Below are 57,671 nucleotides of genomic sequence, written 5' to 3' on the forward strand. Positions count from 1 at the left end.
GCTGCATCTCGGGTATTACTACTCATACACGATCCTTTGTTTTATTTTTATAGACGCCATTATGCTGTACAGCTTTAAACGGGCGATCTTTTAAAATAGTTTAACAGATTTACGGCTTGCTTGTTTTATTGCAGCTATTAGTGAGATAAAGCGCTAAATACTAAGACGGGGCAGATTGGTGTATTTGCACGATTGAATTAACAGACTTTCCGGTCATTTAGCCGTAAAATTTAAAACATTAGAATATTATTATATTTAAATTTCAGCTTTACGTTTTTTACGTTGTAGAAGGTTTAAGGAGAGCATTTTGGAAAACTGGACATCAACTCCCTTTGAGCCGCTTGCCGGTTTGGCAGGCGGGCTGCTGATAGGTTCATCGGTGGTTTTATTACTGCTTACCCTAGGCCGTATTGCGGGCATTTCAGGTATTGCTGCAGGCGCGATGACACAGCGCGGCATTGAACGCTACTGGCGCATGGCGTTTTTAGTAGGGGTTGTTTTATCTGCCGTGCTTTACATGGTGTTTGTTGGGGATTTACAGGTGCAAACGCAAATGAGCTCGGCATGGTTAGTTGTGGCTGGCTTACTCGTAGGCTTTGGTACACGTCTTGGCTCTGGGTGTACATCGGGCCATGGTGTTGCAGGCTTATCTCGATTATCTCCCCGCTCTATTGTTGCCACGCTCACGTTTATGGGTGCGGCTGTACTTACCACCACAATTATCAGGCACCTGTAAATAACCAAGGAGAGAATATTATGAGAGCAATTATCGCCTCGCTACTTTGTGGGCTGTTGTTTGGCTTAGGCCTTCTTATATCAGGTATGAGCAACCCTGCCCGCGTGCTTAACTTTTTAGATTTAAGCGCCAACTGGGATGCCACGTTAGCGTTCGTAATGGGCGGCGCTATTTTGGTGGCGGCACCAGGCATGTACTGGGTGCGCAAGCGCAGCAAACCCTTGTTTGCGAATAAGTTTGATATACCAACCAGTAAAACTATCGACGCTAAATTGATATTAGGCTCTGCTGCTTTTGGTATTGGCTGGGGCATCAGCGGTTTTTGCCCAGGCCCTGCCGTGGTTGCCATCGCCTCGCTTCAAACAGATGTGCTGTTGTTTGTTGGTGCGATGATTGTCGGTATGCTGGCGCAGCATTGGTTGAAGCCTAAATCGGCTTAAAACATAACTGCTTCTTTCCTTGCGGCTTTATCCCCTGGTGGAGATAAAGTCGTAATTATCCCCTCTAGAGGATAAACCGTGGCAGCCACTTACAAAAAGTGCAAATAGCTCACTTAACGATTTGCGGTTTTCCCTTTCAATAAACCTACTCCCAAGGCGGCCATAGTTACGGCAATAACGCCGTTTAGATAGTTGAAAAAGGCATAGGGTACATAATCGAGCACCTCAACCCCAAGGGTGGCAGAATAGAACGCGCCTGCGGTTGTCCAAGGTATAAGGCCTGTGGTCATGGTGGCGCCCTCTTCTACCGACCGAGACAGTACAGCAGGGTCTAGCTGTTGTTGTTCATATTTTGCTTTGAATAACTGGCAATTTAATATGATTGAGATGTAGGCTTCACCCATAGCCACATTGCCCAAAAAACCAGAGGCTATGGTTACCGCTATCAAGCTTGCTGTGCGTTTTACCCGCGTGATGAAGCCCGCCAGTAGCGCCGCTAAAAAGCCCGCACCGTGTAATATACCGCCTAATGCAATTGCCATTAGGGCAAGCAGTAAGGTCCAACTCATACTGCTGATGCCGCCCCGACCTAGAAGCGCATCTAAGTTCTCGATACCCGTATTTTGAGGGGTGTTTTCCCAAAGGGCATTGAGTACGCTTATGGTGTTAGCGTTTTGGTAGAAAATAGCGATGATAACGGCAAGCAGAATGCTGCACGACATGGTGACTTCTGCCGGCACTTTTTTAATGCTTAGTACCGTAAGTAGCACCAGCGGTAACAGTGTTATATAGGGCGCAAGGTTATAATGCGTGGCAAGCGCTGCTTTAATTTCAACTACCTGTTCAACATTTAAATTCTGGTTTGCGTAACTAAAACCTATTACCAAGAAAATAACGAAAGTAAGAAGGAAGCTAGGCACCGTTGTATAAAGCATGGAATACATATGCCGATAGAGGTTCGTGCCAGCACTCATTGCTGCGAGGTTGGTGGTATCAGAAACCGGAGACATTTTATCGCCAAAGGTTGCTCCACATACCACCATGGCCGCTACAATGGGAGGCGGTATATTCATGGCAGCGCCAATACCCATTAGCACCACGCCCATAGTCCCTACGGTTCCCCACGATGTGCCTGTTGATACCGACATTACCGCACAAAGAATTAAACCCACTGCCAGAAACACACTGGGGTTTAGCCAACTTAACCCATAATAAATGAGCGTTGAGATAGTGCCGCTTTGCATAAAGCTGGCGATAACCATTCCAATAAGTATGAAGATATAAATGGCCGGCATGGCCCGGGTTAATGCGCTGGTCATTAATTCGCGAATTTGCAGGTACGTGTACCCCAAACTAAAAGCATTCGCCCCAGCCCACAGCAAACATACAAATATGAGCGCATGCAGGCTAATACTCAAGCCGAACAATCCACCTGCGATTAGCGCAACAATAACGCCAAAACAAAGCAGTGACTGAGCAAAACTGGGGCTACGCAAAGATGGAGGCGACGTTAGTGACACGTGGATACGCTTAAAAATTAAGTGGTAAGAATAGTATAACGACTTTGCGATGTGTTGTGATCAAGAAAAGAGCAGTGTTAGTCATTACCTACTCAGGTTTGCCTTGCTGCCGAGGAGCATTTTGAAAAGATTGTCGATAACAACCCGCCGTCATGCCTATGTGTTTTTTGAAGAACCTTGAGAAGTAAGGGTAATCCTTAAAGCCAAGGCTGTAGCATAGGTCTTGTATTGGTTGTTGGGTGTAAACCAATTTCCGTTTCGCTTCGTCAATTAATCGCCTTTGAATAATGTTTTTGGGTGACTCTCCTAAATTTTTATTACATAGGCGATTTAAGCTAGACATAGAAACAAATAGTTCGCTGGCATATTTGGATAAGGGCCAGTGCTCTAGGTAATGCTCTTCTATTAGCCTTTTAAATTTGGTCAATATGCGCGCTTCATGTGGCCCAGCACTGTATTCAAGCTGCTGCTCAGTTGCTAGTCGTTGAAGGGTTAACAACACAAGCTTTGTTAGCAACAGCAATGATTGGTCTTGATTTTGTGGGGCACGCTTTAGCTCGTCGCGAATATCAACGAAGTATCGCGTTAACCTATTAAACTGCTGACTGTCTTCTTGAAACACATGAGCAGAATAGAAAAGGTTGTTTATGGCGGTGTCTTGCGCATTTTGCATTTCTTCGCCCAAGATAGCGCTTGTAACAGATAGTACAAAACCTTTAATGTTTGGCTGAAACGTAAAGCCATGTACTACCCCCATAGGAATAGTTACTGAGCATTTCCCCCTTATGCTGATTGTTTTTTTGTTTAACGTAACGTTTGCCTGCCCATCTAAAATGTACAACACTTGAAATAAATGTGCATGTCTGTGCGGTTTTATTACCCAGTCCAGGCTTTCACTTCGCGTGGAGATATCTTCCAAATGCACCGCTCCCGGCCTTTCTATAAGCCCACTTTCCCCATATAGGTCGTAGTTTGGATATTGATGAATTTGCGATGCCATTCTAAAAACCATATTAATCACAATTATTAACTTGATTGAAAAGTACAATAAAATGAGTGAAAAGTTAATAATTTGTTACCGCATTTAACTTCACACTATTTGTACAATATTCGCAAAGGTAGTGAAGATGAAAACATTAACCACACAAGTAGCTATTGTTGGCTCTGGCCCTTCTGGTTTATTACTTGGTCAACTCTTAGCTAAGCAAGGCATAGATAACATTGTTATAGATAGAGCAAACAAAGATTATATTTTAAGTCGTATTAGAGCGGGCATTTTGGAACAGGGGTTTACCGATCTTGTGCGAGAGGCCGGCGTTGGTGCTCGCATGGACAAAGAAGGTGAAGTGCATGATGGTTTCGAGATTGCCATTGACGATAAAATGGTCCATATCGATTTAAAAGCGTTGGCAGACGGCAAAGCTGTTATGTGTTACGGCCAAACCGAGATCACTAAAGATCTTATGGAAGCGCGCGAGGCCGCAAAGTTAAACAGCTTCTACGAAGTTGAAGATGTGACTTTGAACGACATTGATACCGCATCGCCCTATGTGGTTTTCAAAAAAGGGGACGATGTTTATAAGCTTAATTGCGACTATATCGCTGGATGTGATGGTTTTCACGGTGTTTCTCGTAAAACTATTCCTGAGTCGGAAAGAACAGAGCACGAGCGAGTTTACCCATTTGGCTGGCTAGGAGTGCTGAGCGATACGCCGCCTGTTAGTGAAGAACTTATTTATTGCAAAAGCCAACGGGGCTTCGCTTTAGCAAGCAGACGTTCTTCTACGCGTTCGCGCTATTACCTTCAGGTGCCTGCCAATGACGCGGTAGAAAACTGGACAGACGAAAGGTTCTGGGATGAGCTTAAAAAGCGCTTACCTGCAGAGGTTGCCCAAAAGCTCATAACTGGGCCAAGCATTGAGAAAAGTATTGCTCCTTTGCGTTCTTTTGTTTGCGAACCTATGCAATACGGTGCACTTTTTCTTGTTGGAGACGCTGCACATATTGTTCCCCCAACAGGCGCAAAAGGCTTAAATTTAGCAGCATCCGATGTGGCAACTTTGTACAAAATACTTTGTCGCGTTTATCTTGAAGGCGACAACTCACATATTGAAGACTATTCAAAAATTGCATTACGAAGGGTATGGCACGGCGAACGATTTTCGTGGTGGCTCTCGAACATGCTGCATAATTTCGATAATGAGCATGTCAACGATATGGGCCCAGAGACATTTCAGCGATTCATGAACTCTGAGCTGGATTACTACACGTCTACCGAGGAAGGGAAAAAGGTTATTGCCAACCAGTATGTAGGCATGCCCTATGAAAACTTAAGTAATTAGCCGCAGACGTTCAGTTACGTTTATATTCATCTAGCACTTCAAGGAAGCGTCTTTGAAGTGCTGTTGGCTGCCAATCGCGTCTTAGTGTGTAGCCTATTTCTCGACAGCTATCTGGCAACGGGTTAGGGCTTACATAAAGCAAACCAGCATCGATCTCGTCTTGAACCTGCCTTGCAGATAACAAGGTTACTCTGTCGCTTTTTAACAAGATCCCGCGGATCGCCATCATAGAACTGCATTCGATAATATCTTTGGGTACCGGCATAGCTTCAAGCTCGAACATGCGATTAAAAACCTTTCGCGTTGGCGTACCGGCTTTGGGAATAACCCACTGCCATTTACTTATGTTGGAAGCGTAAGTCCCCACTTCTATGGTCGCTAAAGAAGGATGGTGCTTGCGCGCTACAAGGTGCAGTTTATCGTCGAACATTTTGTGCTGCGTGATTGTGTTATCAAGGTTGGGGGCACGCAATGCCCCTACAATGATATCAACTTGCCCTTGCAGCAAGCCAACAAGTTGTTCCTCATATGGGCCGTCAACAATACTCACTTCTGCTTGGGGATATTCCTCTAATAACCGCAACACCGCCATAGGTACTATGTTTGCCCTTGCCAGCGGCAAACTGCCTATACGTATTTTGCCAGAGCGCTGCCCAACGAACTCGTTGACTTCCTGCAGCCCTTGTTCAATTTCAGCTACAAATAAATGAGCAAGACGAGCAAGCTGCTTTGCTCTCCATGTTGGTTCAACACCAGTGGGAATTCGACGAAATAACTTTTGTTCAAGCGTAAATTCTAGGTCTTTGATCGTTTTACCCAGCGTTGGCTGCGTTAAACCCAGCTTTGTCGCTGCGTTGGTGTAATTTCCGGTATCTACAACCGTAATTAATGCAATAAGTTGACGGGTTGTAATCAGCCGTAAAAACCCTTCTTTTCTCTTCGCACTTTTTTCAAACACGTTATTGGCAAAAGACAGTAAATAGTCGAACGCTCTTGTTACCCGCTTCAAAAAAACATCGCCTACATCTGTTGTAAACATACCTGACTGGGTGCGTTCGAAAATTATGTGGCCAAGCTGAGACTCCAGCTTGTTGATGCCTTGCGTTAAGGCCGATTGTGATAAATGAATATGCTGAGACGTTTCGGTTAGCGTGCCGAACTCTCTAACTTTCATAGCACTAAGCAAGTGACGCGTATTAAAAATCAACGTATGCCCCTAATGTTTTTTAGTCATTATAGAAAAAATTAATAGTAAAGGGCAGCAATCTAACGTTCTTTTCAGCGCCGAGTTATCCATAATCGAGGGACTTCAATATTAAAGGAATATCCTAATGGCTATTTGCGTAACAGACTGCCCACGACCTTCTCTGTCAACCATTGAAAAATATCAGGGGTCAGAGGTTGCTACCGTTCATGAAGCGCAGGGTAGAAAGGGTCTTTTAGCGCAAGATATGCGCCCTATTTATCGACCTGCTCAAATAGCCGGCCCTGCGGTTACATGCCAAGTAGCGCCGGGAGACAACTGGATGATTCATGTCGCGGTTGAGCAGTGTCAGCCAGGAGATGTATTGGTTGTTACGCCAACCAGCCCTTGTTCAGATGGCTTTTTTGGTGACCTATTGGCTACATCGTTAAAAGCAAGAGGGGTAAGAGGGCTGATTATTGATGCAGGTGTTCGCGATATCGCTACCTTAACTGACATGAAATTCCCCGTGTGGTCTAAAGCCGTGTTTGCGCAAGGCACAGTAAAAGAGACGATTGCTAGTGTTAATGTACCTGTTGTTTGTGCAGGTGCTTTGATAAACCCTGGGGATATTGTTGTTGCTGATGATGATGGCGTTGTGGTGGTTAAACAAGAAGAAGCAGATGACACGTTTGAAAAGGTTAAGCTGCGCGTAGAAAACGAAGAATCCAAACGCAAACGTCTTGAACAAGGTGAGCTTGGTCTGGATATTTATAATATGCGCGAACGCCTGGCAGCTAAAGGCCTTCGCTATGTAAAGCACGGTGAGCAATAGCACTTATGAAAGCCGTAACTGCGTGCCTAATGAGGGGCGGAACCTCTAAAGGACTCTATTTTTTAGCCAAAGATTTACCCCTTGATGTTCATCGTAGAAATGCCTTTTTATTGTCGGTTATGGGCTCCCCCGATAGCCGGCAAATAGACGGTGTGGGCGGTGGTCACCCGCTAACAAGTAAGGTGGCCGTTGTAAACCCGTCGTCTAATCCAGAAGCCGACGTTGACTACTTATTTTTACAGGTAGCGGTAGATAAAGCCCAGGTCAGCGATACGCAAAACTGCGGAAACATTCTTGCCGGCGTGGGTGCGTTTGCTATTGAGCAGGGGCTAGTAAAAGCGCAGGACACGACAACCGATGTACGTATTCGCATGGTGAATACCAACACGTTCGCTGTAATAAGAGTTCAAACGCCTAACGGCGTGGTCAATTACGAAGGCTGTGCGAGTATTGACGGCGTACCTAATACCGCCGCCCCTGTTTATATTGACTTTTTAGATGTTGCAGGCTCTTCCTGTGGAAGCTTATTCCCCACTGGAGCTGCTCAAAATACCGTAGAAGAAATTAACATTACGTGTATAGATAATGGTATGCCGGTCGTGCTTATTGATGCTCACTCGCTGGGACTTAAGGGAAGCGAAACACCAGAACAATTAGAAAGTAATGCCGCCTTAAAACAAAAAGTAGAAGCCATCAGGCTTAAGGCTGGCGAAATGATGCAGTTAGGCGATGTCACGGCTAAAACGGTCCCTAAGATGACGATCATTTCTGCCCCTCTAAATGGCGGAGATATCAATACTCGCACCTTTATTCCACACAGAGTACACGACGCTATTGGCGTTTTAGGCTCAGTTAGCGTTGCGACGGCTTGCTTGGCAAAAGGCACCGTTGCCTATGACCTTTATCGCCGCCATTGCGCTAAACGTGATAACGAATTGCAATCTGCTGTGCCCCTTGCAATTGAGCATCCAACGGGAGCGTTCAAGGTAGATATGGAGGTCGCAAATGCTGATGCATTCGAAACATTTGAAGTGAAGCGCGCCGCTTTACTGCGCACAGCCAGACTGCTCATGCAGGGAACGGTGTTTGCTCCCGACTCTGACCCTACACTAGCTCATGAATAAAAACGATAAAGAGGACCGAACATGATCATTGATTGCCACGGACATTACACCACTGCACCCGAGCCACTACAGCTTTTCAGAGAGGCGCAAATTAAAGCGTTTAAAGACGGCAAGGCGCTACCTGAAGTTCCTCATATTAGCGATGACCAAATTCGAGAAAGTATTGAGAAAAACCAGCTTAAGTTACTAAAAGAGCGTGGTTCAGACATGACAATATTTTCGCCGCGCGCATCTGCGATGGCGCACCACGTTGGCGATGAAGCAGTTTCAAAGCAGTGGACCAGCGCATGCAATGACCTGATTAAGCGCGTTGTCGATTTATACCCTCAACACTTTATTGGTGTGTGCCAATTACCCCAGTCACCCGGTGTTCCAATTAAAAACTCTATAGATGAGCTAGAGCGCTGTGTTAATGAGCTGGGCTTTGTAGGCTGCAACTTAAATCCAGACCCCTCCGGTGGCCATTGGACATCAGCGCCTTTAACGGACAAAAGCTGGTATCCGTTCTATGAAAAAATGGTAGAACTAGATGTACCAGCCATGATCCACGTGTCGGGTTCGTGTAACGCGAACTTCCACGCTACGGGTGCTCATTATATGAACGCAGATACCACGGCATTCATGCAATTTTTGCAGGGCAATTTATTTAAGGACTTCCCCGAACTACGCATTATTATTCCACACGGCGGCGGCGCCGTACCGTATCACTGGGGGCGTTATCGTGGCTTAGCTGATATGCTAAAGCAGCCTCCACTCGATGAACATGTAATGCAAAACGTGTATTTTGACACCTGTGTTTACCATCAACCTGGGATAGACCTGTTGTTCGATGTTATTGACATTAAAAACATTCTATTCGGCTCAGAAATGATTGGCGCAGTGCGAGGTATTGACCCTCAAACGGGTAATTATTTTGATGACACAAAACGCTATATTGATGCGTTGGATATTCCAACAGAAGATAAGCAGTTAATATTTTCTGGCAATGCTCGTAGGGTATACCCTCGACTAGATGCCAAACTAAAAGGAATGGGGCTTTGAGCAAATTTACCGTTGATCCAGATTGGTTACACTGGCACCCATCACCGTCGAAACCACAGTTTACATTACCGCAAGGCGCGGTAGATGCGCACTGCCATGTGTTTGGCCCTGGTGAACAATTTCCTTTTGCTGCTGAGCGAAAATACACACCATGTGACGCATCTAAGTGGCAGTTGTGGGCGCTACGTGATTATTTAGGTTTTAGCCGAAATGTTATTGTGCAGGCGACATGTCACGGTGCCGACAACCGTGCATTAGTTGATGCGCTAAACAACTCTCAGGGACTTGCGCGAGGCGTTGCCACCGTAAAACCTGATATTTCAGATGAAGAGTTGTATGCACTGCACGAAGCTGGCGTACGAGGCGTGCGCTTTAACTTTGTTAAACGTTTAGTCGATGCCCTGCCGTTTGATGCATTAAATACAGTAGCGCATCGCATTAAAGAACTTGGCTGGCATATTGTTATTTACTTTGAAGCCCAAGAACTACCAGAGCTTTATTCGTTTTTTACCGCACTGCCTACCACGGTTGTTGTTGATCACATGGGTCGTCCCGACGTGAGTAAACCGGTAGACGGTGAAGAGTTTGGGTTATTTCTAAAACTAATGACAGAGAACACCAATTTTTGGTCGAAGGTGAGTTGCCCAGAGCGAATCTCACTGGCTGGGCCGAGTAACGGTTACCACGATGTCATCCCTTTCGCCAGAGAAGTGGTTGAACGCTTTCCAGACCGTGTTATTTGGGGCACAGATTGGCCTCACCCGAATATGAAAAGTCACATGCCGGATGACGGAAAGCTGGTTGATTTCATTCCGCTTATTGCCTCTACAGAAAGATTACAGCGCAAACTTTTGGTTGATAACCCAATGAAGCTTTATTGGTCTTAAGGCTAGATACTGCTTTTGAAATTGAGGAAGATTTTATGAAAATTATAGTTGTAGGTCCTGGCGCTTTTGGTATAAAGCACTTAGATGCATTGAGCAAAATTGATGATGCTGAGGTTGTCGGTTTAGTGGGCCGAAACCCGCAAAAAACGCAAGCGGTTGCCGATGAGTACAAGATTCCCCATGTGTACACCACACTTGAAGAGGCACTAACCTCTGATGCCGATGCCGTTATTCTTTGCACCCCCACCCAGATGCATGCCGAGCAGTCTATTTTATGCATGCAGGCGGGCAAACACGTACAAGTTGAGATACCACTCGCCGACAGTTGGGAAGACTCTCAAGCCGTTATGGATGCACAACTAGCGTCTAATTTGGTATGCATGGTGGGTCATACTCGCCGCTTTAACCCATCTCATCAATGGCTAAATAAGCGTTTGCGCAAGGGTGAATTAAATATTCAGCAAATGGACGTTCAAACTTATTTCTTTCGTCGCAAAAACATTAATGCGAAAGGTGAGCCTCGTTCTTGGACAGACCATTTGCTTTGGCACCACGCTGCTCATACGGTTGATTTATTTGCCTACCAAGCAGGCTCGCCTATTGTAAAAGCGAACGCCGTACAGGGGCCGATTCACCCTGAACTGGGTATTGCTATGGATATGTCAATTCAGCTTCAAGCTGAAAATGGCGCCATTTGTACCCTTTCGCTATCTTTCAATAATGACGGACCGTTAGGTACATTCTTCCGATACATCTGCGACAACGGCACTTATATCGCAAGATACGACGACCTTGTTAACGGCCATGAAGAACCAATTGATGTGTCTACCGTTGATGTATCATTAAATGGTATTGAGCTACAAGACCGCGAATTTATTAGCGCGATAAAAGAAGGCCGCCAACCCAATGCTAGCGTGGCGAGCGTATTGGGCTGCTATAAAGTGCTTCATGACCTTGAGCAACAACTAGCGTAATTGGAGGCGATTATTAAAACGCGTAATCTTTTGGGTAAACAGGTGGGTGAGATTGGCTTTGGTTGTATGAACTTTAGCCATGCCTATTCTGGCAAACTCAGCGAAAATGATGCTATCGATTTACTACACAAGGCTTATGATTTAGGCGTCGATCATTTTGATACTGCGGCATTATATGGCTTCGGAGAAAATGAGCGCATTGTCGGAAAAGGGATAAAACCCTTCAGAGACAAGATTTTGCTGGCCAGTAAGTGCGGGATGACTGGCGTGAACGGCAAGCGCACTATTGATGGCTCGCCTAAAGCTATAGAGGCTACGCTTAATAATGCGTTAAAAAGCTTACAAACCGACTTTATCGACTTGTACTATTTGCACAGGATTGACCCTAACGTGCCGGTAGAAGACAGTGTTGGCGCGTTGGCAAATGCGGTTAAAGCAGGCAAGATTGGCGCGATTGGTTTGTCTGAAGCGTCTGCCGAAACGCTTATTAGAGCGCACGCCATTCATCCAATAGCCGCGATGCAAACAGAGTATTCACTGTGGACACGTAATGCAGAAATTGCGGTTCTGAAAAAATGCGAAGAACTAGACGTTGCTTTCGTTGGCTTTAGCCCTTTAGCACGTGGATATTTAAGTAATACATTTGCCCATATTGATGACTTAGATAGTGGTGATATTAGGCGGGGAATGCCTCGGTTCCAAGGTGAAAACTGGGAGCAAAACCGACGTTTATTCGCCCAATTTGCAGCCTTAGCAAATGAAGCTGAATGCACACCCGCGCAACTGGCCATTCATTGGGTTTTGAAACAAGCAGACTATATACACGCTTTACCCGGCACCCGCTTTATCACTCATTTAGAGGAGAATTTGCGGGCGAGCGAATTAACCATTGATAGCAATATATTAGTGCGCGCCGGTCAGTTAATTAATCAAGAAACGGTGCAAGGCCCAAGATATCCGGCCGCTGCACAGGCTGATATAGACACAGAAGAATTTTAATACTGCTAAATAAAAAGCGGCGAGTACTTCACATGTACTCGCCGCTTTTTTGTTTTACGCTATGCTTACGGCGTTATGTACGCCGCGTTATCTTAGCGGTTATCTAAAACCAACACACCTGCGCCCGTATTTGAAATAGGTGCATGGTAGTGCTTGTGTATCACGTTAACATCGTCTTTTAGCGCACCGCGCATGACCAGCCACATTATGGTTTCAATACCTTCTGTTCCCGCTCGCTCCATAATTTCAGCATTTGAAAACTGCGTCATCCATTCAGGTTCTTCAGCTATCTTATCCATGCACTCAAGATCAAAGTCGACGTCTATAATACCGGCTCGTTCGCCTTGAAGCTGGTGCGACATGCCGCCCGTACCCAATATCACAACTTTATGGTCTTCAGGATATGACTCCAGTGCTTTACCCAACGCCTTGCCTAGTTTTAAACAACGGGCGGCCGTTGGTACTGGGTGCTGTACTGTATTTACAGCAAGCGGAATAGCTTCTACCGGCCACTCTTCGCAATCGCCGAACAACGCGCGAATAGGATTAACGAAACCATGATCGACTTTCATTTCTTGGCAAGTGCAGATATCTATTTCTTGTTCAATAAGCGACTCTGCGATATGCCAAGAGAGTGGTGCATTACCCTTAAACGGGTTAACCGGCTTTAAGCCCCACCCTTCATCGGCATTGTGATACTCATCTGCACACCCTAAAGCAAAGGTCGGAACGGTATCTAAGAAAAAGTTTAAGCCATGGTCGTTGTATACAACAATCACCAGATCTGGCTTTACTTCATTTAACCAGTCTTTCGCAGGTCCGTACCCGTCAAAAAACCTTTTCCAATAAGGCTCTTGCTGAAGACCTTCAGTAATAGCGTTGCCAACTGCAGGTATGTGCGAACTGGTTATTCCACCAATGATTTTAGCCATTCCAGTAGTCTCCTTTTTTCTTAATTTTTTCTATAAGACCGTCGCTTTTGGCCACCAAGTTCTGCTTAAATTCTTCCGTTGTAATACCTTGAAAAGCAGCACCTGCGTCTTGTACAGACACACCGCGAGGAATAGCCATTTTTGCCATGAAGTATATGTTGGCGCCTAATCGAAGCATTTGTAGAAAATCAGAATTTACCACGACGTCTTTATACTCACCTTTAACACCATACTTGTCACAATACGCTGCAGGGTCTTTATCAAATTCCGTTCTGTTTTCTTCATTGTTAAAAGAAAACAGTAGCTTATTTAGAGCATAAGCAGGGTGAGCGCGCTTACCATCGAACACATAGGTACCAGGAATGTCCTCGTAATCTTTTTTCTGCCAAGTCATTAGACGTATTCCAAATTAAAACGTACCTTTATTATATAAATGCGCCTTGCTTTTATAATGGCGAAAGCGCATCAATATTTGTACATTTCATAGATTTTTGTCGAAGGTGAGTAAACGCATGGTTTTGGTACAAATACAGCACTAACCATTATGGGACAACGGTTAACGCTGTATTGAGAAAGCCCCAACAGCTGGGGGATTAGGCAGTAGTAATATTAGGTCGTAGAGGCCTTTTTATAACCTTTTTAGGGCCTATGTTTAAGAATTTGTTCTCGCAGCCACTTGTGTAGCGGGTCGTTATTTAAACTTGGGTGCCACATCATAGACTCATTCAACTGTGGCGTTTTAAACGGAATATCATAAATCTTTATAGGGAGGTGTTTTGCGTTAATTTCAGCAAGACGCTTTGGTGCTAGGGCCACCCTTTCGGTATTTATCACTGTAAAAAACATACTAGAGAAATCGTTGACGATGACTTCTACGCGGCGGTTAACTTCATCTGAGTCTACCATCCATTTCTCTATGCTCAATTGACTCGCTTTTTCATAGCCAATGGTTACATGGCCAATGTCTGAGAATTGTTCTAGGGTAATATGGCCATTTAGCTTGCTGTTGTTTTCATCCGCTATACAAACGAACTCATCATCTAAAACTTCTTGGGATGAATAGCCATCGAGCATGAAAGCAGAAGGGGCAATAATAAGGTCAGCGCCTTGTTTTGCGAGGCTGTCTAAATCACCAGCAAAAGTAGACATAAATTCAAATGTTATGTTCGGCGCTACTTTCGTGACGTAGGCCAATAAATCAGCCAGCACCACCTGCATTACATAGTCTGAGGCAATAATTTTGAAATTGCGATTTGATAATTCTGGTGTGTTTATTTTCTTATCTATAATGCGGTTTCTAATAGTGCTTAGCACTTCGCTGACTGGCTGCTGCATTTCAGCGGCAAGTGGCGTGATATGCATTTGCTTACCCATTTGTACAAGCAAATCATCATCAAAATAGTCCCTTAAACGAGATAAAATACCACTTGTTGCCGACTGCGAAAGGTGCAGTCGATAAGCGCTTTTCGTAATGTTTTTTTCTTCTAGCAAAACTTCTAACGCCACCAGCAGGTTTAAGTCTAGTTTTTCGTACCGCATTTCTACCCCGAGAACTTATCTACCTATTTTGTACCAACGGTTTTTGAGATATCACGTATCGGCACAAACGATTTTTGCTTAGTAACTCTGAATACTACCATCTTCTGTTAACAATAATTAAAACTTTTAATTACGAAGAGACTTTATTCAATGAAGTTAGCGTCACTCAAAAGCAATGGCCCTGATGGCAAGCTAGTACTTGTTTCTAAGGACCATAGTTTGTGTACAGAGGTTAGTGATATTGCCCCTACTATGCAGTTTGCACTGGATAATTGGGATACGTGTTATGACAAGCTTAACGAGCGATATCAGTTACTTAATAATGGGAACGCGAATAATGCGTCTCACTTTAAGCCCGAGCAATGTTTAGCGCCCCTACCCCGTGCTTGGAGCTGGCTTGACGGCTCTTGCTATTTAAATCACGGGCACTTAATGCAAAGAGCCTTCAACTTAGATCCTATTGAAGGCGCCGACAAATACCCTTTGGTTTACCAGGGCTCAGGTATTTCCTTTAGAGGAGCACGCGAACCGCTTTTTGCCGCAAAAGAAGAACACGGTATCGATTTTGAAGGTGAGTTCGGCGTCATAACCGGCCATGTCCCTATAGGCGCTTCACAAGAAGAGGCCAAGCAGAGCATTCGCTTGGTCGTCATGTTAAATGACGTCAGTTTCCGTGCCCTAGCCCCCCGCGAAATGAAGACGGGATTTGGCTTTGTACAAGCAAAAGGCGACACAGCCTTCGCACCTATTGCCGTTACGCCAGATGAACTTGGTGAGCATTGGCAAGATTCAAAAGTCTGTGCACCTTTAGAAATCCACCGAAACAACGAGTGGTTTGGTGCACCTGATGGCGCAAAGATGTTCTTTGGATTTGACCAACTCATTGCGCATATAACTGTAGCACGAAGCCTTCCACCTGGCTCCGTCGTTGGTTCGGGCACGGTATCTGACAACACACCTAACAAAGGCCAAGCCTGCCTTTCAGAACTCCGCGCAAAAGAACTTGTTCAATTTGGCGAGCCCAAGACTCCTTTCTTAAAAGTGGGCGAAACAATAACGATGCGAGCGCTGGATAAAAATGGCTTCAGCTTATTTGGCGACATTATCCAAGACGTAGAGTTGGAGACTTCGAATGTTTAACCCAAGAGAATACGAAATTATCGATTTGTCGGTAACGTTAGACAATAACCCACACACCGACCCACCGCCTTTATTGCCCAAAATCGATTACATGGACCACCAGGAAGGCTGGCCCGAAATGGCGTCAATGTTTCCGGGGCTGACCCTCGATCAGTTACCTGGCAACGAATCATGGGCGGCAGAAAGACTTGCAATAACCACCCATAGCGGCACCCATATGGATGCACCCTGGCACTATGCCTCGACTACCGATGGCGGTAAGCCGGCATTCGGTATTGATGAACTGCCTCTAGAGTGGTGTTTTCAACCGGGTGTGAAATTAGATTTTCGCGACTTTGAAGACGGTTACGTTATTACGGCCAGCGATGTTGAAAAAGAACTGCAACGCATTAATCACGATTTACAGCCGCTGGACATTGTTGTGGTTAACACCCGTGCTGGCAAGATATTTGGCGAACCAGGTTACTTAGACGCAGGGGTCGGCATGGGCCGCGAAGCCACAATGTATTTGCTTGAAAGAGGCGTAAAAGTGGTGGGCACTGATGCCTGGAGTTGGGACGCTCCCTTCAAATACACACGTGAACGCTTTGCCGAGACCGGCGATGCATCCTTAATTTGGGAAGGCCATAAAGCAGGTCGGGATATTGGTTACGGTCAAATGGAAAAATTGAGCAACCTTGAAGCGTTACCCGCAACTGGATTTTTGATCTCTTGTTTTCCTTACAAAATTAAACACGCCTCTGCAGGCTTTGTTCGCGCAGTTGCATTTATAAAAAAATAAATTATCAGAGCTAACTTGGCGCATTTGCGCCGCAGAAAAATCAGGAAACTACAATGTTTAAATATTTCCCGACAAACTATGTTTGGAACCTGTCAGTCGACCTGGCCATAGAAATGGGTGCACGTATTGGCGAAATTGAAGAAATGTGTGCGCCATTAAAAGAAGCGGCAAAACAACCCGACAAAGAAGGTGTGCAGGCATTTCGTGATACCTGGGCAAAAATGGCAAATAAACTCGTCGAGCTTGCTGAAGAAGATGAAAGCCGAGGCCGATTGTTTTCAGCGGCTGAAAAATACAACCGTGCTTCCTCGTACTTAATTACGTGCGAACGCCTACAAGCTCACAAAGCGCCAGGACGCCTAGAGTTGTACAAACATCAGCTCGAGCTTTTTCAAAAATCTATTACCTTGGGCAAAGAAAACTGCGAGCGTGTGGAAATTCCTTATGAAGGCAAACACATATCAGCACTGTATGTCAGAGCTGAAAATGTAGAAGGCCCCGCCCCAGTATTAATCCAAGTTAACGGCTTAGACTCAACCAAAGAAATGAAATATCGCGTTGGCTTACCTGGTTGGCTTGCAAAGCGTGGGGTTTCTTCGTTGATTTTAGATCAGCCTGGAACAGGTGAAGCGTTAAGACTGCAAGGCCTTCACGCCCGTTACGACAGCGAGCACTGGACGTCTCCAGCTGTTGATTGGCTAGAGCAGCGCGAAGAGATAGACAGCAATCGCATTGGGATGGAAGGCGTATCGCTTGGCGGTTATTTCTGCCCTCGCGCCGTCGCTAACGAGCCACGTTTAGCCTTGGGTGTTTGCTGGGGTGCAAACCATGACTGGCGAGATGTTCAGAAGCGTCGCTTAGAAAAAGAAGGTGATTTCCCAGTGCCGCATTACTGGGCGCACGTGAAATGGGTATGGGGTGCAGAAACCATGGAAGAATTCATGGAAATCGCCGAGAAAGTGCACCTAGACGGTCAAATTGAAAAAATCAAAGTGCCATTTTTGGTTACCCATGGTTCGAAGGACTCACAAATCCCTCTTAAATGGGCAGAAAGAACCTACGAGCAGCTTATAAACAGCCCGAAACGCGAACTTAAGATTTTTACCGAGCGAGAAGGTGGTGTTCAACACTCGAGCTTCGATAACAGCGCTAACGCGGGTCAATACATCGCGGACTGGGTTGCAGAAACCTTTAACGCACGTACTGCTTAGAAGGAAAAAACGATGAATATTATTGGCTTAGACAAACTTATCTTTGGTGTAGATGACACAAGCGCAACAACACAGTTCGTTTTGGATTATGGGCTTAAACAAGTAGATGAGCACAATTTTGTTGCTCAAGACGGTACCGGCCTAGAAATTCGGTTGAAAGACGACCCGTCGTTACCTGCGCCGTTAGAAACCGGCGCTAGCATCAGAAAAACGGTTTATGGCGTTCCGGATCAAGCGAGTTTAGATGCCATTAACGCTGAATTGTCTAAAGATAGAGAGGTAAAGGTACTTTCTGACGGAAGTATTGAAGCTGTCGACGATTTAGGCTTTGTTTTAGCCTTTCAAATTACCGTTCGCACTTCTACAGATTTACCATCAGAAAAAGTGAATGCGCCGGGCGATATTAACCGTGGCGTTAATATCAACGGGGTAGACGATTCGGCGCCACCTAATATTCACTCGTTATCTCACGTTGTATATTTTGTGCCTGACTCAACCGCTATGGAACAGTTTTACGAGCAGCGCCTAGGCTTTAAAACCACTGACCGATTTAATGGTGTTGGGGCGTTTATGCGCCCAGCAGGTACAACGGACCATCACACGTTGTTCTTTATAAAGACCCCACCTCACATGAAGGGTATTGAGCACTTTACGTTCCATCTTGGCGGCCCGACAGATGTTGTCAGGGCGGGTACTAACATGGTGAACAAAGGTTATCAGAGCTTTTGGGGGCCCGGTCGCCACATTTATGGGTCGAATTGGTTTTGGTATTTCAAAAGTCCGTTTGGATGCAATATGGAATTTGATGCCGATATGGACCAGCATGACGATACGTGGCAAGAGCGCGCAGCGAACATGGGTCCAGACTACTCTCAAATCTTTTTGTTAGAACATAGAGAGAAGTGGGCACCTTCAGGCGGACCACCTGCTAAATAGACTGCTGTTATGGACGAACATTTATTGTGCAGTACCCAAGAGATTCAGGAGGGGAAGGCAAAAGGGTTCAAGATAGGCGAAAATGGTAAAGATACGTTCTTCGTTACTCGAAAAAACAACCAGTTTTTCGCTTATTTAGATGTTTGCCCTCACTACAACAGTACTACACTTCCATGGAAGCGACATGAGTACACTGATGTAAAAGGCGAGCATATTGTTTGTGCTGCACATGGCGCGCTGTTCAACATAGCGACGGGTGTTTGTATTCAAGGACCTTGTAAACATCAGCGAATTCAAAAAATACCCATACGGATTGAATCGAACCAACAAATTTGGATTTCAAAAAAAACAATAAAGGCCTTTAAATTATGAAATCAAGTGTGAGCAATGTTTTAATAATTGGGGGCGGTTTTTCAGGTATGACCGCCGCTATCGAATTAAGAAAGCGCAATATAGAAACAGACTTAGTGGAGATAGATGAAAACTGGCGTACAGACGGCGCGGGTATCAGCATTGGCGGTGCAACTTTACGAGCATTCAAAACAATTGGGATATTGGATGAGTTTTTAGAGCAAGGCCATGCACACAACGGATTAGATGTATTTGCGCCGCACGGCTTGCATTTAGCGCATGTCCCTACGCCCTCTGTTGCCAACGCTGAGGGCATACCAGGCGCAGGCGCAATTATGCGACCCACCCTTGCGAAGATCCTTGCCGAGAAAACCCTGGCGTCTGGCGCGAATGTGCGCTTAGGCTGTACCTATAAAGAAATGGTTAATACCGACGAGGGCGTAGAAGTCAGTTTTACCGACGGTACGACCAAAACCTACGACCTAGTTGTCGGTGCAGACGGCGTGCACTCGCAAGTACGTAAAGATGTATTTCCTGAAGTTGAAGCACCAAAATATATCGGCCAAGGTGTGTGGCGCGCTGTGCTGCCAAAACTTCCTGAAGTAAAAAATACGATGATGTGGGTAGGGCCACACTTGAAAGTTGGTGTTAACCCTATGTCTAAAGATGAAATGTACCTGTTTTTGACAGAAGACAAAAAGGAAAGACCTAAATACGACCCTGCCACTTACGTTGAAAAACTGAAAGAATTAATGGGTACCTTCCCTGCCCCCATGGTTAATCAGTTTAAAGATATGCTGAACGAAAATTCACTTATCGATTTTCGAGCTCTGGGTAATCTTTTAGTACCTGCCCCCTGGCATAGAAAAAGAGTGGTGCTGATTGGTGATACTGTGGCCGCAACCACTCCGCATTTAGCTTCAGGGGCGTGCATAGGCATTGAAAGTGCCATCGTTTTAGCTGAAGAGTTAGCAAAGGATGTTACAGTTGAACAGGCACTCAATTCGTTCTTAGAAAGACGCTGGGAGCGCTGTAGAATGGTTGTCGAAAACTCTGCTCGCTTATGTCAGATAGAAATAGAAGGTGGCGATAAAGAAGAGCACACACAAATTATGCGCGAATCTATTATTGCTTTAGCACAGCCTATCTAATCTTTTAAAGTGCTTATAAAATAAAAGCTAGCAGTTTACTGCTAGCTTTTTTGCTTTAAATATAAAAAACTAAAACCTGTTAAAGTTAAAGATCCAATACCAGCTTTGTGCCTTTTGCTCGAGAACAACACGGTGTCATCAAGGCGCCATCCGCTTTTTCTTCTTCGTTTAAAAACACATCACGATGCTCGACGTCACCTTCCAGAACTTTAGTTACGCATGTACCGCAGACCCCTTCTTCACACGCAACAGGAAGAAAAATGCCGCTGTCTTCTAATGTGGTAAGAATGGTTTTATCTGCGGGAACGTGAATTATTTGACCGGTACTTTTTATCTCGACATCAAAAGCTTTATCTTCGTCACTTTCAAGGCTGCTTTTATCGATTGAAAAGTACTCTCGGTTTATTAGCGCTTCATTCCAACCAAGCGCAAGTGCACTTTCTATAACATCGTCAATAAATCGCTGAGGGCCACACACATAAATAGGCATATGGGTAGATTTACTTTTCAAATAGTCCTTTACACTAAGTCGAGACGACTGAGTATCGTTAGAAAAGTAGAACTTCGTATTTGGCAACTGCCTTATTCTTTCGCCGTATGGCATTGCAGAGGAATTAGTTGCACACACACTAAATTCAAAGGGCAGCCCTTTTTCCTCGCATAACTCTGCCATAGGCAAAATAGGCGTAATGCCAATTCCTGCGGCAAGAAATAGCACTGTAGTACCCTTAGCGGTGTGGGTAAACGGGAAGTGATTTTTGGGTTCACTAATTTGTAGCTCATGACCTGCTTCCAACTCATCGTGAATAAACGATGAGCCACCACGGCTATTACTTTCACGCAGAATTGCAATTTCATAGTCGCTATTGTTAGAAGCGCCACACAAGGAGTATTGTCTGAGTAACCCATTAGCTAAATGCAGTTCTATGTGTGCACCGGGTTCCCATGACGCCAGACTCGTACCATCAACGGCACTTAGTTTAAGCCTTGTAATGTTATCGGTGAGCTTTTCTTTAAGTGTTATCTTAACGTTTTGCATAAACTTTATCTCCCGTGACTTAACGGCTTTCAGCTTTGATAGCGCGGGTTATCATTCTTCTGGTCATAACACCGCCAGAATCGATATCCAGCATGAGAAGCTGCCTATCGGGATATAAGTTTAAGTTCTTCTGTTGCTCTTCTAAGATTTCTTGATCTTCAGCAAATACCGCTCCCTGCTGCTGCTTAATTTGCTCAGTTAGTGCTGTATCATCAACTTTGAAATCTCGCGCCATTCCCCAAAAATAATGTATGGATTGGTCAGATTCTGGCGTAATAAAGTCGACAACGATACTGCCAGCTCTTTTATCTGGTGCCGCATTGATACCGCCTTCTCCCGCCACAGCAACACCCACTTCAATCATAATGTGGCTGGGTAAGTCGAAGCGACAAACTTGCCATCGGTCTACGCTTCCTTCTTTAGGTAAATCATTAGCTTCCAAAGCCGCTTGCCAAAATGGAGGGGCTACAATATTTTCCATAAAGCGTGAGGTCACAACCTGTGCACCCTCAACTTTTGTATTTACTGGTGCTTCTTCTATTTCTGATTGCCCGATACTTGTTGAGTGCACGTAGGTTTCGTGGGTGAGATCCATCAGGTTATCTACCATTAACCGATAATCGCAATTAATGTGATACAGCCCGCCACCATAAGCCCAGTCAGGGCTATCAGCCCAAAATAGATTAGGTAACGCATCTTCATCTGCAAGGTCTTGTTCACCCGGCCACAGCCAGATAAAGCCGTACTTTTCGACGACTTTGAACGCTTTGATGCATGGAAATTTGTCTACCCGCTGCTTGGGCATAGCGTCGGTTTTACCTTCTCTCCCCATCACGAGGCCATGATAGCCACACACCAACTTTCCATTTTCAACATAGCCTAGCGAAAGAGGTGCGCCGCGGTGGGGACAAAAATCTTCAACCGCAGCAACGGTTTTATTGCTATCACGGAAAAAAACCAGCGGCACATCGCAAATTGTACGTGCTAATGGTTTGTCAGAATTTACTTCATGTGAATAACACGCTACATACCATGTGTTTAGCGGATAAATTTTTTCTTTCATATTGTTGTCCCCATCCAGAATTGGATCCAATATATGCCATAACACGTTAAAATCAAGTTATTTAAACGTAAATTGGATCCAATAATTAAATAACGTGTCCTTTAAGGCCCTAAGCACCCTTGATAATCGCCAATTAGCAGGAAACAGGGCTTGAGTTGCACTGATTAAAAACGGTAAATTGGATCCAATTTCGATGTATGTAAGTGAATTATGAGCGAGACAAAAACGAACCCAGCCGTAGTAAGTATTCTTCGAGAGAAAATATTGATGGGTGAATTCCCTGCTGGGAAGCGTCTGGCAGAAACGCAAGCTGCAGAAGCCTTGGGAGTATCAAGAACCCCGGTTCGTATTGCGCTGCGCTCTTTAGCGCAGGAAGGACTTCTTGAAAAGCTTCCTGCTAGAGGCTATCGAGTAAAAGAAGTCACCGTCACAGAAATTACGAATTCGGTAGAAGTGCGCGGTGTACTTGAAGGGCTAGCAGCCAGACAAGCGGTTGAGATAGGATGCAGCGAGCACACAATTGAACAGCTAAAAGCGTGCTTGGCACAAGGAGATGCACTATTTGTTGATGGCAGCATTGATGAGGCTGGCATAGAAGCATATCAACAGATGAACGAAACGTTTCACGATATTATTATCAACGCAAGCGGAAACACGTCGATTAAAAGTGCGTTGCAGCTAAATGAACATTTTCCTTTCGCCTCGGTAAGTGCCATTGCATACGACCCGAACCAACTAGACAGAGAGTTTCATCGCCTCAAATACGCTCATACACAGCATCATGCTATTGCAGATGCCATGATCAAAGGCCAAGGTGCGCGTGTGGAGGCTTTATTAAAAGAGCACTCTCTTGCCACTATCAATCATATCGACTTATTTAATTCCAATACGTATAAGCTATACAAGCCTAGAAAAATGTAGGCCCTAGGTGCATGAGGGCTCGCAGAGAATTTAATTATCGGCTATTTTGCAACAAGCGGCTGCGCATGCTTTGTTTTTACAAGCGCTAGTAGCGCGGCCAAAAACGCTAGCGTCGCAAATAGCATCAATACGTTATACAGACCACCAAACTCTACCTGAAGTAAGGTAACCAGAATTGGCGCACTAAATTGCCCAAGGAAAAATGCGCCAGTCCACAGTCCAGTGCCTTTTCCGCGAACATTTACTGGTAGCACTTTCAATACCCAGTTGAGTGTGGTGGGTAGTAACAAGCCAAAGCCCAAGCAGGCTATCACCACAGATACAGAAGTCATAACCAACGACGTGGAAACCGCCGCGCCCACATAGCCTAAAGTAGCTAGTATTAGACCACCAGCTATAAGCGATGGGCCAGTTAACCCTTTGGCTTTTTTAAATGCGATAGACCCTAGCGCAACACCGATATTCGCAGCGGCACCAATCCCCCCAATGACACCTGGTGAGACCTCGGCTGATAGCGCTAATATCTCTCCTAATTTAACTATGATGGTATAGAAGATTACACCAACAAATAACGTTGTTATAAGTATCGGAAGAATGTCGCGCCACGGTGTGCTCACACCGGATGCGGTATTTTTAGAAGACGCGGAAGGTTCAAACAAAACCCGCTGGACTAAGAGGGCTATAGGTAGAGCGAGAATATACAATAAGAAAGGGCCTCTTGAGCCTAACAGCTCTCCTAAAATACCGCCAAAGGCAATAAGTACTATTGCACTAATACTGACACTGGCAATTTGTATTGTTACCCATCGCTGGCGTGCTTTACCCGTGTAGTAATCTGCAATGAGTGCCGTTGCAACCGTCATAATGGCAGCCTCTGCCATACCTAACACCACGCGAGATAAAATAATATGGAACAAATTAGTGAGGAAGAAGGGTGCAAGTCCAATGAATGCATAGATGATTAGCGCGGTAAGCAACACTGGCTTTCGGCCAACTCTATCTGATAGCCATCCGGCTATGGGAGAGAACAGTGCTACACAAAGCGCGGGGATTGTCATTGCCATTGGTACTAGAAATTCAGCGCCTTCTATATAGGCAAATTCTTTCATAAATAGCGGTAAAACTGGTACTAAAGAAATGATTGCCATAGTGGGCATAATGGCTGCTAAAACTAAAATCACACCATGTTTAGACGCCGCTTCGCCTTGTTTATCTAAAGCAGTCATACAAGTACCCCTTCTGGTTTTTATTGTCTCTACCGCTTATCTCACTTGATAGTAATTTGCATAGGATTCGAAGGATAATTGTTCGCCTCGATATACAGGTATTGGCAATGGCGATACTTACTGTATGTGCTCATAAAAGGCCCATGGGACATATTCATGAGCGAGCTTTTCACTGATACGTGCTGGTCTAAGCTATGCGTTCTCTCTCCGACCCGCCGCGAGCTAGGTGTACTTTTTATCGCAAGGAAAATGTTTTAAGGAATAAGAGGTAGCAAATAGTTAGGTATTGTGAGATTACAAAAATAGCTACAGCCGGATTAGAAGGCTGTAGCAGATTTTCTTACAGAGAGATCCCTTTGAAGGCGCTGGCGCTGCCTTGCAGAGCCAGCCTAGTGGTGGCTAGTACATTAATGTAATAACTTCACTTTCTGCCCAGCCATAGCGTACCGCTTTGATGAAAAGCTTATTGTGCGCACTATCTGGTACAAAGCTTTTATCATAAACTTGCCATACTTTGTTGTCATAGCTATAGCCTATGGATGCACCTTCTGTTCTAGGGGCTATGAAAACTTTACCTGTGATCTCATCAATCTCGGCAACGGCAGGAAGGGTTGTTTGCTGCGCGTCATGACGATTCTCGTTATCTTGAATTAATACGCTTTCGTCAATCAAGTTGTAATCACTACCAAGATTACGCCAGTTATCCAACTGCTCTCTGAAACGCGACAGGACATGGGCGTAATCCGGATTGCTCGCTAAGTTTACAAGCTGCTCCGCATCTTTTGATAAGTCATAAAGTTCCTCTGGCACCTTGCTGTCGAACCATTTTTTCTGCTGGGCTGTAAGCGTGTTGCTCGCTTTAGCATTGTTCAACGCTTTAACTGATGACAGTACGTTTCTGAATTTAATTTCAGAGCCATTTGGTTGGGTAGCGTAGTTGCGTACGTACTGATATTTTTCGTCCAACACGTAGTAAGAGCGAAGATCGACAGCGTCCATTCTGGCACGGTCAGCAAAAATATAGTGCCGTTTGACCGGTGCGTCATCAGACAAATCAACCCCCTGCATATAGGGTAACCTTTCGATGCCTGCAAAACCCAACAAGGTTGGGGCAATGTCCTCAAAAGACACTAACCTGTCTATCGTTTGGCCACTTCCTGGCATCCAATCGGGTTTATATTTTTCGGGAATGTGCATAATCATTGGCACTTTGATACCTGAAACTAACCCTTCGCGCTTACTGCGAGGCAACGCATCACCATGGTCGGTGGTAAATATAAAGATGGTGTTGTCCCACAGTTTATCTTTCTTCAAATTCTCGATGACAGCCCCAACTTGTTGGTCCATCACCTCGATATTCTCATAAAACCTCGCGATTTCCTGCCGCGTTTCTTTTGTATCGACTAAATAAGGAGGCACCGTAATTTTATCTAAGTCGGGTGTACTGAATTGGTAGTTTGCGCGGATCCCTTCACTAATTTGGTTCATTTGCTGTAAATGAGGTGGCGTATTTTCTGGTATAAACAGCGCTGACTCGTGTGTAATAAAAGGGTTTAAGTTTAGGAAAAACGGCTTACCCTGCAGGTCATGTGTTCTCCATGCCGAAGGCACTAACGAGTCTTCAGGGTTGCGAACATTTCCGTTAGCACTCCAAATAGTAAAAGGCCCCACGCCAACGGCACCTTTGGCAAATTGGTAGTCGGTCTTGATATCGTTGTAAGTAAAGTACCCATTTTTACGAAGAATTTCAGGATAGGCTTTGACCTGTGCAGGCGGAACACCAAAATACTCTCTGTCTGCAGTACGCATATGCTGAAGGCCTACTCTGTGTGGCGGCGCACCAGTGATAAGACCCGCTCTAGATGGTGCGCAAACACCAGCCATGGTATACACATTGTTGAACATTATGCCTTCGTTAGCCAAGCTGTCTAAGTTTGGCGTACGCGCAACGTCGTCACCATAGGCACCAAGACGCGCGCTTAAATCTTCTGCCACAACAAGAACGATATTCGGCTTTTCGCTGTCTCGTTGCTCATCAAATTCAGCGCTCATTACCTGTGACGTATTCGCCGCTAATAATGCTATCGCTATAATTTTTCTTAACATCGCAATCTCCTTTAAAGCGGCTGGAAAATGGAGCTTTTCAATTCAAGTGGCTGGGTTGAAAAAACGTTTTTAGATGAAGAAGCAAGATGCACGTCATACAACCCGGCCTCGGCGTACCAAGCGTTCTTTTCTGTATTAAACGACATGAGATCTTCTGCGGTTAAGGTAAACACTACATCTTCTGACGCCTTGGGCGCTAACAGCGTTGTTTTAGCGAAATGCTTCAACTGCTTTTTAATTAAGGATTGTGGGCCTTGTGGTGCACCAATATAAAGCTGAACGACGTCTTTGGCTGGCACCTCTCCGGTATTAGTAACCGTTACCTTAACTTTTACCTCATCTGAAAAAGACGTACTGCTTAAAGACACGTTTTGATAGCTAAAGTTAGCGTATGAAAGGCCAAAGCCAAAAGGAAATGCTACCGCTTCGTTCGCCGCATCGAAGTACCTGTAGCCTACTCGTGTCCCCTCTTGATAAACAACTTTAGATGGTTGAGAGCCGGTTATGCCATTTGGTTCTGCTTCTTTATCGGTGATAAAACCAGGAAAGCCTTTATCTGATGGGTAATCTTCAAGCTTAAGTGGCCATGTTGATGCAAGCTTGCCTGACGGGCTTACTTCACCAGTAAGTATATCAGCCACTGCATTACCCGCTTCCTGTCCAGGTAGATGAGTTAGCAATATGGCGTCAGCTTTTTCTTTCCAGCTCTGCGTCTCGATTACACCGCCAACATTTAAAAGGACGATAAAAGGTTTGTTTTTGGCCGAGAAAGCGCGTGATAGCTCAGTCAAAAGAGCCTGTTCATGTTCTGTAAGATAAAAGTCTTCACGCTCTCTATCTACGAACTCTCCTGAATTGCGACCTAAAGTAAAGATGGCAACATCGTGGGTTTGTGCAAGCGCTTCAGCTAGTGTTGTTGATATGTCTAATTCACCTAATGCAGGGCTTGGCATCATGTCCGCTAAAGGATGGTGGGATACAGGCAAATTGGCAGTTTCAGTTGCGATGTGTTTATCGTAACGTAATGATAATTCCTCGCTTAAATGTATTCCTGCGTTCTTAAGCCCTTGCGCTATTGAAATACTGTAAGCTTCATGAACATCGCCACTGCCAGTGCCGCCAATTGCTGTTTGATACGAACTATTTCCAAGCAACGCAACTGAGGCACCAGCCTGTAAAGGTAGTGCCTGGTGTTCATTTTTAAGCAGTACCATCCCTTCTGTAGCGATTTCGCGAGCGAGTTTGGCATGTTCTTGAAGGGGTGGTTTGTTGGTGACCGTGCTTTTCTTAAACGAGTGGGTTTTGACAATTAGATTCAAAATATTGCTAACGTTACGATCTAAAACAGACTCTTCTAGTGCACCGTTTTCAACGGCACCTTTGATGATAGCATTTTGATGATCCATACCAGGCATCAGTAAATCGTTGCCCGCCGACATTTGCTTTACGGGATTATCGCCACCAAACCAATCCGTCATCACAATGCCGTCGAACCCCCACTGGTGACGAAGGGTGTCCGTTAAAATAGCACTGCTTTCTGATGTATATTCGCCATTTACTTTATTGTACGAAGACATTAACGCCCATGGTGCGCTCTCTTTTATGGCAATTTCAAACCCTTTTAAATAAATTTCTCTAAACGTTTTTTCATCCACTTCTACATCAATTTGATCACGATTCCATTCGTGGTTGTTAGCAACAAAGTGCTTTAGCGTTGCACCTACCCCTTGGTATTGCAGGCCTTCAACATAAGCAGCAGACATCATTCCACTTACAACGGGATCTTCAGAAAAATACTCAAAGTTCCGCCCTCCCATTGCATGCCGGTGTATATTCAATGCAGGCGCTAGCATCACATCAATGCCGTACTCTTTGGCCTCATTACCTACCGCTTGCCCAAATTTTTGAACAAGAGGAAGGTTCCAGCTTGAACCGATTAAGGTTGCGATAGGAAAAGCAGTGGCGTAAAAGGTTGCTTCATGGTCATCTCTAGTGGGCGAGATACGCAAACCTGCAGGTCCGTCGGCAAAAACGATGGAAGGAATACCTAGTCGCTCTATCGCATAAGTTGTTCCTGCGGCGCCAGGCACTTTATCTTTAGTTACACCGACTTGCGGCCCACCGGTTTCCATGGCCATGCCAGTTCCTCGAACAAGCATTACCTTTTCATCTAGCGTCATTGCTTTAACAATGTCTTCCACTGGCGCGTTGCCAAGTTTAAGCTCGTCTGACGTATTAGCTGAAGAAAAAGTGGGTACGGAAAGAAAAACCATCAAAACAGAGCATCTTTTTATAAACTTCATATGAATTTTTTCCATGCAGTATGCGCGGTTTTGCCCTGTTTGCCAGGCCATGTAAATCGCAACATCGTCGAAAAATTTTAAAACAAAATTAACAAATTATGCTAAAAGAATCACAAAGTGAGAAATAGTTGATAATTTGGATATATAACTATCGTTAAAAACGATAGTTACAGGATATCGAATTTTTTGGGTCTTTAATGAGTGAAAAGTGCGCTAGGCGCAGGCCTAGCGCTTTAGTTGATTAGAACTCTTGAGATACTCTTATACCAATGGTACGCATTGAGTTAAGTCCCCATGTCTGTACGGTTGAGGCTAACCCGGCATTGTTTTCACCTGCGTCAAAACCAATAGAAACTGGATATTTTTCATCAGTACAGTTATTGCAGAAAACAGAGACGTTTAAGCCATCGTAGGTAGAGATACCGGCACTCAAATTTAAGGTTGTTATTGCATCAAGTTCTCTCTGAGGCGAACCAATGCCATAAGACGTTTCCGAGCGATAGTATACGTTTGCATTCACAAAACCGTACATGTTTTCGGTCAACTCTTGTTCATAGTTTGCTTGCAGCGTTGAAGTAATATCAGGTGCCATTGGAAGCGTGTAACCCGAGGCATCAAAGAACGCATCGTCAGGACCACAAACTTCAGAATCCGGCGTACACGATGCACCTTCAAAGTTATCAAACGTTGCGTCTAGTAATGACGTGTCCCATTGGAGCGTGAGGTTTTCAGTTGCCATGGCCTTTAATGAAATTTCAGCACCTCGGGACGTTACGCTTGCCGCATTTTGAATAATGAACGCTTGAGCGTCTAGATTAAACGACTGCGCTTGGTAGTTATCAAAATCAGTGTTAAACACAGACACGTTCAAGATAACTTTGTTATCTAGCAGTCTGCTCTTTACACCGGCCTCGAACGTGGTCGATATTTCATCTTCAACTGCAAATGGAATATCAGGGTTACCTTGGTTATCTGTATTAAATCCAGGTGCTTTATAGCCTTGCCCAATCGATGCGTACAGCATGACCTTATTGGTGTACTCATAGTTAGCGCCCAGCTTCCAACTGACGTTGGTATTATCGACTGATTCTTGGAATCGACCACGCGGGCCACCTATCCCTACAAAGTAATTACGCTGCATTTGTAAAACGTCTGTTGAAATGTCGTCTTGCGTAACGCGAGCACCAGCGACAGCCGTTAATTTATCGGTCAAGTAAAAGTCGAACTGACCAAAAACAGCATAGCTTTCCTGTTTTAGCTCAGTATCGCTGTCGTTCCCTAAGAAAACGTCATTGCTATACGGACATTCTGGCGGCGGTCCAGAAATCTCTGCGCCAACGCAAAATGGGAACCCAACGGCAACAAATGGAGGAGGGCCTTCAACATCTAAGCTGTTGGTCATATCAGAGGTAGAATTAAAGTAGAAAAGTCCAACCTGCCCTGAATAATCGTCATTTTTTGGGAATACGAGTCGCACTTCGTTTGAATATTGCTCGTAGTCGTTGGTATTTGGGTTATCAACAATGTCTCTTCTAGATGCAAAGTCATTGTGCAAATTAGTATCGCTTTCAAAGTAACGCCACGCAGCAATATTAATGAGCTCTATACCGCTATCAAACTCATACGCCAACTCAACTTGCGCTCCACCTGTCTCTACGTCGCTAAACATTGCACCATCTGAATTGTTAGTCATATTTTCAGGGCCTGGAACAATATTGTCTGGCTCAAAAAAGTCCAATAACTCACTGTTTGGATCTACGGTTCGATAGGTTCGGCTGTAGCGCTCAGCCGTGCCTTCGTTTTCGTTGTAATCGGCAATCGCGTATAAAGAAAAGGGGCCATCTTCATAAAGGTACTTAACTTTAATCCCCGATTTATCCTGACCTAAGTCTGTTCTTACATCGTCATTAGGAAACACGTTTTCGATAAGCGGATCTTGAGACGATTTGAGCAGATTTACACGAAGCGCTGAATTATCTGAAACAGGAACATTTACCGTCCCTCTGATAATGTGCCCTTTGGCATCTGTGGGCGTGGTATCTCTGTAGTTATATTCTAATGAGACATTGCCTGAGAATTCATCAAACTCAGGTCTTCTTGTTGTAATGTTTACCAAACCAGCGGATGCGTTTTTACCAAATAACAAGCCTTGAGGACCGTTAAGTACTTCAACAGAGGCAATGTCGTTGAATGGTTGGCCAGCAAGCGCATTTCGCCCTAAGCTTACGCCGTCAATTGCCAACGCCACACTCGGGTCAATGGTTTCTGCAAACACTTGAGTGCCAATACCGCGAATGGCAAAGGTGTTGTCTTGCCCTAGTTGTAATGTAGGCGCCAGCGTTGAAAGTTGAGTGATTTCATTGATGCTTTGTTTTTGTAAATCGTCAGAAGATAATGTTTGTACACTTACCGGTACTTTCTGAATATCTTGCGAAGTACGCTGTGCTTTAACCATAATAACTTCAAAGCCTTCAGAGTCTTTGGCTTCGGTTTCAGCGTTCTGCGCAACGGCTGATTGAGCAAAAACAGCTGCTATAAGGGTTACCAGCGCTGACTGTTTAAATTTCGATGTGCTTTTCATGTGTCCCTCTTCTCAGTAGTCATTCGAGAGTGTTATTTGTGCCGCGTTATTAAAGTGCGTTATGTGCTAGCTAGTTTCACAAAGCGGTCTTTGAATCTAGCCACCCAACGGTTTACAAGAATTTAACCAAATAGAAACGTTTGAACACTCCGATTTCGTGATACCCACCTATCGCAAACTATGATACTTAGCAAAACGTTTAACACCTGAGCTCTAAACGCAGCTAAACCCGTGGACTTCGTTCCTTTATTGAGCCGAGTAAACATCGAAAAAAATAACGGCAACAACGTCTATCGAGTATAGAGATATTTAGTATCTGTAATTTCGATTTTTACCTTACCGCGGCTTTTCCTAGGATCGGTAGTTACTGAAATGTTAAAAGTAATTTGTTTCATGACCAGCGATGAAATACACGCCGTAGGTTACATTCACTGCAGGTAGCTCAGCGCTTGATTGGGACACGCATTACTTTTCCATATCTTACTTCACCTCGACATGATCACATTACATCTCGCTTGAACCATCAGACGACTGTGAAGTTTCGCAATAGTGTGAGCCGCTAAGGCGGCGCACTTTTTTGGAGAGCATAAATTGAAGCGCACATTAAAGGCTTTTATCACGGTTTGCAGTGTATTTACTCTTATTGGTCAGGCCTCGGCAACTGAAAGCGAGCATGGCCAGAAGCGAAACATTGTATTTGTATTAGTTGATGATCTTCGATATGACGGAATGGGCTTCATTCAGCCTACGCTCCAAACCCCCAATATTGATGATTTGGCATCAACCGGCGTGCACTTCACAAATGCATTGGTGACTTCGTCTTTGTGCTCACCTAGCCGCGCATCAATTTTGACAGGCATGTCTACTCGCAATCATAAGATCGTTGATAATAATAATTCTAGCGAAGAGGGGTTAACCTTCTTCCCTCAGTATTTACAAGACGCGGGCTACCAAACGGGCTTTTTTGGGAAATGGCATATGGGGTCTCACTCAGATATGCCCCGCAAAGGCTTCGATAAATGGGTAAGTTTCACCGGTCAGGGCACCTACTATCCGCAAGACCGGGTACCTCCACCATTACGCAATAAAGGGATTGTAAACCAGCTAAATGTGGATGGTGTTCACGTTGATCAAAAAGGCTATATCACAGATGAGTTAACCGACTATGCACTTGAGTGGCTAGATAACGATATCGACCAAACACAGCCATTTTTACTTTATCTAAGCCATAAAGCAGTGCATTCAGATGCAACGCCTGCCGCTCGCCACAAAGACCAGTACAAGGATGTCGAATTTACATTGCCTGAAACCGCAAAGGTGACAAAAGAAGATGCTAAAAACAAGCCTATGTGGGTTCACAATCAAAGAAATAGCTGGCATGGCGTAGAATTTTTCTATGCCAGTGACAGAAAAATGAGTGACTACTTAAAAAATTATTACGCAACGTTGTCAGCGGTAGACGATGGTTTAGGCGAAATTATTAGCTATCTGAAAAAGAAAAATCTCTTTGATAATACTATGGTTGTTTTTTACAGCGACAACGGCTTTATGATTGGGGAACACGGCCTAATTGATAAGAGAAATGCTTATGAAAGCTCTATAAAGGTACCGCTTGTTATAAGTGCTCCTGGTTTGCTGCCAGAAGGAGAGAGCAACCATACATTAGTGCGAAACCTTGATTTAGCCCCAACATTTCTAGACCTTGCTGGTATAGCGGCACCAAGTCACTTCGAAGGGAAAAGCTTCTTACCCGTTGCCACGGGTGCGGTAAAGGAAGAAGAGTGGGATGCCCCAGACTTTGTGTACGAGTATTACTGGGAATATTCATTTCCTATGACCCCAACCACATTTTCAATACGACGAGGCGACCTTAAATACATTCAGTACCACGGCGTTTGGGACATAGAAGAACTGTATGATTTAAGTACTGACCCCGATGAACGTAAAAACTTAATTCGTCACCCTGATTACGCAGAAAAGCTGCTTCCTCTTCGCAAAGCCCTTTATCAATCTTTATTTCCAGCAACAGATGCAAAGCCTTCGGTTCCTTTCAACGCTCGCCTCTCAGAGGGGTTGAACTTACGTAGAAAAGAGGGTTTAGAAGCAGCTCCCTTTCCCGATTGGTGGAAAGTAGAACCTAATAGATTTGATAAATACAACGGCTTATTCCCTGATACTCCTTTGAAGATAGAAAAGGAAAGAAAAGGTGAGCTTTACTTTCCCTTCATGGAAAGTCTGAATAAAAACAACTAGGAGAAAGTTTGTGCAACAAGCAAACACTAACGAAAACCGATTCACTATTATTTTTGTCAGCTTGGTAGCGACTATTGGCGGTTTTTTATTTGGTTTCGACAGTGGCGTGATTAATGGAACCATTGACGGACTGCAATTCGCGTTTAATGCCGATGATGTAGGCACAGGTTTTAACGTTGCATCAATGCTATTAGGTTGTGCCATTGGCGCTTTTTTTGCGGGGAAATTAGCAGATATTTTTGGTAGGAAAACCCTGCTGATTGTCGCAGCAGTTTTTTTTATTATCTCAGCGTTAGGCTCGGGACTCGCTAGTAGCTCGATTGAATTTGTTATATACCGCGTACTTGGAGGGATAGCTGTAGGGGCAGCTTCCGTCATGTCACCGGCTTATATTGCAGAAATTGCACCAGCTAGATACAGGGGCGCTTTGGCGACTATTCAACAAGTTGCCATTATTACTGGTCTCTTCTCGGCATTTGTTAGCAACTATGCATTGGCGCTATCGGCAGGCAAATCAACTGACATATTGTGGGCAGAATTTGAAGCTTGGCGTTGGATGTTTTGGGTAGAACTTGCCCCAGCAAGTTTGTTTTTTTTCGCACTGTTCTTTATACCAGAAAGCCCAAGATATTTAGTTTTCTCTGGAAAAAAAGAAAAAGCCAAAAGCGTGTTAAGTGCGCTTTTTGGAGAACAGCAGGCCAATCTTATATACCACGAGATATCTGACTCGCTGCAAGCTGATCATAAGCCTTCAATGCGAGACATTTTCGACACATCAACGAACAAAGTTAGGCCTGTTGTGTGGGTAGGTATTGGTCTAGCCGTTTTACAACAGCTTGTTGGTATAAATGTGGTGTTTTATTACGGTGCCGTATTGTGGCAAGCCGTTGGGTTTACAGAGTCAGATGCATTACTAATAAATATACTCAGTGCAGGGCTGAGTATCTTTGCTTGTATTATTACCATTACCTTGATCGATAAATGGGGCCGAAAGCCCATACTCACTGTCGGCTCTGTCGGTATGGCAACAGCACTAGCGTTAATGGTTATCGCATTTCAAAGCGGACAATTTATAGAAGGACAGCTTCAGCTGCCGGGTCATATGGGAACACTCGCTCTAGTGGCGGCTAATGTTTACGTATTCTTCTTTAATTTATCGTGGGGGCCTGTGATGTGGGTAATGTTAGGTGAAATGTTTTCTAATCAAGTAAGGGGGTCTGGTTTAGCCATAAGTGGCCTTGCACAGTGGAGCGCCAACTTCCTCATTACAATAACCTTCCCAATATTGCTTTTAGCAATTGGTTTGGTTGGTGCTTATAGCCTTTACGCACTTGCTGCATTTTTATCTATTTTCTTTGTCTTGAAGTTCGTGAAAGAGACGAAAGGCAAATCACTTGAAGCAATGTAACAGCAACACCAAAAGTGACGCTATTGTCATCAACTCTCGTCAAGCAGGGAAATGGTTCACGACGGAGGTCAAAATTGACCGCTAAAAATCTCGAGCTCTATGTAGAGAATAGCTTTGACGAGTTCGAAGCTTTCTTTCATGGCGAAGCACTGACCGTTCGTAGTCAGCTACACGGGTGGAAGGTACTACCTCATCGTCACAAGGCGCTTTGCCAAATTTTTGTTATCACGACCGGCGGTTGCAGAGTTCAACTCGATGACAGAAATACGATAGTGACCGCTCCCTGCGCGCTTTTTATACCTGAAAATGTTGTTCATGGTTTTGATTGGGACGTGGGGTCGAAAGGGCATGTATTATCTGTTGTTTCACCCGTGGTAAAACAAATAGCACAGAATGTAGATTCCTTGGGTTTCATTGACGATGCATTGATAGGGAGGTTAGACGGAAAGTACATACATGATGTCGTCTATTTGTGCCAAAAGCTGGAAGACGAAGCTCGGAACGTTTTCGCTTGTAGCGGGGCGATGACAATAGCGTTACTTCAACAACTTTTAATTATTCTCGGAAGGGTTGAGCCATCAACAAGTCAACCTGTGATTAAGCCGTCTAGATCTGAACATAAAGTCCGCTTTTACGAGATGCTAATTAAAAAGTATGGTTGCGAACAACATCAAGTAAAATGGTACGCGAATAAGATAGGAGTAAGTAGCGCTCATCTTAATGTAATTTGCAGGCAGTATTCTCAATCAAGCGCTTCAGAATTGATTTACAGATACTTATTAGATGAGGCGAAAAGGCTTTTGATTTTTTCGAATATCAACATCTCTACCGTAGCAGAGCGTCTGGGTTTCCAAGACCAAGCTCATTTCACTAAATTTTTTAAGAAAGCGACTCACTATACACCTTCTAGTTTCCGCAAAAACCACAAATAAAATGGCCCGCCCTAGAGGATTCGAACCTCTGACCTCGGCCTCCGGAGGAGGCGACTTTGCGAAATTAAACAGGCCTATTGATTGGTTCTCCTAGTAAGTACTGCCTGATGAAGTATAGTCAAATCCACATTTTCCGATCGCATAAAACATTATATTTTATGATTAAAGACATAAAACATCATATATGACTATTTAATTGACACATTTTATTAAGTAGCCATACTTAAATAATTACGTCACTAATGGCTATATTTGGTGTTTTATGGGCAAAGTTGAATACACGAAAAAACTGCTTGGTAACCTCGTCAAGCAAGCGAGAACCGCTTCTATGGATCAAGAAGAGCTAGCACTTAGAACCGGCACTAGTAAAAATACTATTAGCAGGTTAGAGCGAGGAAAAGGCATAAATTCGGATACGTTACTTACAATATTAAATCAACTCGAAGTGCTTGACCCGCTTATTGAAACCATCGAAAAGGAATACGAGTTAGTAAGCAACAATCCTTTGAGAAAAAGCTCACTTGTAGAAAAGGAATTGCCTAATGACTTCTAGAGCTTATTTTTTTGTTTACCCAGCTGCCTGATGAGATGGAGACCACCATCATACCGATAGTCTACGGAGGGGCAATGCCCCCACTCACCTTATGGCCTATTCGTATTTTTTCTTTTTGTCATGGCGATAGGCTGCCTGGATAGAATGCTTTTCCATGACGCTGCCAATATGCCTTTCTATTGACTCCCGTAGCCCTTCCATGGCGTTTACTTCATCCAGTGATGCCAGGCAATCAAGAATCCCCTGCGCCATGCTATCGACAGTATCGCCGGCTATAGAACGGCTTACCCCCACCTCAAAGGCGAATTCAATCAAATCGCGGCGCGTTGGGAAAGCTTTGCTCTTTCGCATTTTCAGCGCCATGGCGTTATCGATAGTCGGGTATATGAGCGTGTGAGTAACGTCATAAACTGGGCTTAGTTTTACATCAGTGTGATCACGGTTGTATTGCAATGAGAAGTTTTTAAGGTGGGCGTCACCGTTACCAATCAGACAATTAAAGGTCACCAGCGCAAACATCTTGTCTAATTCTTCAGTAGAATGCGTATTGCGCAGTGTAGCCTTCATAACATTCTCATAGGTGCCTCTGTACTTCTGGTCGCCGGTGCGCCCCATGAGCGAGGCATAGTCCTCTATACCGATTTTATTGCCGTCATCGTCGACGTCGAAACATTCTACCAGGTAATGCTGCAAATCATCCGAGAGCCATACTCGGGGCGTAGTAAGGCCACAGTATTCAGCGCATTTCATACAGACGAACTCGTTTACCGTCAGTAGCGGGAACTCATCATCAAACGTTTTAACGATAACGTCTTTTTGTAAGATGGTAGAGCGGGATACCACCACTTTTGGCTGAACGCCGGATGCCATGCCATTGAGGTAATAGCGTTCAAGCAGCTGAGGGAATAGCCTGTCTTTGCCATCCCAATGCAGTATGTCATCGATGGCGATGGGTTCGGGTTCTGGCAGCGCAATGCCAGCATCAAAAGATAAGTGGCCGATACCCTTCTCCCCCATGAGCGCCAGCAGGTACATATCATCAACGTTGGCATACCGGATAAGTTTTTCCATGATATACCGGCGTAAATAGCCCTCTGGCAAGTTTTGCGTGAATATCGGGTGTAGTGCGCCCCGCGTATACGGCTCAGGTTGATAAGGCATCGTTAACGATACCGGTAAATCCTCCCGAGTATAAGTGTAGTTGAACTGGGCAGTCCGATTTAATATACCGGATGATTGCCCGGCCACATTGACCTTCAACTGGCGAACCTGTTCGGGCAGTCCGGCGAGAATGGAATTAGTCGTCATCGTAAATAGAATCCAATTCGTCTAATGTCGGGCGGCGATTAATGGGGGTGGCTGTTAATTCTAACCCCATAAGAGTTAAGTACCGCTCCAGCAGCTGCAGTGACCCCTGGTCCCGGCCATTCTCGATACGTGATATTTGGGAACGGTCTACTTTAAGTTTACTGGCAACGTCACCCTGGCTTAATTGCCGACGTTTGCGCTCAGTCATTAACTGGTTACCGATTGATTCTCTGCTCATCATTTACACCAAAAGTGTGTTTATATACGCACAAAAGTATTATAATCCAAAAATGTGTATATATAAACACAATAAAACAAAGTGAAATGAAGTTTTTTGAAGCGGATTAGGTTAGTTCATGCTTTAGTTTTACATTGTTCAGCCAGTCCGCCAAGTCGTTCTGAATTTGCTTTAACGTGTGATTACCGCTCGCATAACGGTCTTTCTCGAACGTTCAGATACCAACAATGAAGCAGATTGCAATCAGCGAAAAGTTAAAGAAAGCGGCAAGAAGCAAACTGGAGAATTTGATTAACACAAAACTATGGGAAAATGGCCCGCCCTAGAGGATTCGAACCTCTGACCTCGGCCTCCGGAGGGCCGCGCTCTATCCAGCTGAGCTAAGGGCGGTTTGTAGAATCAGTGAGATGATCACCGAGCGTTTACAACAATGAACTACGTCACTACACGTATGCTGCAAACGGGGCGTAATAATACTGACGCCACGGGCTGGCTTCAACTCATTTATTAAAATCTCTTTAGATGGCTTGGTATAACTATTAAAAATCCTTACTTTTTATGGGTAATTGGCCTCAAATAGTTGTTCAGCCCCAATTTACCGTTATAATCTGGCCAGTTATATTTTAAACAAATTCATCATTGCCTGGAGACAGATGTGAAATTAAAGACTTGGTTAACTGTTGCTGCTACTGCGCTAACTGTTTTTGCAGCACAAGCACAAGAAATGAGTAACGATGAAATTGCCGATCGCATTAAGCCGGTAGGTCAGGTACATGTTGCAGGTGCAGCGGCAGAAGGTAGCGCTGGCGCAGCTGGCGGTGCAAAGTCTGGCGAAGACGTTTACAACTCTGCGTGTGTTGCTTGCCACTCTGCAGGTGTTCTGGGCGCTCCTAAAGTTCACGTTGCAGCAGACTGGCAGCCTCGTTTGGACGAGCGCGGTCTTGATGGTGTATGGCAAAACGCTTTGAACGGTATCAACGCTATGCCTCCTCGCGGTACTTGTGGCAACTGTTCTGATGACGAAATTAAAGCCGCTATTGAGTATATGATTGAAGGTATCTAATACCTACACTTTCACAACAACTTGATGGAAAAAGTAGCGTTTCACCCTCTAATCGGGTAAGTTAACCGGTTGGGAAACGTTACTTTTTTACTGGCGAGCGGAATGTCACAAGATTCGACGCAACACGAGTTGACGGAAGAAGAACTGCGCGAACTTATACCGCAGCTCCAACAACTCACCGACAAATATAAGCGCGCTGAACGTGTTCAGAAGGCGCTTTTTGATATTTCCGAACTTGCCAGCTCTGTAAGTCACCTAAACCGCCTTTACTCCGCTATTCACGAAATCATTGCCGATTTCATGAACGCCGACAATTTCTTTGTTGCCTTTTACGAACCTGAAAGCAACGTTGTCGACTTTGCCTATTTTATTGATGAATTCGACGAACAAACCGTTCCTCAGCTTCCTGCCGAGTCTTTAATGGACGGTATGACTGGCTATATTCTTAGAACTGGCAACTACTTATTTTATAAGCGCGATGAAGAAGAAACCTTTGCCTCTGAGCACGACATTAAGCTGGTAGGTTCACAGCCCTATGAGCTACTGGGCGTTCCTCTTAAACGCGGTAGCCAAGTGATTGGGGCAATGGTAGTGCAAACTTATGATGAGGGCGTGCACTACACTCAGGAAGATTTAGAGGTTCTGCTTTTTGTTTCCCAGCATATTGTTACTACCGTAGATAGAGTAAAAAACAGAGAGCTTACCGAACGCACTATTCGCGAGCGTACCCGCCAGCTTCGAAAAACGAACGACGATCTTCAAGAAGAAATTTTAGAACGCCAAAAAGTAGAGTCGCTGCAGCAAGCGCTGTTTGAAATTTCTGAACTGGCGGCCAACCTTGAAGGCGATATGGATGCCTTCTACTCCAGCCTTCACGATATTCTTGCGCGGCTTATTAGCGCTCCGAACTGTTACATAGCTATTCTCGACAAAGAGAAAGAAATGTTGGAGTTTCCGTACTTCAGCGATACCAAAAACAAAGAGATTAGTTCCAGGCCGCTCGGCTTAGGGCTTACCGAATATGTGTTACGTACGGGCCAAGCTGAGCTAGTAAACCCGCCGAAGGTGTTAGAGCTGGCCGAGTCGGGAGACCTCGATGTGTCTGTTGCTCAGACTATGCTAAATAGTGCTAACTCTTGGCTCGGTTCACCGCTTGTTGTTGAAGGCGAAATTGCCGGGGTTATTGCAGTTCAAACCTACGGTAAACTGGCAAAATACAATGCCCGCGACCAAGAGCTTCTTCGCTTTGTATCGCACCACATTGCGGTAGCCATTGAGCGCAAGCGTAACACCGAGTCGATGCAGCGCTATAACATTGAGCTTGAAGAGCGCGTGAAAGAGCGCACTGCAGAACTTAACCGCGCGAACAAGTTTTTAAAGCAGCAAATTGAAGAGCGCAAAGAGATTGAGCTTAAGCTTATCCACGACGCCCACCACGACTCGTTAACGGATTTACCTAACCGCGCTATGTTCACAAGTCGGTTGGAGCTAGCCGTAGCCAGCAAGCAACGTTACAGCGACAACCTGTTCGCGGTGTTATTTATCGATTTAGATCGCTTCAAAGTTATTAACGACACGCTAGGTCACCACGCGGGCGACGAGTTCTTAATTGAGGTCGCAAGACGCATTGCGCTGTGTATTCGCGGTCACGACTTATTAGCCCGCTTAGGAGGTGATGAGTTTGTTGTACTGCTGGATAACTTCGAAGATGAAGCCGATGTAGAAGAAGTAGCTAGTCGCATCATTTCTTCAATTTCAGAGCCATTCTTACTGGATGGTCGCGAAATGTATTCCGGCGCCAGCGTGGGTATTGCCCACTTAGAAACCTATTATCGCAGCGCCGACGAAGTATTACGTGATGCCGACGCAGCCATGTACCAAGCGAAGACGCTGGGGCGTGGCCGTTACGTAATGTTTGATAAGAGCATGCGCGAAAGGCTGATAGAAGAGCTGGAGCTTGAAAATGAATTCAGGCGCGCCCTGCGTGAAGAAGAGTTTGATTACTTTTTGCAGCCAGTGATTGACTTAAATGACAAGAGCACGCTGTATAAAGAAATGTATATTCGCTGGTCTCACCCTGCCTACGGCAAAATAGCCCGTGAGCAGTTTAGGGAAGTGGCTGAGCACAGCGGCCTAACGCTAGACCTTGATTTATTTCAGCTTAACAAAGCATGCGAGTTACTAAACCACTACAAGAATACAGATGAGCCTATTAACAAAATAGCGGTTAACGTGTCGATTAACCACTTATTACAGGCTTCTATGGTTAATCAAATGATAGACGTAATTGCGGCATCTGACATTACGCCAAGCCAGCTTGTGTTTGAGTTTGATGAAAATGACTTAAATCGACGTTCGCAGTTTATCTTACCGGCAATTAAAAAGCTCAAACGCGCTGGCGTAACCCTTGTTCTTGATAACTTTGGAAGTGGATTAGCTTCGCTAAGTTACCTGTTTGCTTACCCCTTCGACTTCATCAAGATTGACCACCGATTTGTAAAATCACTCCCGCGCTCTCAGCGTAACTTAAAGCTTATTCAATCGGTGATGCTTATTTCTGAACACCTTAAGTTTAAGGTGATCGCAGAGGGAGTAGATTCTCAAGCCCAGCTTGACGCCCTAAATGAAATTGAGTGTTCGTACGGTCAGGGCAAGATATTAAAGCACGCCAAAGTGCTTGATATGGCACTGCTAGCCAGCTAAAAGTAAGTACCCACTTTCAGTTTTCACTTCCTTGAAAGTGTATATTTGAGGCATCTAGCCGGAAAATTTCTCACTGCGGTTATTCCGACCAATCTGCATTGACAAAGCTAACTGAGTTAGATACTTACCGACTACTTTTTACCTAATATACCTCTTAGGTTAGCAATACCCACCTGTGCTTTTTGCTGGCGCTCTTCTTTCGTTGCCTTTGGCTTTTGGTTTTCCCACTGAACGTCATCGGGCGGCAGTTCGAATAAAAAGCGGCTTGGCTCGGGGTTAATCACTTCACCAAACTGTCGACGCTCTTTGGCAAGGCTAAAAATCAGCTCGCGCTGGGCACGGGTAATACCTACGTAGGCAAGTCGGCGCTCTTCTTCTACGTTATCTTCGTCAATACTGCTTTGGTGCGGCAATAAGCCCTCTTCCATACCCACTAGGAACACAATAGGGAATTCCAAACCTTTTGAAGCATGCAGCGTCATTAACTGAACCTGGTCCCCTTCCCCATCGTCTTCACCTCGCTCCATCATGTCGCGCAGAATTAAGCGGTTCACTACCTCAGTTAAAGTCATGGGTTGGTCTAGGTCGTTGCCTTCCAGCATATCGTTAACCCAGCCAAATAGCGTACTCACATTGGCCATGGCCATTTCTGCGGCCTTGGGGCTGGCGCTGGTTTCATATAGCCACTCTTCGTAGCCCATGGTGCGGATCATGGTGCGCACTGCATCTGCGGTGTTGCCACGTTCAGCGTTGTCCGACAGCTCAACTACCCAGCGGGCAAAGGTCGATACCGAATGAAAGGCTTTATCAGGCAGCACGCTGTTTAAGTTAGGATGGGTCGCGGCTTCAAACATAGACACACCCAAGCTATTGGCAAAGTTACCCAGTTTTTCTAGCGTAGCGCGGCCTATACCACGCCCGGGCGTATTTATTATACGCAGCAAAGCATTATCGTCGTCCTGATTCACCAATAGCCGTAAATAGGCCATGATGTCTTTCACTTCAGCTCGACCAAAGAACGACATCCCACCGCTTATTTTGTAAGGAATGCGGTTGCTCATTAGCAGCTTTTCGAAAATACGGCTTTGGTGATTCCCGCGATACAAAATGGCGTAGTCTTTAAACTGGGTGCGGTTCATAAACTTATGCGCCAGCAATTCTGCCACCACCCGCTCACCTTCATGTTCCTCGTTCTTTGCCTCTATCACTTTAAGCGGTTCGCCGTACTGCAACTCTGAAAATAGTGTTTTATCGAACAAGTGCGGGTTGTTCTGAATAAGAATATTCGCGCAATGTAGAATGCGACCTGACGAGCGGTAGTTTTGCTGTAGCTTAATCACGTTTAGTCGAGGGAAATCTTCTTGCAGCAAATGTAGGTTTTGCGGCTTCGCGCCACGCCATGAGTAAATAGACTGGTCGTCGTCGCCAACCACGGTAAACCGTGCGCGCTCGCCTACTAGTAACTTTACTAACTCGTACTGACTGGTGTTGGTATCTTGGTATTCATCCACCAGCAGATAACGAATTTTGCTTTGCCATTTGGCTCTTATCGTTTCGCTGCTTTTTAAAAGCAGTGTGGGCAGCAGGATAAGGTCATCAAAATCTAGCGCGTTATAGGCTTTTAGGTTGTCTTGGTAACGCTTGTAGGCTTCTGCAAATTCGCGTTCGCCCGTGCTGGTTGCTGACTTCAATAAGGCGTCAGGCAATATAAGGTCGTTCTTCCAGTTCGATATGCAGCTTTGCAGAAGCTGAAGCTGATCTTTATCGCCATCGAGGGTGTCGGACGTTAGGTCGTTAAGCAGGGCAAACGAGTCTTTATCATCGAACAGCGAGAATCCTGGTTTTAGACCTAAGTCTTTTACATGGGCTTTAATAATGGTTAAGCCCATGGTGTGAAAGGTCGATACCTTTAACCCACGGGCTTCTGGCTTACCCAAGGTTTGCGCTACACGTTCTTTCATTTCACGTGCGGCTTTGTTGGTGAAAGTAACCGCTGCAATATAGCGCGCTGGCATATCGCAGTTTCTAACTAAATGAGCAATCTTGTTGGTAATTACACGGGTTTTACCACTGCCCGCCCCTGCCAGCACCAAACATGGGCCAGACACATAGGTTACGGCAGATTCTTGAGCTTCATTTAGTTTCATTTAATTCCTAAAACAACGTACGTTTGGGCGTAACACGGTTTTCATTGCATGTCGCGACGATACCGATAGAATAGCTTTCATATTTTGAGCTGCGCATTATAAGGGAATTCCATGTTGGATCCGAAGAAACTCGAAGATTTAGCGAAACAAATTGCTGATGCCGTACCACCAGGCGTTAAAAACATGGCTGAAGAAGCAGAAGGCCGAGTGAAAACAGTATTGCAGTCGCAGCTGTCGAAACTTGATTTAGTGACTCGCGAAGAGTTCGATATTCAAAGCCAAGTGCTTATTCGCACTCGCGAAAAGTTAGACGCTATGGAAAGTCGCATAGCCGAGCTAGAAGCGAAACTAGCAGAAAAGTAGACTTTGGTACTTCTAGAAACCTGAAAGCGCCTTTATGGCGCTTTTTTGTTGAAACCGATGAGATAAAGAATGCTTTTCTGTCTTTGCAAAAGCACGGAACAAAAGAAACGTTACATCAAGATCTCTAGACCTTTCTGCTCAACAAGGCTCAGAAGCTTTAAAGAAGTACCTCGAGGCTTTTTGCTCCCCTGCTCCCACTGCTTGATTGTAGATGGCGTGATATTTAAATAGGCAGCAAAAACAGCTTGGCTTACTCTTGCTTTTTCACGTATTGCTTTTATCCGCTGTCCATCATATTGCTTGAGTTTGGGTAAACATAATGCATCAAACTTATGCATAGTCTGCTTATCCATTACTCCAGCTTCGCTCAAATCTTTTGCCGTACTATGTATTACATCTAAAATGCTTTCTTTCATGCTATCTCACCTCTTCAATACTGCCTGAATCAATAGCTTTCTTAAGCTTTTCCTCGCAGTAGTTCAGTAGCTCTTTAGCTAAGAGTTTTAAAGACTTCATCTCTTTAACACTAATGTTAGAGCGGGTGCTTTCGGAAAAACCGTAAATAAAAAAGGCTTTATTATCCACTTGAAAAGCTATGAGAGTTCTTAGACTTCCACTTTTGCCTTGCCCCAAAAGAGGTACTCACTTTTTATACACGTTTGCACCTAAATCGGCGTCAACTAATCCCTGTTGCATTTCTGCAATTGCTAATTTTAACAAGCTGTCTGATAAACCTTCCTTACTCGCCCACCTCTTGAATCACTTCAATTTATACATGCGTATAGATTCCATTCGACACCCAAAGTATAACACTTAGTAGCACAATTTGTGCACAGTTTTAAAAACACTTAGTGATTAAAGCGCGTGCCTGTATAAGCTAGTGAATACTTTAGACTGGCTATAAATTAGTTATAAGGGGACGTGGGTACAGGTTGAAGTTTGCTGTTGGTAAGTTTTACCTTACCTAACAAAAATGCAGCGCCGTACCAAGCGTAATGGCTAAACCAATGTAGTGGTTTTCAATAAACGCGGTGAAACAGCCTTCACGCTGTCGGCGTTTAATAAGTTGATATTGGCGCACGCATAGCAAAGCAGAAAACAGCACGGCTGCGTAGTAAGGCCATGTCGCATTGATTGTTACGCCTATACACCACAGAATTGCTAGCGCGCAGGCTTGCAACAACATCACAATTAGCACGTCGTTTTTACCAAACAATATGGCGGTAGATTTAACGCCTATTTGCAAATCGTCGTCGCGGTCTACCATGGCGTACATGGTGTCGTACGCTACTGTCCATAGTAAGTTAGCAATAAACAACCACCAAGCGTACGTGGGTACAGTTTCTAGCACGGCCATGAAAGCCATAGGTATCGCCCAGCCAAATGCCGCACCTAATACCACCTGCGGCAAGTGGGTATAACGCTTCATGAAGGGATAGCTTGCAGCAAGCAAAAGCGCTACGACAGATAACGCGATAGTTTGCCAGTTAAGAAACAGCACTAACACAAACGCAATAGCGATAAGTGCGCCAAATAACTGAAGCGCTTGTTTAGGCTTAACTTCACCAGTTGCCAACGGACGCTGGGTTGTGCGCTTTACGCGTCCGTCCACTTTTCTATCGGCATAGTCATTGATAACGCAGCCTGCTGAACGCATTACGACTACGCCAGCCACAAAGATAAGCGTAATGCCTAAAGACGGTAAACCTTGTGCCGCCATTAACAGTGCCCACAATGTAGGCCACAACAATAAATAAATACCTACGGGTTTATCTAGGCGCATAAGTCGCGCATATGCATTCCAATTGTGTTTCATAATTGTTGTTCGCTTTCCTTTTCGCTTGTCGCTGACTGACCGTAAGCCGGAGAATGTGGAAGAAAAACTTCTGCCACTATCATGCTGTAGTTATCTAACGTAAACAACGAGCGCCTTCCCCACAAGGTTTGATTACTATTGATGCCAAACTGGGAGGCTTGGGCAGTACACAATTGGAACTGTGAACGGGTGAACCGCGCGTCGTTAAATAAGCGTTTTCCCAGTGGCTCGCGACCTAAGTCAGAAAGCTCACTGTCTACAAATGCTTGGGGGATAATTGAGCGTGCAAACACCCAGGGTTGGTGATCGCCACATAATAGAATTTCACGGGCTTGATAGCTGGTGTTACCGTTATTGTGAAGTAACGACAGCTCGTTGTCGTGAGGTATTTGCGTGCTCTGCCCGATAAGCTCCAGCGAAAAATGATCGCTTAGTGATTGCACCCGCTCGGTCAACGACCCTGTGTCTAAAAGCCAATTTTTTAGCTGCGCATTAGGAATTGTGATGCCAGAAGGTGCTTGCCAGTCAACCGCCAAACCCACTGGAAAAGTGGCATTAAAACTCACACGAAAAGCCCGAATAATGAATCTGTTAGTATGATAACACGTCATGTGAGAATATTTTCACTTGGTTAAACTTTTGCAGTAGTGTGTTTGATTAGAGATTTGCTACACTACCAAGTGAATTTATTACTTTGGTGTTTCAGGCTCCACTATGTTTAAGTCACTCGTTTTACGTGTATTTGCGGTTAGTTTTTTTGTTTTTGGTTGCAATTCAGCATTGGCACAAGATAAAGCCAACTACGCTTATTTGGGCTTAGAGCCAGAAATTGTTACCAACTATATTAGCGACAGCGCACAGAAGCTGGGTTACGTTCGCGTGTCGGTAGAGTTGATGATTAACGATGTGAATCAACTGGAAATTGCTGAACACCATATGCCACTACTACGCGCTACCGCTATTGAGATTTTCGGACAGCAGCCCGCAGAAAAAGTAAAGTCGCTAACCGGTCGTGAAGATATTCGCCGCGCTATATTGAAAGCTCTTCAAGAGCATATGCAGCAAGAAACCGGTGGTGAAGTGATTAAGAACGTCATCTTTACTAAGTACTTATATCAGGGTGCTTAAGCAGAATAACTGCAGCCTAACCTAATGAAAAAGCGAGCTTCAATACTGAGCTCGCTTTTTTGTTTCTATAGTAGTTTACCGTTTTTTATTAGCGTGTAATACGCCAAATATCTAAGTAAGCGCGGCTAACTATTCCCTATCTTTTCGTTGTGATACCTGCACGTTCTAGCACTTATACAAACTAAGGCCTGCGCTGGACAATTGCTAACGCTTAGCAGAACCCAAGCTTAGTATGGCGGCAAGTAAACAGCCTGAAATAAGCCCTGCGGTATGTGCAGCATTTGCCATGCTCACCCACAGTATGTCGGCATAGCCAATGACCAACCAAACCAGCATAAAGCCTACAATAGAGTTTGGTAACGACAGCCCCCAACTAGGGCGCAGCCAGCCCAGCCACCACACAAAACCCATCACGGCATATACCACACCAGATAAGCCGCCAAATAAGAATAGGTTGCCTTGTACAGGGTCGCTAAATAGCGCCTGTGCGGCATTTGAAATTGTGGCTGATACTAAAAATACAATAAGCAGCATGCTGATACCTAAAGTACGTTCAATTTTGGCCCCCAGCATGCCCCACCACAGTAAATTAAATATGATATGAAGTGCCGAGAAATGAATGAACGCCGGGCCCAGCAGCCGCCACCACTCGTGATTTTGTGCCAAGACAGAAAACGGCTGCATCAATAAGTGCTGTGCAATGGGGGCAAATAACCCAAATAAAGACAATAGGTAAACTGCAGCACACAGCACAAATACCACAGAAGTAAACGGCGCTTTAACGGCATCAGAGATTATTTTGCTTAACGAAAAGCCGCTACCTGATGGGGCTAGCTGTACGTTCTTACCACTGTCCCATGCCGCTTGCTGATATTTAGGGTTGGTTGGATTTGCTATAAAGTCTTCTGCGATAACTTTTGCGCGGTCAACATGCTCATTGTTATCCAGCACAACCACAAACTCTTTTTCGTGCTGTACTACGTTGGCGTTGATATGCTGACTGGTTAAGTAGTTGGCAAGAAGGTGCGCTGGACTTTGCTGATTAAACGCAATTAAAGGATGACCCATAAGCTAGTTGTTACCCCAAAAGCAAAAAAGAGTGTGAAGCGATAAAGATGTGCAAGAGCGCGGAATCCTAGCTCTCGTCATTGACTCTTTATACTGAAATAGTGAAAGACCTGCAAAACATAAAATAAAGGTGCACATTGTGCACCTTTATAAAATCGCTATTCGGTTACTACCGGGTTCGCCTGTCGCCACGCTTCAAAGCCCCCGTCCATACTATAAACGGTCTCAAAGCCTTGCTGAGCAATCACTTGCGCAGCCTGCTGGCTGCTTACGCCGTGGTAACACACTACAACAACTGGAATATCTTTGGGTGTTTGGTCAATAAACGCCCCAAAGTTGTCGTTGTTAAGCGGTGCCGCATTGGGCATATGGCCATTAGCAAACGATTGAGGATCGCGAATATCCACAATAGTTACGTCGCCTTGGAAGTTAGCCACGTCGTTTACGCTAATGTGTGAGAATGTTGTCATTATTGCCAGTCCAAAATAACTTTACCTGAGTGTCCTGACCCCATGGTATCAAACCCTTTCTGAAAGTCATCAACGGAAAAGGTATGAGTGATGATGGGAGAAAGATCTAGGCCACTTTGTAGTAAGCTCGCCATTTTGTACCAGGTCTCGAACATTTCTCGGCCATAGATACCTTTTATGACCAGACCTTTAAAAATGACCTGGTTCCAGTCGACAGCAACGTCTTGCGGAGGAATACCCAGCATGGCCACTTTGCCGCCGTGATTCATCTTGTCGAGCATGTCTCTGAAGGCTACTGGCACACCAGACATCTCAAGGCCCACATCGAACCCCTCTGACATGCCCAGTTCGTCCATAACGTCTTGTAAGTTTTCTTTACTTACATCAACAGCACGGGTTGCACCCATTTTTTTAGCCAGTTCAAGACGGTAAGGATTAATGTCGGTAACAACAACGTGTCGCGCACCTACATGTTTTGCGACCGCCGCCGCCATAATACCTATAGGACCAGCACCTGTAATAAGCACATCTTCGCCTACCAAGTCGAAACTTAGCGCGGTGTGAACGGCATTACCAAACGGGTCGAAAATAGACGCGAGGTCGTCGCTGATATTGTCTGGAATTTTAAACGCGTTGAATGCGGGAATTACCAAGTACTCTGCGAAAGCACCAGGGCGGTTTACACCCACACCCTCAGTGTTACGGCACAAGTGTACGCGACCAGCGCGACAGTTGCGGCAGTGACCACAAGTAATATGACCTTCACCTGAAACACGGTCACCAACTTCGAAGCCTTTTACTTCTTGCCCCATACCCACTACTTCGCCAACGTATTCGTGACCAACCACCATAGGTACGGGAATCGTGTTCTGCGACCACTCATCCCAGTTGTAGATATGCATATCAGTACCGCAAATCGCGGTTTTGCGAATTTTAATCAGTAGGTCGTTGTGCCCTACTTCAGGCTTTGGCGTGTCTTGTAGCCAAATGCCTTTTTCCGCTTTTGCTTTTACCAGCGACTTCATGAAATCACTCCCATTTCACGGCCTACTTCGATAAACGCATCGATGGCTTTATCTACGTGTTCAAGGCTGTGACCTGCTGACATTTGCGTACGAATTCGGGCTTGCCCTTTTGGTACAACAGGGTAAGAGAAGCCAATAACGTAAATGCCTTTTTCTAGCAGTTTATCAGCCATTTCACTGGCTAAGCGGGCATCGCCAAGCATTACCGGAATAATAGCGTGATCTTTACCAGCAAGGGTAAAACCCGCGTCTTCCATGCGCTTACGGAAGTGGTTGGCATTTCGCCATAGATTAGCGCGTAATTCATCGCCTTCTTTCATCATTTCAAACACTTTTAATGATGCTGAAACAATAGGTGGCGCGACTGAGTTAGAAAATAGGTAAGGACGTGAGCGCTGACGTAGCCATTCAACCACTTCTTTTTTGCCTGACGTGTAACCGCCTGACGCGCCGCCAAGGGCTTTGCCTAAAGTACCTGTAATGATATCTACACGACCCATTACACCGCAGTATTCATGGCTACCTTTACCATTTTCGCCTAAGAAACCCGTTGCGTGGCAGTCATCAACCATTACCATGGCACCGTATTTGTCGGCCAGGTCGCAGATTGAAGCAAGGTCGGCAATAACGCCGTCCATGGAAAATACGCCATCGGTAGCAATGATTTTAAAGCGCGCGCCGTCGGCATCAGCTTGCTTTAATTGCTCTTCTAGCGCTGCCATGTCGTTATTGGCATAGCGGTAACGTTTGGCTTTACACAAGCGCACGCCGTCAATGATACTCGCATGGTTTAATGCATCAGAAATAATGGCATCTTCTGGTCCAAGAAGGGTTTCAAACAGTCCGCCATTGGCATCAAAACAAGACGGATAAAGAATGGTATCTTCTGTACCTAAAAAGTCGCTGATAGAGGCTTCTAGTTGCTTGTGAATGTCTTGCGTTCCGCAAATGAATCGCACAGATGCTACGCCGAAGCCATGACTATCTAAGCCTTCTTTCGCCGCTTCGATTAAGCTTTCATTATTTGCTAGGCCAAGGTAGTTGTTAGCACAAAAATTAATAACGTGCTCGCCACCAGCAACGCCAATATCCGCTTGTTGTTGGGACGTGATTACACGCTCTTTTTTGTACAAACCATCTTCTTTCGTGGCTTCAATTTGCGATTGCAAATGAGAAATAAATGCCGCAGACATGCCATTCTCCAAGTGTGGGTATATGAAAACCGCTAGTGTAATGAAAGCGCATGAAAGGGTACACACCCTTGCGCTGTATTTAATGGGTTTGTCGACTAAGTTTGTAAATTATTCAGCACACTCACAAAAAATGCTTAAATCACGCTAATTTGTTTTAAGTGCTAGGGCCTGTTGACCTTTGTTGTACATTTTTGCAGCGGTCTGTGTGCCATCTAGACAAGGCGAATGTTTGACGGTTTAGTGGTTCTAAATCGAGAACATTCAACGCAGTATAGATGGCACAAAGGCGCTGCCCGTAGGGGTCGTTATGGAAGCCTTTTACTCTTTGTCACAGTCCTTTAACTTAGCCCGCTAGGCTTGCAGGACTGTTTCGCGATTAAAAGGCTTCCATTTAGACCAAAATTCGTACACCAAAGGTCAACAGGCCCTAGGCAAAGTCTTTCCAAAAACCGTTTTCTACTTTGTCCCTTAATGTGTCCCAAAGGTTTACTTCAGGTATAGGACGGCTAATAAGATAGCCCTGGCCCTGATGGCAGTCGAAATGGCAAAGCAACTCGTATTGCTCATTGGTTTCAATGCCTTCAGCTACCACCTGCATGCCCATGTTACGCACCATGGATATGGTGGAATACACGATGTTTCTGTCATCTGCACTACTGGCGATGTTGGCAACGAAAGAGCGATCTATTTTTATAAAGTCGGCTGGTAATGATTTTAAGTAACTTAAAGATGAATAGCCGGTTCCAAAGTCATCAATCGCTAACATGCACCCCATGTCACGTATAGTTTGCATTATCCCCGTAGCCCGTTTGATATCAGAGACCAACACGGTTTCAGTTAGCTCTAAGCAAACTTGATCGGGAGCGATATCGTTTTTAATAATTTGGTGCTGTAAAAACTCTGGCAAACTGGGGTCGAGGAACTGCCCGGCCGATAAGTTAATTGCCACTTTGATGTCTGGGTAGCCGCTGGTTTTGAGCTCGTTAACTAAGTGAGTGGAACGCGTAATCACCCAGTAATCTAGCTCGAGCATAAATGACGTGTTTTCTAGTAGAGGAATAAAGTCGCCTGGCGATATATGCCCTTTTTTAGGATGATACCAGCGTAACAGTGCTTCAAAGCCCATGAGCTTACCGCTGTGCATGTCTATTTGGGGTTGCAAGGCAAGGCTAAACTGATTGCCTCTTAGCGCTTCGCGGGCTTCAGACTCCAATTCAACCTTTTGCATTACCTTAAGGTTCATAGTGGCGTCATATACCCTAAACTCAGCACCTTTTTTCGCCTTAGCTTCGTACATCGCTATATCGGCATGGCGCAGCAGCTCTACCGGCGTAGCGCGGGAATGATTAGTAATGGCAATGCCAATGCTGATTGAAACATAAAAAGTAACGCCATCAACAATAATGGGCTCTTGAAACTCGTCGATAATTTTTTGCGCGACCGTGTCGACATGTTTTTTGCTCTCTATATTCGACAGTAAGATAACAAACTCATCGCCCCCAAACCGCGATGCAATATCAGACTCCCGAATAGGACGGGAAATTCTCATTGCCGCAGCTTTAAGCAGCTTGTCGCCGACATCGTGCCCATGGCTATCGTTAACTTTTTTAAAGTCATCTAAATCCATAAACATGAGCGCTACTAGCCTGTCATCTCGAATTGAGCTGGCCAGTTGTTTTTCAATTTGAAAGGTCAACATGTTGCGGTTGGGTAGGCCTGTCAGCACGTCGAACATGGCCATTTTTTCTAACTTAGCGGTGTTAATTGCCATTTGTCCGTCAAAGCTTTCTAGCTGGCGCGCTAAATCGTTCGCCGCTTCCTCAACTACGTCGAGTTCGTCGGTTAGCTTAAATACCGGCTGCTTTCGACGCTTAGCTGCGACCGTATAGAATTCGCTAAACTTATGCTCAGCCAACATCGGCAGACGCTCGCTTATGTCTAAAAGCCGTGTGCGATATTGATTTAAGAAAAGATAGAGCAACGAAGAAAAAAGAAGAAATAATGCGATAGCGCTTGAAATAACCACGTACTGATATTGCTCGTTCTGACGTATCATTGCTGAGACATCTTGAACGATAAGCAAATAAGGATGATCGCCTGCCGCATGGTCAAAAGGCAAAAGGCTAACCAGAAGCTGCTGGTTTTCTAACTCTACGTTTACCCCTTTTATTACGAGGTCGTCAACACGCCAGTTTTCAGGCAATGCCTTAATAAGCGAATTTAAAAATTGTTTGTTCGCAGCGGAAACCTGACTTGCTACCTTTAACGCAAGTTTTCCAACCTGTGATTCATCTACCTGAACAACCGCGACTTTATATACATCGGTGGCGCGGCTAAATAAATACAGTAACTCTCGCATGGAAGTCGACACGACAATAACCGGCACTTTTTCGCTTGATGCCATTATAGGTATAGAAATGTAGTGCGTGCATACGCTCTCGCAAACCAGTAACGAACGACTTTCAAATGAGGCCCGGGTAGAATCTACAAGCCGCTTGATGGTGCTGTTAACGGGGTAAGTAGGCTTTCCAACAACGCCGTTTTCATCGAATAAGTAAAGGGTTTCTACCTGAAAATTGAGCGTTAGGTATTCGCTTAGGTCATCTAGCGTATTATGTAAATTATCAAGGTTATTAGAATACGCGCCATTTTTACGGCTTATGATATCAATGAGGGTGATCATACGGCTATGGAGTATGTCTTCGAATAGCTGAACCCTACGCTGGTTGCTAATTTGGCTTTCCCGCTGCTGCATCACAACCTGTGCTTCAGACTCTTGAATTAGCACGGTGGATATAACGATAGTAACGGTTAAAACCATTGCCAGTAAAATAGCGATGGTTTTCGTGGTAAAAGATACCTGAACCTTCATCTTTTACCCTTAAAACCAATACATCAATTGTATTGACCACATTTCCCAATGCTTATCGGCGTGGGATGCCACATCACGGTTTAATAAGCTGACTACACGCGTTGCACCTTCAACCCAGTGATATTCGCCCTGTAATCGCCATTTGGGCGCGATATCCCAGCGTAACCCCACCGTATAAGTATCTTGGTAGCCAAAGTAAGCAGGGATAAGCCCTCCAGTACTTGCCTCTAGTTTTTTACCGTCACTGTCGGAGGTATCGTTGATATAAGTATCGTAGCCAATAAGACCGCTGATTTCGTTGTTAAACAAATATCTAAATTGAACGAAACCACCTTCACCGGTGCGTTTTTCGGCAAAGTCAGGGGAAAATAACCCTTGGCTGTCTTGTTTTTCACGAAGTATCTCTGCAGTGACTTCCCACTTCTCAGCAAAATATTGGGCGGACAGCATAAAGCGCTCAACATTAGCTCCACCAGACAAACGGTTATCGTCTTGTGATGGTGTGTACCTGAAGTCGGAATTAAGCCAACTCGCGCCTACCTTCCACGTCATTGATGAGGGCTGCAAAAATACGCTAGCTTGATGCACGAAATCTTGTTTGATTTTGCCCTCAGCTGCATCGCCTAAGAGAAAATCGCGCTGAGAGTCATTAATGTTCGAGCGGCCATAGCTCCAGTTAAGCTCCCACGTAAATTCTTTACCATAGCGAGAGAAACTGGTTAGTATTCCGTTACTGCCCAAAGCAACATCGCGGAATCCGTCAAAATATACCGACTGAGGCAGTACTGACGTATATCGCGTTTGAGGGACATCTCTGGTTGATGAATAAAGCCAGTGGATGTTTTTAAAGCGTCCTGCGTGAATTTGGCCCTGCCACCCGCCAGGTAAGTCAGGTAATTTCCAGTCAACAAATAAATAATCGAGGCGAGCACCTTGCTCGAAGCGATTCCCACCCTCTAGATAGTTTATTTGACCTGCAATGGATATATTTTCAGCAAGCTGATAATAACCGTTTAAACCGATTTCGGTGAGTTCACCCGTCACGTTATTGTCATCAGTTATAAAGCTACTGTCTTTCGACTGGGTTAAGCCCTGTGAAACATAACCATGCCATGTAAAGTCTGATTGTGCGCTAATGACATCCGAGCTAAATAGCCCAAGCACTAAAGCGATGTATATTTTCATTTTAAATCTACCTCAACGCGTCTCAGCTTGACGATATCGGTCCGCTCAACATAACCGATAGAACCTACCGTGTTTTCCAATGCATCCACTAGCGCTTGATAAGAGGTTACTCTGATAGGGGTGATACCTTGGCCAGAATAGGTAATTTGATCCCAAAGACGAGACAGCTGATAAGGGAACATTTGAAGAATATCGCGGCAAAATTGACGGTGTAGCTCGTCGCTGTCTTGCAGTACGAAAACGGTAATTTTAGTGCCATTTTCCCAATACTGGCGCTGCCCTGTAAAGATCTGACGAAGTTCGGAGCGACTAAGTTCTTCAACCATTACACTTTCGTTCACCATGACGTTAAGTTCCGATGCATTTACTTTAGGCAAGCACATGAATAGCACTGCTAGTGTTAGCAGTACTTTTCTAAATGCAGCAAAAGAATGAATCTCGGACAGCCATCGCAAAGCGGGCTTTTTCATTAAGTAACGACTCCCTGTTCAACAGAAGTACACAGCACAACGCTAAGTGTAGATAATAGTTGGTAGTTTTACCTTACGATAAAAAAAATTAAACGAGGAACGGCGCAACTTTTTGTTTAACCATGTCTACGGTAATTTTTTCCATTAACTGGCTCCCTTTGGCTCGCGTTCCCCACGGTAAGGCGCTCCAAGGTTTCCCTTTTTGCTCTTCTATGCATTCATCATAAACCGACACCAACCTTTCAAGATTGTTGTAAGGCCCTGTTCTACGTGGATTAGAATGAGCGTATAGCCCAATAACAGGCGTGCCCACGGTAGTTGCCATGTGAGCAGGCCCAGTATCTGGTGCAATAACTAGGTGAGCATGCTTTAGTAACATAAGCAGCTGATGCAATGTTGTTTGCCCAGTAAAGTCTTTAAGCGGATATTTCACACTCGCTTTAATTGCATCAGCAGTTTTGCGGTCTAAATCTCCTGGACCTCCGCATAATATCACGGTGACACCGGCCTCTTGGATATAGTCAGCAATACTTGCGTATCGTTGCGGCAACCAATTTCTTTCAGCCTTACTTGCCGCTGGTGAAATAACGACATATTTACCCAAGGTTTTAGCTTGTTCTTCTCCCCACTTTTCATCTTCTGATGCAACAGGAATACTCCAAGAAACAGCTTTTGGCTCAGGTACGCCCAATGCATCGGCAAAATCCATAAAACCTTTAAGCACATGAGCGTGCTTTGTGGCAGCCACCCTTTTATTGGCAAACAACCAGTGCAGCTCCTTACTTCGCGCCCAGTCAAAACCTATGCGCTGTTTTGCTTTAATCGCTCGCGAAGCTAAGTTTGCCCGTAATGCCACCTGCATCATTAATAAAGCATCAAAGGTTTCACCGGCCACTTCCGCTTTTAGCGACTCTACTGCAGCTTTCCCTTTTGATTTATCAAAAATAATGAACCGTACGTTTGGCATCAGCTTCACAAGCTGATACTCCACTTTCCCTATTACCCACGTAATTTCAGCATCGTTCCACTGTGATTGAATTCGAGTAACCATAGCAACGGCATGACACACATCCCCAATGGCCGATAAGCGCATTAAACAAATCTTTTTTCCCACAGAAGCTCTCTCGTTGCTGAAAAACCAAAATAAATCATTAGAATATGAAATTTACCATAAGTTGTGGGCAACATGGCGACAATGCGACGAGACATAGGTGCTGGGCACCACTTTATTTTCGACAATACCTTAGTCAGTCAGCCTAATACAGAAATGTTTAGCCCTGAGTTTTGGCAGCTACAAAACAAGATAACAGGTCAAGCCAAGGGGCGTGGTACTACTATCTTCATTGAGCATGAAGGTCAACACTGGGTTTTACGGCACTTTATGCGTGGCGGACTGGTAGGCAAGGTACTCAGTGACCAATACTTTTTTAATGGCATTGAACGTTCTAGACCTTTCGAAGAATTCGCATTGCTCGAATACATGCGAGGTGAAGGTCTTTTGGTACCTATTCCTGTCGCTGCTCGTATCCACCGCAGAGGGTTAATTTATCGGGGCGATATTATCACCCTTAACATTCCTAATAGCCAAGACCTGCACCACGTTTTGTGCCAGCAGCCACTATCAAAAAACGAGTGGCAAGAAGTGGGGCGAGCGTTGGCTCGAATGCACAATTGCCAGGTTTATCATCACGATGCGAATGTTCGAAATATTATGATTGATAGCGATAAGCAAATTTGGCTAATCGACTTTGACCGCTGCTCGAAACGTAAAGGGGATAGCTGGAAACAAAGTAACCTAGATCGTCTATTGCGCTCTCTACATAAAGAGCAAGCCAAAAACCCGATATTTCACTGGAAAGAAGACGATTGGACGGCATGCTTAGATGGCTATAACGAATTGGTGAAGCGTTAAAAACCGCAAATAATAAACATAATTGCAGCAGTACTTAGCATTACTCGTTAATGTGGTACAGTAGCCCCGTTGAACCTATAAACCCTATACGACAATAAGATTCAGTTTATGCACACTAGAGCACTTTACCCAGGTACTTTCGACCCAATTACAAACGGTCATGCAGACCTTATTGAGCGAGCATCTCAGCTATTCTCTCACGT

The 57,671-nt window shown here is 44.8% G+C and carries 53 protein-coding genes, 1 tRNA gene and 1 pseudogene (2 of these 55 only partly in view); 26 read left to right on the forward strand and 29 right to left on the reverse strand.

All coding sequences use genetic code 11. The features are described 5' to 3' along the window. On the reverse strand, positions 1-26 hold the 5' end (the start) of the coding sequence (locus ACXACS_RS01175; protein ID WP_474803052.1) for a BCCT family transporter. Its footprint begins 1,735 nt before the window's first position; only the first 26 of its 1,761 coding nucleotides appear in the window; it begins with the start codon at positions 24-26; its stop codon lies off the left edge, out of view. 281 nt (positions 27-307) lie between these two features. On the opposite strand from ACXACS_RS01175, the gene ACXACS_RS01180 reads away from it, so the two are divergent. Together ACXACS_RS01180 and ACXACS_RS01185 are read left to right on the forward strand one after the other, a co-directional pair. Next, entirely contained in the window at positions 308-736 is a 429-nt protein-coding gene (locus ACXACS_RS01180; RefSeq protein WP_474803055.1) for a YeeE/YedE family protein, read from the forward strand. Between the two features lie 20 nt (positions 737-756). Beyond that, positions 757-1,176, forward strand: a complete 420-nt coding sequence (locus tag ACXACS_RS01185; RefSeq protein ID WP_474803058.1) for a DUF6691 family protein — start codon at positions 757-759, stop codon at positions 1,174-1,176. A 113-nt stretch (positions 1,177-1,289) separates the two neighbouring features. On the opposite strand, the gene nhaC is transcribed toward ACXACS_RS01185, so the two are convergent. Both nhaC and ACXACS_RS01195 read right to left on the reverse strand, forming a co-directional pair. Continuing rightward, positions 1,290-2,696, reverse strand: a complete 1,407-nt coding sequence (nhaC, locus tag ACXACS_RS01190) for a Na+/H+ antiporter NhaC (RefSeq protein ID WP_474803061.1) — start codon at positions 2,694-2,696, stop codon at positions 1,290-1,292. 88 nt (positions 2,697-2,784) lie between these two features. After that, complete coding sequence (locus ACXACS_RS01195) at positions 2,785-3,696, reverse strand: helix-turn-helix domain-containing protein (RefSeq protein WP_474803064.1); 912 nt, start codon at positions 3,694-3,696, stop codon at positions 2,785-2,787. 127 nt (positions 3,697-3,823) lie between these two features. On the opposite strand from ACXACS_RS01195, the gene pobA reads away from it, so the two are divergent. Next, positions 3,824-5,038, forward strand: a complete 1,215-nt coding sequence (gene pobA / locus ACXACS_RS01200) for a 4-hydroxybenzoate 3-monooxygenase (RefSeq protein ID WP_474803067.1) — start codon at positions 3,824-3,826, stop codon at positions 5,036-5,038. 10 nt (positions 5,039-5,048) lie between these two features. On the opposite strand, the gene ACXACS_RS01205 is transcribed toward pobA, so the two are convergent. Beyond that, the gene (locus ACXACS_RS01205) at positions 5,049-6,245 is read right to left on the reverse strand and encodes a LysR family transcriptional regulator (protein WP_474803070.1); all 1,197 of its coding nucleotides are present in this window, start codon (positions 6,243-6,245) and stop codon (positions 5,049-5,051) included. Positions 6,246-6,369: 124 nt separating this feature from the next. Between ACXACS_RS01205 and ACXACS_RS01210 the strand changes: the two genes are divergently transcribed. From ACXACS_RS01210 to ACXACS_RS01235, 6 genes are read left to right on the forward strand one after another with little or no spacing between them, the layout of a single operon-like run. After that, the gene (locus ACXACS_RS01210; protein ID WP_474803073.1) at positions 6,370-7,056 is read left to right on the forward strand and encodes a 4-carboxy-4-hydroxy-2-oxoadipate aldolase/oxaloacetate decarboxylase; all 687 of its coding nucleotides are present in this window, start codon (positions 6,370-6,372) and stop codon (positions 7,054-7,056) included. 5 nt (positions 7,057-7,061) lie between these two features. Beyond that, positions 7,062-8,180, forward strand: a complete 1,119-nt coding sequence (locus tag ACXACS_RS01215) for a 4-oxalomesaconate tautomerase (protein WP_474803076.1) — start codon at positions 7,062-7,064, stop codon at positions 8,178-8,180. 21 nt (positions 8,181-8,201) lie between these two features. Continuing rightward, complete coding sequence (locus ACXACS_RS01220) at positions 8,202-9,221, forward strand: amidohydrolase family protein (RefSeq protein ID WP_474803079.1); 1,020 nt, start codon at positions 8,202-8,204, stop codon at positions 9,219-9,221. Further along, complete coding sequence (locus ACXACS_RS01225; protein WP_474803082.1) at positions 9,218-10,108, forward strand: amidohydrolase family protein; 891 nt, start codon at positions 9,218-9,220, stop codon at positions 10,106-10,108. Before ACXACS_RS01220 ends, ACXACS_RS01225 begins: the two co-directional genes overlap by 4 nt. Before the next feature lie 35 nt (positions 10,109-10,143). Then, positions 10,144-11,082, forward strand: a complete 939-nt coding sequence (locus ACXACS_RS01230; RefSeq protein WP_474803085.1) for a Gfo/Idh/MocA family oxidoreductase — start codon at positions 10,144-10,146, stop codon at positions 11,080-11,082. A 30-nt stretch (positions 11,083-11,112) separates the two neighbouring features. Next, positions 11,113-12,081, forward strand: a complete 969-nt coding sequence (locus tag ACXACS_RS01235; protein ID WP_474803088.1) for an aldo/keto reductase — start codon at positions 11,113-11,115, stop codon at positions 12,079-12,081. A gap of 92 nt (positions 12,082-12,173) precedes the next feature. Here the strand turns inward: ACXACS_RS01235 and ACXACS_RS01240 are convergent, their stop codons facing one another. The 3 genes from ACXACS_RS01240 to ACXACS_RS01250 all read right to left on the reverse strand — a co-directional run bounded on the left by ACXACS_RS01240 (position 12,174) and on the right by ACXACS_RS01250 (position 14,552). Continuing rightward, positions 12,174-13,013, reverse strand: coding sequence for a class III extradiol dioxygenase family protein (locus tag ACXACS_RS01240; RefSeq protein ID WP_474803091.1), 840 nt, complete (start codon positions 13,011-13,013; stop codon positions 12,174-12,176). Then, a complete protein-coding gene (locus tag ACXACS_RS01245) occupies positions 13,006-13,407 on the reverse strand; it encodes a protocatechuate 4,5-dioxygenase subunit alpha (protein ID WP_474803094.1) in 402 nt (133 codons plus the stop codon). Before ACXACS_RS01245 ends, ACXACS_RS01240 begins: the two co-directional genes overlap by 8 nt. Positions 13,408-13,652: 245 nt before the next feature. Next, entirely contained in the window at positions 13,653-14,552 is a 900-nt protein-coding gene (locus ACXACS_RS01250; protein WP_474803097.1) for a LysR family transcriptional regulator, read from the reverse strand. A 150-nt stretch (positions 14,553-14,702) separates the two neighbouring features. Here ACXACS_RS01250 and ACXACS_RS01255 point away from each other — a divergent pair, with 150 nt between their 5' ends. Genes ACXACS_RS01255 through ACXACS_RS01280 form a run of 6 tightly spaced genes read left to right on the forward strand, consistent with a single transcriptional unit; the run spans position 14,703 to position 20,122 of the window. Then, positions 14,703-15,692, forward strand: coding sequence for a fumarylacetoacetate hydrolase family protein (locus ACXACS_RS01255; RefSeq protein WP_474803100.1), 990 nt, complete (start codon positions 14,703-14,705; stop codon positions 15,690-15,692). Continuing rightward, positions 15,685-16,473: a cyclase family protein gene (locus tag ACXACS_RS01260; protein ID WP_474803103.1), complete on the forward strand. Its 789-nt coding sequence runs from the start codon at positions 15,685-15,687 to the stop codon at positions 16,471-16,473. Before ACXACS_RS01255 ends, ACXACS_RS01260 begins: the two co-directional genes overlap by 8 nt. Before the next feature lie 53 nt (positions 16,474-16,526). After that, the gene (locus tag ACXACS_RS01265) at positions 16,527-17,684 is read left to right on the forward strand and encodes an alpha/beta hydrolase family protein (RefSeq protein ID WP_474803105.1); all 1,158 of its coding nucleotides are present in this window, start codon (positions 16,527-16,529) and stop codon (positions 17,682-17,684) included. Positions 17,685-17,696: 12 nt separating this feature from the next. Further along, complete coding sequence (locus ACXACS_RS01270; RefSeq protein WP_474803108.1) at positions 17,697-18,620, forward strand: VOC family protein; 924 nt, start codon at positions 17,697-17,699, stop codon at positions 18,618-18,620. 9 nt (positions 18,621-18,629) lie between these two features. Next, a complete protein-coding gene (locus ACXACS_RS01275) occupies positions 18,630-18,992 on the forward strand; it encodes a Rieske (2Fe-2S) protein (RefSeq protein WP_474803111.1) in 363 nt (120 codons plus the stop codon). Next, the gene (locus tag ACXACS_RS01280; protein ID WP_474803114.1) at positions 18,989-20,122 is read left to right on the forward strand and encodes an FAD-dependent oxidoreductase; all 1,134 of its coding nucleotides are present in this window, start codon (positions 18,989-18,991) and stop codon (positions 20,120-20,122) included. The genes ACXACS_RS01275 and ACXACS_RS01280 overlap by 4 nt, the downstream gene beginning before the upstream one ends. Before the next feature lie 85 nt (positions 20,123-20,207). Here the strand turns inward: ACXACS_RS01280 and ACXACS_RS01285 are convergent, their stop codons facing one another. Further along, positions 20,208-21,161 (reverse strand): PDR/VanB family oxidoreductase, encoded by a 954-nt coding sequence (locus tag ACXACS_RS01285; protein ID WP_474803117.1) that lies wholly within the window; start codon positions 21,159-21,161, stop codon positions 20,208-20,210. A 19-nt stretch (positions 21,162-21,180) separates the two neighbouring features. Continuing rightward, positions 21,181-22,224, reverse strand: coding sequence for a Rieske 2Fe-2S domain-containing protein (locus ACXACS_RS01290; protein ID WP_474803121.1), 1,044 nt, complete (start codon positions 22,222-22,224; stop codon positions 21,181-21,183). A gap of 210 nt (positions 22,225-22,434) precedes the next feature. On the opposite strand from ACXACS_RS01290, the gene ACXACS_RS01295 reads away from it, so the two are divergent. Next, positions 22,435-23,145 (forward strand): GntR family transcriptional regulator, encoded by a 711-nt coding sequence (locus tag ACXACS_RS01295; protein ID WP_474803124.1) that lies wholly within the window; start codon positions 22,435-22,437, stop codon positions 23,143-23,145. 41 nt (positions 23,146-23,186) lie between these two features. On the opposite strand, the gene ACXACS_RS01300 is transcribed toward ACXACS_RS01295, so the two are convergent. The 4 genes from ACXACS_RS01300 to ACXACS_RS01315 form a co-directional block, all read right to left on the reverse strand. Then, entirely contained in the window at positions 23,187-24,371 is a 1,185-nt protein-coding gene (locus ACXACS_RS01300) for an MFS transporter (protein WP_474803127.1), read from the reverse strand. Positions 24,372-24,770: 399 nt separating this feature from the next. Then, entirely contained in the window at positions 24,771-26,477 is a 1,707-nt protein-coding gene (locus tag ACXACS_RS01305) for a sulfatase family protein (protein ID WP_474803129.1), read from the reverse strand. A gap of 11 nt (positions 26,478-26,488) precedes the next feature. Continuing rightward, a complete protein-coding gene (locus ACXACS_RS01310; protein WP_474803132.1) occupies positions 26,489-28,780 on the reverse strand; it encodes a beta-glucosidase in 2,292 nt (763 codons plus the stop codon). 241 nt (positions 28,781-29,021) lie between these two features. Further along, positions 29,022-31,361: a TonB-dependent receptor gene (locus ACXACS_RS01315; RefSeq protein WP_474803135.1), complete on the reverse strand. Its 2,340-nt coding sequence runs from the start codon at positions 31,359-31,361 to the stop codon at positions 29,022-29,024. 591 nt (positions 31,362-31,952) lie between these two features. Between ACXACS_RS01315 and ACXACS_RS01320 the strand changes: the two genes are divergently transcribed. The 4 genes from ACXACS_RS01320 (at position 31,953) to ACXACS_RS01335 (ending at position 36,507) form a co-directional block, all read left to right on the forward strand. Further along, the gene (locus ACXACS_RS01320) at positions 31,953-33,614 is read left to right on the forward strand and encodes a sulfatase family protein (protein WP_474803138.1); all 1,662 of its coding nucleotides are present in this window, start codon (positions 31,953-31,955) and stop codon (positions 33,612-33,614) included. Positions 33,615-33,624: 10 nt separating this feature from the next. Further along, the gene (locus ACXACS_RS01325; RefSeq protein ID WP_474803141.1) at positions 33,625-35,022 is read left to right on the forward strand and encodes a sugar porter family MFS transporter; all 1,398 of its coding nucleotides are present in this window, start codon (positions 33,625-33,627) and stop codon (positions 35,020-35,022) included. Between the two features lie 74 nt (positions 35,023-35,096). Next, positions 35,097-35,954 carry a helix-turn-helix domain-containing protein gene (locus ACXACS_RS01330; protein ID WP_474803144.1) on the forward strand — a complete coding sequence of 286 codons (858 nt, stop codon included), beginning with the start codon at positions 35,097-35,099 and terminating at the stop codon, positions 35,952-35,954. 262 nt (positions 35,955-36,216) lie between these two features. Next, a complete protein-coding gene (locus ACXACS_RS01335; RefSeq protein WP_474803147.1) occupies positions 36,217-36,507 on the forward strand; it encodes a helix-turn-helix domain-containing protein in 291 nt (96 codons plus the stop codon). 96 nt (positions 36,508-36,603) lie between these two features. Here the strand turns inward: ACXACS_RS01335 and ACXACS_RS01340 are convergent, their stop codons facing one another. The 3 genes from ACXACS_RS01340 to ACXACS_RS01350 form a co-directional block, all read right to left on the reverse strand. After that, the gene (locus ACXACS_RS01340; protein WP_474803150.1) at positions 36,604-37,815 is read right to left on the reverse strand and encodes a type II toxin-antitoxin system HipA family toxin; all 1,212 of its coding nucleotides are present in this window, start codon (positions 37,813-37,815) and stop codon (positions 36,604-36,606) included. Then, on the reverse strand, positions 37,805-38,053 hold the full coding sequence (locus ACXACS_RS01345) for a helix-turn-helix transcriptional regulator (protein ID WP_474803153.1): 249 nt from the start codon (positions 38,051-38,053) through the stop codon (positions 37,805-37,807). The genes ACXACS_RS01340 and ACXACS_RS01345 overlap by 11 nt, the downstream gene beginning before the upstream one ends. Positions 38,054-38,366: 313 nt before the next feature. Next, positions 38,367-38,443, reverse strand: a tRNA-Arg gene (locus ACXACS_RS01350). Positions 38,444-38,708: 265 nt separating this feature from the next. On the opposite strand from ACXACS_RS01350, the gene ACXACS_RS01355 reads away from it, so the two are divergent. Beyond that, positions 38,709-39,116: a c-type cytochrome gene (locus ACXACS_RS01355; RefSeq protein WP_014947775.1), complete on the forward strand. Its 408-nt coding sequence runs from the start codon at positions 38,709-38,711 to the stop codon at positions 39,114-39,116. 102 nt (positions 39,117-39,218) lie between these two features. Beyond that, a complete protein-coding gene (locus ACXACS_RS01360; RefSeq protein ID WP_474803158.1) occupies positions 39,219-41,819 on the forward strand; it encodes a sensor domain-containing phosphodiesterase in 2,601 nt (866 codons plus the stop codon). A 131-nt stretch (positions 41,820-41,950) separates the two neighbouring features. On the opposite strand, the gene rep is transcribed toward ACXACS_RS01360, so the two are convergent. Further along, positions 41,951-43,966 (reverse strand): DNA helicase Rep, encoded by a 2,016-nt coding sequence (gene rep, locus ACXACS_RS01365; RefSeq protein ID WP_269917521.1) that lies wholly within the window; start codon positions 43,964-43,966, stop codon positions 41,951-41,953. A gap of 111 nt (positions 43,967-44,077) precedes the next feature. On the opposite strand from rep, the gene ubiK reads away from it, so the two are divergent. After that, positions 44,078-44,329, forward strand: coding sequence for a ubiquinone biosynthesis accessory factor UbiK (ubiK, locus tag ACXACS_RS01370; protein WP_012516595.1), 252 nt, complete (start codon positions 44,078-44,080; stop codon positions 44,327-44,329). Positions 44,330-44,439: 110 nt separating this feature from the next. On the opposite strand, the gene ACXACS_RS01375 is transcribed toward ubiK, so the two are convergent. The 4 genes and pseudogenes from ACXACS_RS01375 to ACXACS_RS01390 form a co-directional block, all read right to left on the reverse strand. After that, entirely contained in the window at positions 44,440-44,745 is a 306-nt protein-coding gene (locus ACXACS_RS01375) for a helix-turn-helix domain-containing protein (protein WP_474803164.1), read from the reverse strand. A 1-nt stretch (position 44,746) separates the two neighbouring features. Continuing rightward, a pseudogene (locus ACXACS_RS01380) lies at positions 44,747-45,076 on the reverse strand (type II toxin-antitoxin system RelE/ParE family toxin); the annotation flags it as partial. A 217-nt stretch (positions 45,077-45,293) separates the two neighbouring features. After that, positions 45,294-46,145 (reverse strand): 4-hydroxybenzoate octaprenyltransferase, encoded by an 852-nt coding sequence (gene ubiA / locus ACXACS_RS01385; protein ID WP_474803167.1) that lies wholly within the window; start codon positions 46,143-46,145, stop codon positions 45,294-45,296. Then, positions 46,142-46,711, reverse strand: coding sequence for a chorismate--pyruvate lyase family protein (locus tag ACXACS_RS01390; protein ID WP_474803170.1), 570 nt, complete (start codon positions 46,709-46,711; stop codon positions 46,142-46,144). Before ACXACS_RS01390 ends, ubiA begins: the two co-directional genes overlap by 4 nt. 148 nt (positions 46,712-46,859) lie before the next feature. Here ACXACS_RS01390 and ACXACS_RS01395 point away from each other — a divergent pair, with 148 nt between their 5' ends. Beyond that, on the forward strand, positions 46,860-47,273 hold the full coding sequence (locus tag ACXACS_RS01395; RefSeq protein ID WP_474803173.1) for a flagellar basal body-associated protein FliL: 414 nt from the start codon (positions 46,860-46,862) through the stop codon (positions 47,271-47,273). A 204-nt stretch (positions 47,274-47,477) separates the two neighbouring features. Here the strand turns inward: ACXACS_RS01395 and glpG are convergent, their stop codons facing one another. The 8 genes from glpG to ACXACS_RS01435 form a co-directional block, all read right to left on the reverse strand. Further along, positions 47,478-48,341, reverse strand: coding sequence for a rhomboid family intramembrane serine protease GlpG (glpG, locus tag ACXACS_RS01400; RefSeq protein ID WP_474803176.1), 864 nt, complete (start codon positions 48,339-48,341; stop codon positions 47,478-47,480). Positions 48,342-48,499: 158 nt separating this feature from the next. After that, positions 48,500-48,811: a thiosulfate sulfurtransferase GlpE gene (gene glpE, locus ACXACS_RS01405; RefSeq protein WP_118490912.1), complete on the reverse strand. Its 312-nt coding sequence runs from the start codon at positions 48,809-48,811 to the stop codon at positions 48,500-48,502. Then, positions 48,811-49,836: an L-threonine 3-dehydrogenase gene (gene tdh / locus ACXACS_RS01410; RefSeq protein WP_474803179.1), complete on the reverse strand. Its 1,026-nt coding sequence runs from the start codon at positions 49,834-49,836 to the stop codon at positions 48,811-48,813. Before tdh ends, glpE begins: the two co-directional genes overlap by 1 nt. Beyond that, positions 49,833-51,029 (reverse strand): glycine C-acetyltransferase, encoded by a 1,197-nt coding sequence (locus tag ACXACS_RS01415; protein WP_474803182.1) that lies wholly within the window; start codon positions 51,027-51,029, stop codon positions 49,833-49,835. The genes tdh and ACXACS_RS01415 overlap by 4 nt, the downstream gene beginning before the upstream one ends. A 427-nt stretch (positions 51,030-51,456) precedes the next feature. Beyond that, complete coding sequence (locus tag ACXACS_RS01420; RefSeq protein ID WP_474803185.1) at positions 51,457-53,901, reverse strand: bifunctional diguanylate cyclase/phosphodiesterase; 2,445 nt, start codon at positions 53,899-53,901, stop codon at positions 51,457-51,459. A 9-nt stretch (positions 53,902-53,910) separates the two neighbouring features. Next, positions 53,911-55,086 carry a hypothetical protein gene (locus ACXACS_RS01425; RefSeq protein ID WP_474803188.1) on the reverse strand — a complete coding sequence of 392 codons (1,176 nt, stop codon included), beginning with the start codon at positions 55,084-55,086 and terminating at the stop codon, positions 53,911-53,913. Continuing rightward, on the reverse strand, positions 55,083-55,556 hold the full coding sequence (locus ACXACS_RS01430; protein WP_474803191.1) for a hypothetical protein: 474 nt from the start codon (positions 55,554-55,556) through the stop codon (positions 55,083-55,085). The genes ACXACS_RS01425 and ACXACS_RS01430 overlap by 4 nt, the downstream gene beginning before the upstream one ends. An 88-nt stretch (positions 55,557-55,644) precedes the next feature. Then, entirely contained in the window at positions 55,645-56,670 is a 1,026-nt protein-coding gene (locus ACXACS_RS01435) for a glycosyltransferase family 9 protein (protein ID WP_474803194.1), read from the reverse strand. Positions 56,671-56,742: 72 nt separating this feature from the next. Here ACXACS_RS01435 and ACXACS_RS01440 point away from each other — a divergent pair, with 72 nt between their 5' ends. Then, a complete protein-coding gene (locus ACXACS_RS01440) occupies positions 56,743-57,468 on the forward strand; it encodes a 3-deoxy-D-manno-octulosonic acid kinase (RefSeq protein WP_474803196.1) in 726 nt (241 codons plus the stop codon). Positions 57,469-57,576: 108 nt separating this feature from the next. Beyond that, positions 57,577-57,671, forward strand: partial view of a pantetheine-phosphate adenylyltransferase gene (gene coaD, locus ACXACS_RS01445; RefSeq protein ID WP_179981907.1) — the 5' portion only. Its footprint extends 394 nt past the window's final position; the window shows 95 of its 489 coding nt (coding positions 1-95); the start codon lies at positions 57,577-57,579; the stop codon falls past the right edge of the window.

Source organism: Alteromonas sp. AWM4_230, assembly GCF_056158305.1.

What these genes read in the sequence shown, in the direction of transcription:
- ACXACS_RS01280 (WP_474803114.1), top strand. Translation starts at nt 18,989, where the DNA reads ATGAAATCAAGTGTGAGCAATGTTTTAATAATTGGGGGCGGTTTTTCA.
- ACXACS_RS01250 (WP_474803097.1), bottom strand. Translation starts at nt 14,552, where the DNA reads ATGCGGTACGAAAAACTAGACTTAAACCTGCTGGTGGCGTTAGAAGTT.
- ACXACS_RS01300 (WP_474803127.1), bottom strand. Translation starts at nt 24,371, where the DNA reads ATGACTGCTTTAGATAAACAAGGCGAAGCGGCGTCTAAACATGGTGTG.
- ACXACS_RS01275 (WP_474803111.1), top strand. Translation starts at nt 18,630, where the DNA reads ATGGACGAACATTTATTGTGCAGTACCCAAGAGATTCAGGAGGGGAAG.
- ACXACS_RS01215 (WP_474803076.1), top strand. Translation starts at nt 7,062, where the DNA reads ATGAAAGCCGTAACTGCGTGCCTAATGAGGGGCGGAACCTCTAAAGGA.
- ACXACS_RS01255 (WP_474803100.1), top strand. Translation starts at nt 14,703, where the DNA reads ATGAAGTTAGCGTCACTCAAAAGCAATGGCCCTGATGGCAAGCTAGTA.
- pobA (WP_474803067.1), top strand. Translation starts at nt 3,824, where the DNA reads ATGAAAACATTAACCACACAAGTAGCTATTGTTGGCTCTGGCCCTTCT.
- ACXACS_RS01420 (WP_474803185.1), bottom strand. Translation starts at nt 53,901, where the DNA reads ATGAAGGTTCAGGTATCTTTTACCACGAAAACCATCGCTATTTTACTG.
- rep (WP_269917521.1), bottom strand. Translation starts at nt 43,966, where the DNA reads ATGAAACTAAATGAAGCTCAAGAATCTGCCGTAACCTATGTGTCTGGC.
- ACXACS_RS01260 (WP_474803103.1), top strand. Translation starts at nt 15,685, where the DNA reads ATGTTTAACCCAAGAGAATACGAAATTATCGATTTGTCGGTAACGTTA.
- ubiK (WP_012516595.1), top strand. Translation starts at nt 44,078, where the DNA reads ATGTTGGATCCGAAGAAACTCGAAGATTTAGCGAAACAAATTGCTGAT.
- ACXACS_RS01285 (WP_474803117.1), bottom strand. Translation starts at nt 21,161, where the DNA reads ATGCAAAACGTTAAGATAACACTTAAAGAAAAGCTCACCGATAACATT.
- ACXACS_RS01375 (WP_474803164.1), bottom strand. Translation starts at nt 44,745, where the DNA reads ATGAAAGAAAGCATTTTAGATGTAATACATAGTACGGCAAAAGATTTG.
- ACXACS_RS01340 (WP_474803150.1), bottom strand. Translation starts at nt 37,815, where the DNA reads ATGACGACTAATTCCATTCTCGCCGGACTGCCCGAACAGGTTCGCCAG.
- ACXACS_RS01295 (WP_474803124.1), top strand. Translation starts at nt 22,435, where the DNA reads ATGAGCGAGACAAAAACGAACCCAGCCGTAGTAAGTATTCTTCGAGAG.
- ACXACS_RS01310 (WP_474803132.1), bottom strand. Translation starts at nt 28,780, where the DNA reads ATGAAGTTTATAAAAAGATGCTCTGTTTTGATGGTTTTTCTTTCCGTA.
- ACXACS_RS01195 (WP_474803064.1), bottom strand. Translation starts at nt 3,696, where the DNA reads ATGGCATCGCAAATTCATCAATATCCAAACTACGACCTATATGGGGAA.
- ubiA (WP_474803167.1), bottom strand. Translation starts at nt 46,145, where the DNA reads ATGAAACACAATTGGAATGCATATGCGCGACTTATGCGCCTAGATAAA.
- ACXACS_RS01210 (WP_474803073.1), top strand. Translation starts at nt 6,370, where the DNA reads ATGGCTATTTGCGTAACAGACTGCCCACGACCTTCTCTGTCAACCATT.
- ACXACS_RS01240 (WP_474803091.1), bottom strand. Translation starts at nt 13,013, where the DNA reads ATGGCTAAAATCATTGGTGGAATAACCAGTTCGCACATACCTGCAGTT.
- ACXACS_RS01290 (WP_474803121.1), bottom strand. Translation starts at nt 22,224, where the DNA reads ATGAAAGAAAAAATTTATCCGCTAAACACATGGTATGTAGCGTGTTAT.
- ACXACS_RS01425 (WP_474803188.1), bottom strand. Translation starts at nt 55,086, where the DNA reads ATGAAAATATACATCGCTTTAGTGCTTGGGCTATTTAGCTCGGATGTC.
- ACXACS_RS01430 (WP_474803191.1), bottom strand. Translation starts at nt 55,556, where the DNA reads ATGAAAAAGCCCGCTTTGCGATGGCTGTCCGAGATTCATTCTTTTGCT.
- ACXACS_RS01270 (WP_474803108.1), top strand. Translation starts at nt 17,697, where the DNA reads ATGAATATTATTGGCTTAGACAAACTTATCTTTGGTGTAGATGACACA.
- ACXACS_RS01360 (WP_474803158.1), top strand. Translation starts at nt 39,219, where the DNA reads ATGTCACAAGATTCGACGCAACACGAGTTGACGGAAGAAGAACTGCGC.
- ACXACS_RS01315 (WP_474803135.1), bottom strand. Translation starts at nt 31,361, where the DNA reads ATGAAAAGCACATCGAAATTTAAACAGTCAGCGCTGGTAACCCTTATA.
- ACXACS_RS01185 (WP_474803058.1), top strand. Translation starts at nt 757, where the DNA reads ATGAGAGCAATTATCGCCTCGCTACTTTGTGGGCTGTTGTTTGGCTTA.
- ACXACS_RS01305 (WP_474803129.1), bottom strand. Translation starts at nt 26,477, where the DNA reads ATGTTAAGAAAAATTATAGCGATAGCATTATTAGCGGCGAATACGTCA.
- tdh (WP_474803179.1), bottom strand. Translation starts at nt 49,836, where the DNA reads ATGAAGTCGCTGGTAAAAGCAAAAGCGGAAAAAGGCATTTGGCTACAA.
- ACXACS_RS01230 (WP_474803085.1), top strand. Translation starts at nt 10,144, where the DNA reads ATGAAAATTATAGTTGTAGGTCCTGGCGCTTTTGGTATAAAGCACTTA.
- glpE (WP_118490912.1), bottom strand. Translation starts at nt 48,811, where the DNA reads ATGACAACATTCTCACACATTAGCGTAAACGACGTGGCTAACTTCCAA.
- ACXACS_RS01395 (WP_474803173.1), top strand. Translation starts at nt 46,860, where the DNA reads ATGTTTAAGTCACTCGTTTTACGTGTATTTGCGGTTAGTTTTTTTGTT.
- ACXACS_RS01220 (WP_474803079.1), top strand. Translation starts at nt 8,202, where the DNA reads ATGATCATTGATTGCCACGGACATTACACCACTGCACCCGAGCCACTA.
- ACXACS_RS01335 (WP_474803147.1), top strand. Translation starts at nt 36,217, where the DNA reads ATGGGCAAAGTTGAATACACGAAAAAACTGCTTGGTAACCTCGTCAAG.
- ACXACS_RS01245 (WP_474803094.1), bottom strand. Translation starts at nt 13,407, where the DNA reads ATGACTTGGCAGAAAAAAGATTACGAGGACATTCCTGGTACCTATGTG.
- glpG (WP_474803176.1), bottom strand. Translation starts at nt 48,341, where the DNA reads ATGGGTCATCCTTTAATTGCGTTTAATCAGCAAAGTCCAGCGCACCTT.
- ACXACS_RS01440 (WP_474803196.1), top strand. Translation starts at nt 56,743, where the DNA reads ATGGCGACAATGCGACGAGACATAGGTGCTGGGCACCACTTTATTTTC.
- ACXACS_RS01265 (WP_474803105.1), top strand. Translation starts at nt 16,527, where the DNA reads ATGTTTAAATATTTCCCGACAAACTATGTTTGGAACCTGTCAGTCGAC.
- ACXACS_RS01345 (WP_474803153.1), bottom strand. Translation starts at nt 38,053, where the DNA reads ATGAGCAGAGAATCAATCGGTAACCAGTTAATGACTGAGCGCAAACGT.
- ACXACS_RS01415 (WP_474803182.1), bottom strand. Translation starts at nt 51,029, where the DNA reads ATGTCTGCGGCATTTATTTCTCATTTGCAATCGCAAATTGAAGCCACG.